The sequence below is a fragment of the Allobosea sp. WAO genome, assembly GCF_001509835.1.
In the GTDB taxonomy this organism is placed as follows: Bacteria; Pseudomonadota; Alphaproteobacteria; order Rhizobiales; family Beijerinckiaceae; genus Allobosea.
Window position 1 is genome coordinate 108,060 of the sequence record NZ_JXTJ01000005.1, and the last position, 56,152, is coordinate 164,211.

General features: G+C 67.2%; 57 protein-coding genes (2 of these 57 only partly in view). 13 read left to right on the top strand and 44 right to left on the bottom strand.

Features of this window, described 5'->3' with window-relative positions:
• On the top strand, positions 1-1,373 hold the 3' portion of the coding sequence (locus DK26_RS08565) for an arylsulfatase (protein ID WP_066470587.1). 271 nt of this gene lie to the left of the window's left edge; 1,373 of the gene's 1,644 nt are visible here — the last part of the coding sequence; its start codon lies beyond the left edge, outside the window; the stop codon is at positions 1,371-1,373.
• A gap of 84 nt (positions 1,374-1,457) precedes the next feature.
• Here DK26_RS08565 and DK26_RS08570 read toward each other — a convergent pair whose 3' ends face one another.
• From DK26_RS08570 to DK26_RS08615, 10 genes are all read right to left on the bottom strand, one after another.
• A complete protein-coding gene (locus DK26_RS08570; protein WP_066470813.1) occupies positions 1,458-1,916 on the bottom strand; it encodes a PaaI family thioesterase in 459 nt (152 codons plus the stop codon).
• Between the two features lie 14 nt (positions 1,917-1,930).
• Complete coding sequence (gene dusA, locus DK26_RS08575; protein WP_083533079.1) at positions 1,931-2,932, bottom strand: tRNA dihydrouridine(20/20a) synthase DusA; 1,002 nt, start codon at positions 2,930-2,932, stop codon at positions 1,931-1,933.
• 197 nt (positions 2,933-3,129) lie between these two features.
• Complete coding sequence (locus DK26_RS08580) at positions 3,130-3,435, bottom strand: hypothetical protein (protein ID WP_066470593.1); 306 nt, start codon at positions 3,433-3,435, stop codon at positions 3,130-3,132.
• Between the two features lie 48 nt (positions 3,436-3,483).
• Entirely contained in the window at positions 3,484-5,001 is a 1,518-nt protein-coding gene (locus DK26_RS08585; RefSeq protein ID WP_083533080.1) for an aspartate ammonia-lyase, read from the bottom strand.
• 47 nt (positions 5,002-5,048) lie between these two features.
• Positions 5,049-5,729, bottom strand: coding sequence for an orotate phosphoribosyltransferase (locus DK26_RS08590; RefSeq protein ID WP_066470596.1), 681 nt, complete (start codon positions 5,727-5,729; stop codon positions 5,049-5,051).
• Entirely contained in the window at positions 5,726-6,820 is a 1,095-nt protein-coding gene (gene pyrC / locus DK26_RS08595) for a dihydroorotase (protein ID WP_066470602.1), read from the bottom strand. Before pyrC ends, DK26_RS08590 begins: the two co-directional genes overlap by 4 nt.
• Entirely contained in the window at positions 6,817-8,112 is a 1,296-nt protein-coding gene (locus DK26_RS08600; protein ID WP_248309904.1) for a Zn-dependent hydrolase, read from the bottom strand. The genes pyrC and DK26_RS08600 overlap by 4 nt, the downstream gene beginning before the upstream one ends.
• Complete coding sequence (locus DK26_RS08605; RefSeq protein ID WP_248309905.1) at positions 8,109-9,095, bottom strand: dihydroorotate dehydrogenase; 987 nt, start codon at positions 9,093-9,095, stop codon at positions 8,109-8,111. The genes DK26_RS08600 and DK26_RS08605 overlap by 4 nt, the downstream gene beginning before the upstream one ends.
• The gene (locus tag DK26_RS08610) at positions 9,092-9,970 is read right to left on the bottom strand and encodes a dihydroorotate dehydrogenase electron transfer subunit (protein WP_248309906.1); all 879 of its coding nucleotides are present in this window, start codon (positions 9,968-9,970) and stop codon (positions 9,092-9,094) included. Before DK26_RS08610 ends, DK26_RS08605 begins: the two co-directional genes overlap by 4 nt.
• Positions 9,971-9,990: 20 nt before the next feature.
• Complete coding sequence (locus DK26_RS08615; RefSeq protein WP_083533081.1) at positions 9,991-11,238, bottom strand: MFS transporter; 1,248 nt, start codon at positions 11,236-11,238, stop codon at positions 9,991-9,993.
• Between the two features lie 436 nt (positions 11,239-11,674).
• On the opposite strand from DK26_RS08615, the gene DK26_RS08620 reads away from it, so the two are divergent.
• Entirely contained in the window at positions 11,675-12,385 is a 711-nt protein-coding gene (locus tag DK26_RS08620) for an orotate phosphoribosyltransferase (protein ID WP_066470605.1), read from the top strand.
• Positions 12,386-12,396: 11 nt separating this feature from the next.
• Positions 12,397-13,038, top strand: a complete 642-nt coding sequence (locus tag DK26_RS08625) for a TIGR00725 family protein (protein ID WP_066470608.1) — start codon at positions 12,397-12,399, stop codon at positions 13,036-13,038.
• Here DK26_RS08625 and DK26_RS08630 read toward each other — a convergent pair.
• From DK26_RS08630 to DK26_RS08665, 8 genes are all read right to left on the bottom strand, one after another.
• Complete coding sequence (locus DK26_RS08630; RefSeq protein WP_066470610.1) at positions 13,024-13,950, bottom strand: helix-turn-helix transcriptional regulator; 927 nt, start codon at positions 13,948-13,950, stop codon at positions 13,024-13,026. The genes DK26_RS08625 and DK26_RS08630 overlap by 15 nt on opposite strands.
• Positions 13,951-14,068: 118 nt before the next feature.
• A complete protein-coding gene (cobF, locus tag DK26_RS08635) occupies positions 14,069-14,827 on the bottom strand; it encodes a precorrin-6A synthase (deacetylating) (RefSeq protein WP_066470612.1) in 759 nt (252 codons plus the stop codon).
• 141 nt (positions 14,828-14,968) lie between these two features.
• The gene (locus DK26_RS08640) at positions 14,969-16,114 is read right to left on the bottom strand and encodes an amidohydrolase (protein ID WP_066470617.1); all 1,146 of its coding nucleotides are present in this window, start codon (positions 16,112-16,114) and stop codon (positions 14,969-14,971) included.
• Between the two features lie 105 nt (positions 16,115-16,219).
• Complete coding sequence (locus DK26_RS08645; RefSeq protein WP_066470619.1) at positions 16,220-17,242, bottom strand: DNA topoisomerase IB; 1,023 nt, start codon at positions 17,240-17,242, stop codon at positions 16,220-16,222.
• 57 nt (positions 17,243-17,299) lie between these two features.
• Positions 17,300-18,130 carry an ABC transporter permease subunit gene (locus DK26_RS08650; protein ID WP_066470621.1) on the bottom strand — a complete coding sequence of 277 codons (831 nt, stop codon included), beginning with the start codon at positions 18,128-18,130 and terminating at the stop codon, positions 17,300-17,302.
• A gap of 4 nt (positions 18,131-18,134) precedes the next feature.
• A complete protein-coding gene (locus DK26_RS08655; RefSeq protein WP_066470625.1) occupies positions 18,135-19,025 on the bottom strand; it encodes a sugar ABC transporter permease in 891 nt (296 codons plus the stop codon).
• On the bottom strand, positions 19,022-20,095 hold the full coding sequence (locus tag DK26_RS08660) for an ABC transporter ATP-binding protein (RefSeq protein WP_066470827.1): 1,074 nt from the start codon (positions 20,093-20,095) through the stop codon (positions 19,022-19,024). The genes DK26_RS08655 and DK26_RS08660 overlap by 4 nt, the downstream gene beginning before the upstream one ends.
• Before the next feature lie 103 nt (positions 20,096-20,198).
• On the bottom strand, positions 20,199-21,374 hold the full coding sequence (locus tag DK26_RS08665) for an extracellular solute-binding protein (RefSeq protein ID WP_248309907.1): 1,176 nt from the start codon (positions 21,372-21,374) through the stop codon (positions 20,199-20,201).
• Positions 21,375-21,554: 180 nt separating this feature from the next.
• Between DK26_RS08665 and DK26_RS08670 the strand changes: the two genes are divergently transcribed.
• On the top strand, positions 21,555-22,250 hold the full coding sequence (locus DK26_RS08670; RefSeq protein WP_066470633.1) for a GntR family transcriptional regulator: 696 nt from the start codon (positions 21,555-21,557) through the stop codon (positions 22,248-22,250).
• Between the two features lie 55 nt (positions 22,251-22,305).
• Positions 22,306-23,502 (top strand): mannonate dehydratase, encoded by a 1,197-nt coding sequence (gene uxuA / locus DK26_RS08675; protein ID WP_066470640.1) that lies wholly within the window; start codon positions 22,306-22,308, stop codon positions 23,500-23,502.
• 64 nt (positions 23,503-23,566) lie between these two features.
• On the opposite strand, the gene DK26_RS08680 is transcribed toward uxuA, so the two are convergent.
• The 6 genes from DK26_RS08680 to DK26_RS08705 all read right to left on the bottom strand — a co-directional run bounded on the left by DK26_RS08680 (position 23,567) and on the right by DK26_RS08705 (position 28,061).
• Positions 23,567-23,842 carry a hypothetical protein gene (locus tag DK26_RS08680; protein WP_066470642.1) on the bottom strand — a complete coding sequence of 92 codons (276 nt, stop codon included), beginning with the start codon at positions 23,840-23,842 and terminating at the stop codon, positions 23,567-23,569.
• Positions 23,843-23,890: 48 nt separating this feature from the next.
• Positions 23,891-24,091, bottom strand: a complete 201-nt coding sequence (locus DK26_RS08685; RefSeq protein WP_066470644.1) for a hypothetical protein — start codon at positions 24,089-24,091, stop codon at positions 23,891-23,893.
• A 9-nt stretch (positions 24,092-24,100) separates the two neighbouring features.
• On the bottom strand, positions 24,101-24,313 hold the full coding sequence (locus DK26_RS08690) for a hypothetical protein (protein ID WP_066470646.1): 213 nt from the start codon (positions 24,311-24,313) through the stop codon (positions 24,101-24,103).
• A gap of 30 nt (positions 24,314-24,343) precedes the next feature.
• Positions 24,344-24,607, bottom strand: a complete 264-nt coding sequence (locus DK26_RS08695) for a DUF1488 domain-containing protein (protein ID WP_083533082.1) — start codon at positions 24,605-24,607, stop codon at positions 24,344-24,346.
• Positions 24,608-25,252: 645 nt separating this feature from the next.
• Positions 25,253-26,689, bottom strand: a complete 1,437-nt coding sequence (locus DK26_RS08700; protein WP_066470649.1) for a DUF1254 domain-containing protein — start codon at positions 26,687-26,689, stop codon at positions 25,253-25,255.
• Positions 26,690-26,918: 229 nt separating this feature from the next.
• Positions 26,919-28,061 carry an alpha-D-ribose 1-methylphosphonate 5-triphosphate diphosphatase gene (locus tag DK26_RS08705; RefSeq protein ID WP_066470828.1) on the bottom strand — a complete coding sequence of 381 codons (1,143 nt, stop codon included), beginning with the start codon at positions 28,059-28,061 and terminating at the stop codon, positions 26,919-26,921.
• Positions 28,062-28,240: 179 nt separating this feature from the next.
• On the opposite strand from DK26_RS08705, the gene DK26_RS08710 reads away from it, so the two are divergent.
• Genes DK26_RS08710 through phnE form a run of 3 tightly spaced genes read left to right on the top strand, consistent with a single transcriptional unit; the run spans position 28,241 to position 30,740 of the window.
• Entirely contained in the window at positions 28,241-29,110 is an 870-nt protein-coding gene (locus DK26_RS08710; protein ID WP_066470651.1) for a PhnD/SsuA/transferrin family substrate-binding protein, read from the top strand.
• Positions 29,110-29,937: an ATP-binding cassette domain-containing protein gene (locus tag DK26_RS08715; RefSeq protein WP_083533083.1), complete on the top strand. Its 828-nt coding sequence runs from the start codon at positions 29,110-29,112 to the stop codon at positions 29,935-29,937. Before DK26_RS08710 ends, DK26_RS08715 begins: the two co-directional genes overlap by 1 nt.
• The gene (gene phnE / locus DK26_RS08720) at positions 29,934-30,740 is read left to right on the top strand and encodes a phosphonate ABC transporter, permease protein PhnE (RefSeq protein WP_066470653.1); all 807 of its coding nucleotides are present in this window, start codon (positions 29,934-29,936) and stop codon (positions 30,738-30,740) included. Before DK26_RS08715 ends, phnE begins: the two co-directional genes overlap by 4 nt.
• A 41-nt stretch (positions 30,741-30,781) precedes the next feature.
• Here the strand turns inward: phnE and DK26_RS08725 are convergent, their stop codons facing one another.
• The 5 genes from DK26_RS08725 to DK26_RS08745 are packed head-to-tail and all read right to left on the bottom strand — an operon-like array spanning position 30,782 to position 33,799.
• Positions 30,782-31,348 carry a HupE/UreJ family protein gene (locus tag DK26_RS08725; RefSeq protein WP_066470655.1) on the bottom strand — a complete coding sequence of 189 codons (567 nt, stop codon included), beginning with the start codon at positions 31,346-31,348 and terminating at the stop codon, positions 30,782-30,784.
• A 40-nt stretch (positions 31,349-31,388) separates the two neighbouring features.
• Positions 31,389-32,021 (bottom strand): urease accessory protein UreG, encoded by a 633-nt coding sequence (ureG, locus tag DK26_RS08730; RefSeq protein WP_066470658.1) that lies wholly within the window; start codon positions 32,019-32,021, stop codon positions 31,389-31,391.
• Positions 32,018-32,695 (bottom strand): urease accessory UreF family protein, encoded by a 678-nt coding sequence (locus tag DK26_RS08735; protein ID WP_066470660.1) that lies wholly within the window; start codon positions 32,693-32,695, stop codon positions 32,018-32,020. Before DK26_RS08735 ends, ureG begins: the two co-directional genes overlap by 4 nt.
• Positions 32,696-32,698: 3 nt before the next feature.
• Positions 32,699-33,469, bottom strand: a complete 771-nt coding sequence (locus DK26_RS08740) for an urease accessory protein UreE (protein WP_066470662.1) — start codon at positions 33,467-33,469, stop codon at positions 32,699-32,701.
• Positions 33,470-33,490: 21 nt separating this feature from the next.
• The gene (locus DK26_RS08745) at positions 33,491-33,799 is read right to left on the bottom strand and encodes a putative quinol monooxygenase (protein ID WP_066470667.1); all 309 of its coding nucleotides are present in this window, start codon (positions 33,797-33,799) and stop codon (positions 33,491-33,493) included.
• A gap of 296 nt (positions 33,800-34,095) precedes the next feature.
• Here DK26_RS08745 and DK26_RS08750 point away from each other — a divergent pair, with 296 nt between their 5' ends.
• Positions 34,096-35,067, top strand: a complete 972-nt coding sequence (locus tag DK26_RS08750) for an amino acid ABC transporter substrate-binding protein (protein WP_184231743.1) — start codon at positions 34,096-34,098, stop codon at positions 35,065-35,067.
• Positions 35,068-35,219: 152 nt separating this feature from the next.
• Here the strand turns inward: DK26_RS08750 and DK26_RS08755 are convergent, their stop codons facing one another.
• From DK26_RS08755 to DK26_RS08810, 12 genes are all read right to left on the bottom strand, one after another.
• Complete coding sequence (locus DK26_RS08755; protein ID WP_066470668.1) at positions 35,220-36,248, bottom strand: ABC transporter substrate-binding protein; 1,029 nt, start codon at positions 36,246-36,248, stop codon at positions 35,220-35,222.
• An 84-nt stretch (positions 36,249-36,332) separates the two neighbouring features.
• Entirely contained in the window at positions 36,333-36,590 is a 258-nt protein-coding gene (locus DK26_RS08760; protein WP_066470669.1) for a hypothetical protein, read from the bottom strand.
• Positions 36,591-36,662: 72 nt separating this feature from the next.
• Positions 36,663-38,399 (bottom strand): urease subunit alpha, encoded by a 1,737-nt coding sequence (ureC, locus tag DK26_RS08765; RefSeq protein WP_066470671.1) that lies wholly within the window; start codon positions 38,397-38,399, stop codon positions 36,663-36,665.
• A 41-nt stretch (positions 38,400-38,440) separates the two neighbouring features.
• Positions 38,441-39,271 (bottom strand): DUF1003 domain-containing protein, encoded by an 831-nt coding sequence (locus DK26_RS08770; protein WP_083533085.1) that lies wholly within the window; start codon positions 39,269-39,271, stop codon positions 38,441-38,443.
• 29 nt (positions 39,272-39,300) lie between these two features.
• Positions 39,301-39,921 carry an urease subunit gamma gene (locus DK26_RS08775; RefSeq protein WP_066470674.1) on the bottom strand — a complete coding sequence of 207 codons (621 nt, stop codon included), beginning with the start codon at positions 39,919-39,921 and terminating at the stop codon, positions 39,301-39,303.
• Positions 39,918-40,244, bottom strand: coding sequence for a hypothetical protein (locus DK26_RS08780; protein ID WP_066470676.1), 327 nt, complete (start codon positions 40,242-40,244; stop codon positions 39,918-39,920). Before DK26_RS08780 ends, DK26_RS08775 begins: the two co-directional genes overlap by 4 nt.
• An 11-nt stretch (positions 40,245-40,255) precedes the next feature.
• A complete protein-coding gene (locus DK26_RS08785; protein ID WP_066470679.1) occupies positions 40,256-41,104 on the bottom strand; it encodes an urease accessory protein UreD in 849 nt (282 codons plus the stop codon).
• A gap of 114 nt (positions 41,105-41,218) precedes the next feature.
• Positions 41,219-42,112 (bottom strand): sugar kinase, encoded by an 894-nt coding sequence (locus DK26_RS08790; RefSeq protein WP_066470681.1) that lies wholly within the window; start codon positions 42,110-42,112, stop codon positions 41,219-41,221.
• Positions 42,113-42,117: 5 nt separating this feature from the next.
• Positions 42,118-43,161, bottom strand: coding sequence for an aldose epimerase family protein (locus DK26_RS08795; protein ID WP_066470683.1), 1,044 nt, complete (start codon positions 43,159-43,161; stop codon positions 42,118-42,120).
• Positions 43,162-43,185: 24 nt separating this feature from the next.
• Positions 43,186-43,596 (bottom strand): type II toxin-antitoxin system VapC family toxin, encoded by a 411-nt coding sequence (locus DK26_RS08800; protein ID WP_066470685.1) that lies wholly within the window; start codon positions 43,594-43,596, stop codon positions 43,186-43,188.
• Positions 43,596-43,841 carry a type II toxin-antitoxin system VapB family antitoxin gene (locus tag DK26_RS08805; protein ID WP_066470687.1) on the bottom strand — a complete coding sequence of 82 codons (246 nt, stop codon included), beginning with the start codon at positions 43,839-43,841 and terminating at the stop codon, positions 43,596-43,598. Before DK26_RS08805 ends, DK26_RS08800 begins: the two co-directional genes overlap by 1 nt.
• A gap of 67 nt (positions 43,842-43,908) precedes the next feature.
• The gene (locus DK26_RS08810; protein ID WP_066470690.1) at positions 43,909-44,358 is read right to left on the bottom strand and encodes a VOC family protein; all 450 of its coding nucleotides are present in this window, start codon (positions 44,356-44,358) and stop codon (positions 43,909-43,911) included.
• A gap of 79 nt (positions 44,359-44,437) precedes the next feature.
• On the opposite strand from DK26_RS08810, the gene DK26_RS08815 reads away from it, so the two are divergent.
• Positions 44,438-45,889, top strand: a complete 1,452-nt coding sequence (locus DK26_RS08815; protein WP_248309908.1) for a cation diffusion facilitator family transporter — start codon at positions 44,438-44,440, stop codon at positions 45,887-45,889.
• On the opposite strand, the gene DK26_RS08820 is transcribed toward DK26_RS08815, so the two are convergent.
• A complete protein-coding gene (locus DK26_RS08820) occupies positions 45,880-46,842 on the bottom strand; it encodes a sodium-dependent bicarbonate transport family permease (RefSeq protein WP_066470693.1) in 963 nt (320 codons plus the stop codon). The genes DK26_RS08815 and DK26_RS08820 overlap by 10 nt on opposite strands.
• 98 nt (positions 46,843-46,940) lie before the next feature.
• On the opposite strand from DK26_RS08820, the gene DK26_RS08825 reads away from it, so the two are divergent.
• From DK26_RS08825 to DK26_RS08835, 3 genes are all read left to right on the top strand, one after another.
• Entirely contained in the window at positions 46,941-47,840 is a 900-nt protein-coding gene (locus tag DK26_RS08825; RefSeq protein ID WP_066470697.1) for a LysR substrate-binding domain-containing protein, read from the top strand.
• A gap of 71 nt (positions 47,841-47,911) precedes the next feature.
• Complete coding sequence (gene pepN, locus DK26_RS08830) at positions 47,912-50,554, top strand: aminopeptidase N (RefSeq protein ID WP_066470699.1); 2,643 nt, start codon at positions 47,912-47,914, stop codon at positions 50,552-50,554.
• Positions 50,555-50,812: 258 nt separating this feature from the next.
• Positions 50,813-53,086, top strand: a complete 2,274-nt coding sequence (locus tag DK26_RS08835) for an ATP-binding protein (protein ID WP_248309909.1) — start codon at positions 50,813-50,815, stop codon at positions 53,084-53,086.
• Positions 53,087-53,123: 37 nt separating this feature from the next.
• On the opposite strand, the gene DK26_RS08840 is transcribed toward DK26_RS08835, so the two are convergent.
• Together DK26_RS08840 and DK26_RS08845 are read right to left on the bottom strand one after the other, a co-directional pair.
• Positions 53,124-56,072, bottom strand: a complete 2,949-nt coding sequence (locus DK26_RS08840) for a bifunctional [glutamine synthetase] adenylyltransferase/[glutamine synthetase]-adenylyl-L-tyrosine phosphorylase (protein WP_066470703.1) — start codon at positions 56,070-56,072, stop codon at positions 53,124-53,126.
• Between the two features lie 30 nt (positions 56,073-56,102).
• Positions 56,103-56,152: the final stretch of an ATP-binding protein gene (locus DK26_RS08845; protein WP_083533086.1), read on the bottom strand. Its footprint extends 1,450 nt past the window's final position; the window shows 50 of its 1,500 coding nt (coding positions 1,451-1,500); the start codon falls outside the window, past its right edge; it ends in the stop codon at positions 56,103-56,105.

Sequence of the window (56,152 nt, forward strand, 5' to 3'; positions counted from 1 at the left end):
GCGCCATCTTCACCGATGCCTATGGCCAGCAGAGCTGCACGGCCGGCCGCGCATCCTTCATTCTTGGGCAAGAGCCATTCCGCACCGGGCTGCTCACCATCGGCATGCCGGGCGACCCGCACGGCATCCAGGACTGGATGCCGACGATCGCCGACGCCCTGAAGACGCAGGGCTATGCGACCGGGCAGTTCGGCAAGAACCATCTCGGCGACCGCGACGAGCATTTGCCGACGCGGCACGGCTTCGACGAGTTCTTCGGCAATCTCTACCACCTCAATGCCGAGGAGGAGCCCGAGGGTTATTTCTACCCGAAGGACGCGAACTTCCGCAGGCAGTTCGGCCCGCGCGGCGTGCTCAAGACCTCGGCTGACGGCAAGATCGAGGATACCGGGCCGCTCAATACCAAGCGCATGCCGACGATCGACGAAGAATTCCTGGCCGGCGCCAAGGATTTCATCGACCGGCAGAGCAAGGCGAACAAACCCTTCTTCTGCTGGTTCAACTCCACCCGCATGCACGTCTTCACCCATCTGAAGGCGGAATCGCTGGGCAAGACCGGCAAGGGCATCCATGCCGACGGCATGGTCGAGCATGATGGGCATGTCGGCCAGTTGCTCAAGCAGCTCGACGATCTCGGCATCGCCGACAACACCATCGTCCTCTACACGACCGATAACGGCGCCGAGATCGCGCTCTGGCCGGATGGTGCGATGACGCCGTTCCGCGGCGAAAAGGGCACGACCTGGGAAGGCGGCTTCCGGATTCCGATGATGGTGCGCTGGCCGGGCGTGGTGAAGCCGGGCACGCAGGTCAACGAGCCGATCGCGCTGATGGACTGGTTCCCGACCTTCTGCGCGGCGGCCGGCGAGCCCAACATCAAGGAGAAGATGAAGACGGGCTTCCAGTCGGGCAGCAAGACCTTCAAGGTCCATCTCGACGGCTACAATTTCCTGCCCTTCTTGAAAGGCGAGTCGACCCAGCCGCCACGCGACGCGATGTACTTCTTCGACCAGGGCGGCAATCTCAACGCCGTGCGCTGGAACGACTGGAAGGTCAGCTTCGCGGTCAACAGCGAAGGCAACATCGCCACCGCCACCCGCGAAGTGCCGGCCTGGGCCAATATCACCAATCTCCGAATGGATCCGTATGAACGCGGTTCCAAGGAGGGAGGTGAAGCCATGAAGTTCATTGCCCAGCAGATGTGGCTGCTCGTGCCGATCCAGGCCAAGGTGAAGGAGTTCTTCTCCGATTTCGCCGAGTTCCCCTATCAGGCCGGAAACTCGCTGAACGCAGCCGGGATCAATTACGGACTGCTGCAGCAACAGGCAGCGCTGAAGCGGCTCGGTGAACTGGAACGGCTGAACCCACGCTAGCGCAGGTTCCGATCGGCTTGCACGTCATTCCGGCACCCGCTTTGCGGCTTGTCCGGAATGACGGTCTGCTCGGATCGGAACGCGCTAGTCGCTCACCCCCTCGCGTCCGGCGATCGCCATGCAGGTCGCGGTCATCATGGCGCAGAGCTTGCGCGCCCCGCCGGAGACCGCGAAGACCTCGGCGGTGGCGAGCGTCAGGGTGCGGCCGGCCTTCACCACCTTGCCGAGCGCCCGCAATTCCTCGCCCGTCGCTGGTGCGAGGAGATTGATCTTGAACTCGGCGGTGAGGATGCCGGCGCCGGCCGGCATCGCGGTGAGCGCAGCATAGCCGGCGGCGCTGTCGGCGATGGTCGAGACGGCGCCGGCATGGACGAAGCCGTGCTGCTGGCACAGATGCGGCGAAACCGGCAAGGCGATCTCGACCTCGCCGGGCGCAACGCGGACAAGCCGGGCACCGAGCGTCGTCATGAAAGCCTGCTTGGCGAAGCTCGTCTCGATCCTCGCGACCAACGCGGGATCGACAGCGGCAGCCTCCTGACTCATCGGCTCAGCCTCGTTCATTCGGCGGCAATCGCGGAAGGCGCCTCGCGCTCGACATGGGCGATGGCGGCGCGCAAATCAGCGAGGCCGGCACCGGCGGCGACGCAATGCTCGGCGAGATGGCGGCGGAACAGGCGCGAGCCGCGCCGGCCGGGAAAGAGCCCGACGAGATGGCGGGTGAAGGCGTGCAGGCGCCCGCCCCGCTCGAGATGCGCGGCGATGAAGGGTTCCAGCGCCTCCAGTATCTCGAAGGCGTCGGCGACAGGCGCCGTCTCGCCGAACAGCAGCGGATCGACCTGCAGCAGCACTTCCGGGTTCTGATAGGCCTCACGACCGAGCATGACGCCGTCGAGATGGGCCAGATGCGGCAGCCATTCGGAGGGGGCGCGGATGCCGCCATTCAGCGAGACCGGCAGGTCGGGATTGGCGCTTTTCAGACGATAGGCCCGCTCATAGTCGAGCGGCGGGATCTCGCGGTTCTCCTTGGGCGAGAGCCCCTGCAGCCAGGCCTTGCGGGCGTGCACGATCAGCGCATCGACGCCCGCAGCGCGGACGGTCGCGGTCAGGGCATCAAGCGCGGCTTCCGGATCCTGATCGTCGACGCCGATCCGGCATTTGACGGTGACGGGGATCGAGACGGCAGCCTTCATCGCCGCGACGCAGGCCCCGACCAATTCGGGTTCGCGCATCAGGCAGGCGCCGAAGGCGCCGCCCTGGACGCGATCGGAGGGGCAGCCGCAATTCAGATTGATCTCGTCATAGCCGAAATCGGCGCCGATCTTCGCCGCTTCCCCCAGGAGGGCCGGATCATTGCCGCCAAGTTGCAGCGCGACCGGATGCTCGACCGCGTCGAAGCCGATCAGTCGCTGCCGGTCGCCGCGGATCACGGCCTGCGCCGTCACCATCTCCGTGTACAAAAGGGCGCGACGCGACATCAGGCGATGGACCACCCGGCAATACCGGTCAGTCCAATCCATCATCGGCGCTACGGAAAACCTAATGTACTGATATTGCGTCATCTTTTACCTTGAAACCGGCCAACACGCCGGGTGTGCGCATGGTTCCCTGCCTGCCACCTCTATATTGGCTTCCCACGCTTCAGCGGCTCTACTAACCCAAAATCCGGCTTTTGATGAGCCCGGACAGCAAACAACCCGGCCAAGGCCGGGTTGCAAGGTCGGCATCGCTGCCGAACGGAACGCCGAAAGCCGCAGCCTCAGGCGAGTTCGGCCGCGCCGATCCGGTTGAGCAGCGCAAGCCGGCCTGCCGGATCGGCAGCACCCGGAGCGAGCGCCTGCTCGATCAGCCCGGTGAGCTGCTGCAACGCCCCCTCTGCGACGTCGAGCGGCAGCGGGCGGCGGTCATAGGCTTCGGCGAAGCGGCCGGCGAGATCGGCGAGCAGGCGCAGCAACGCGGCATGCTCGGGCTCGGCGGCGCGCAGTTCAAGCGCGCGCCCCTGGAATTCGAGATAGGTGTTCATGCTGCCCTTCTGCTGCAGCAGCCAGTTCAACAGCTCGTTCATTGTCCTCTCCGGGTAGGCGGCCGTCCGTCTCGTGCGGCGGCCGATCGTTCAGGCCCGCGCCTTTCCGGCGGGCTTCGGGCGCGACGGGGCCGTCATCGCCTCGATCTTCAGGAGCTCTTCGAGCTCGGCACGACTGAGCAGGCCTTCCTCGAGCACGATCTCGGCGACCTTGCGCTTCTCGGCCAGCGCACGCCGCGCCACCCGCGAGGAGGCTTCGTAGCCGAGCCGAGGGCCCAGCGCCGTGACGAGGCCGATCGAGTCCTCGACCAGCGCCATGCAGCGCTCGCGGTCGGCCTCGATGCCGGTGACGCAGCGCGTCGTCAGCGTCGTCACGGCGGCGGTGAGATGGCGAAGCGAGGAGAGCAGGCAATAGCCGATGGTCGGCTCGAAGGCGTTGAGCTGGAGCTGGCCGCCTTCGGCGCAGAGCGTCACGGTGAGGTCGTGGCCGATGACGAGATAGGCAACCTGGTTGACCACTTCCGGGATCACCGGGTTGACCTTGCCCGGCATGATCGAGGAGCCGGCCTGCACCGCCGGCAGGCGGATCTCGCTGAAGCCGGCGCGCGGGCCGCTGGAGAGCAGGCGCAGATCGTTGCAGATCTTCGAGAGCTTGACGGCGACGCGCTTCAGCACGCCGGAGAACAGCACGAAGGCGCCCATGTCGGAGGTCGCCTCGATCAGGTTCGTCGCCGGCACCATGGGCTGGCGGGCGGAGCGGGCCAGCTCCTCTATGGCGAGCGAGGCATAGCGCGCATCGGCGGTGATGCCGGTGCCGATCGCGGTCGCGCCGAGATTGACCTCGCGGAACAGCGCCGCCGCCTCGCGCAGCCGCGAGACGTCCTCCTTGATGGTGGCAAAGAAGGCGTCGAACTCCTGGCCGAGCGTCATCGGCACGGCATCCTGGAGCTGGGTCCGGCCGATCTTCAGCACATCTGCAAACTCGACCGCCTTGGCCTTGAAGGCGAAGGCGAGCTCGTCCAGCGCCGCGATCATCGGCTCGGTCGCGAAGATCACGGCGAGGCGCAGCGCCGTCGGATAGGCGTCATTGGTCGACTGCGCCATGTTGACGTCGTCATTGGGATGGAGCGCAGCGTAGTCACCCTTGCGCTTGCCCATCAGCTCGAGCGCGACGTTGGCGATGACCTCGTTGGCGTTCATGTTGGTCGAGGTGCCGGCCCCGCCCTGGACGGCGTCGACGACGAACTGGTCGTGGAAGCGGCCATCGACCGCGATCAGGTCGCAGGCGCGCTCGATCGCGTCGGCCTTGACGGTGGGAAGATTGCCGAGCCGGCGATTGGCGCGCGCAGCCGCCTGCTTGACCAGGGCCAGCGCCCGCACGAATTCGGGGAAATGGCCGACCGGCACGCCGGTGATCGGGAAATTGCCGACGGCGCGCAGGGTGTGAACGCCCCAATAGGCGTCGGCCGGCACGTCGGCATCGCCGAGCAGGTCGTGCTCGCGGCGCGTCCTGATTTCGGCCAGCGCGATGGTCTGCGTCGTCGCGAGCTGCACGCTGTCGGCCTTTGGCGGCGCGGCGATGGGCGCAGCGGCGGCACTGTCAGCCATAGCGGAATCCTCGCGGGACTTGGACTTCACGGCAGGCTCCTTCCGGATCAGACGCGCGGCGACAGGCTGACCCGGCCGCCATGGCGGGTCGACCAGGCAACGGGATCGGCAAGGAAGCGCTCGATCTCGGCGCGATCCTCGGCCGCAAGCTCCTGGCCGGCATCGGCGCGCAGCACATCGGCCCAGGTGGCGAGCGGGTGCAGGGAGAGCCCGGCCTCCTGCAGGCGCTCGCCGGCGCCCGGAAAGACGTCGTGATAGAAGATCGTCAGGATGTGCTCGACGCTGGCGCCGGCGGAGCGCAGGCCGCGGGCAAAGCCGAGCTTGCTGCCGCCGTCGGTGGTCAGGTCGTCGACCAGGAGCACGCGCAGGCCGTCGACCGGCCCGCCCTCGACCTGGGCATTGCGGCCGACACCGAGCGGGCGCTTGCGGACATAGCGCAGCTTGAGCCCGGTACGGTCGGCGAACCAGGCCGCGAAGGGGATGCCGGCGGTCTCGGCGCCGGCGACGGCATCGAAGCTGCCGGCGGGAAAGGCCGCCTCGGCATAGCGGACGGCGAGATCGGTGACGGCGCGGCGCAATTGCGGATCGCCCAGCAACAGGCGGACGTCGACATAGACCGGGCTCGCCCAGCCGGCCGCGAGCACATAGGGCTGCTGGCGGCTGACATGGATCGCTCCGGCCCGGAACAGCAGCCGGGCGACAGCCTCGCCGATCTCGCCGGCGCTCACGGGCGAACCTCGCCGATCGACCAGGGCAGGTTCTCGGCGCCGCGGAAGATCACGACCTCGCTGTCCTCGACCTCGACCGCAGCGAGCGCCCGGCTCGGCTTGCGTTCCAGGGTGATCGTGCCCTCGTTCAGCGGCAGCCCGTAGAAGCGCGCGCCATTTTCCGAAGCGAAGGCCTCGAAACGGTCGAGCGCGCCTGCCTCGTCGAAGACCTGGACATAGGTCTGCAGCGCGGTGGCGCCGCCGAAGACGCCGGCCGAGCAGCATTCGGCCTGCTTGGCGCCGCGCAGATGCGGCGCCGTGTCGGTGCCGATGAAGAAGCAGGCATCGCCGGAGGTGACGGCCTCGCAGAGGGCGAGCCTGTGGCTCTCGCGCTTGGCGACCGGCAGGCAGTAGAGATGCGGGCGCAGGCCGCCCTGGAAGAGCGAGGTGCGGTTGATGATCAGATGATGCGGCGTGATCGTGCCGGCGGCGCGCCCGGCATGGGCGCGGACGATTGCGACCGTCTCGGCGGTGGTGACATGCTCGATCACGACCTTGAGCCCCGGATGGCGCTTCAGCAGGGGCAGCATCTCCTGCTCCATGAAGACGGCCTCGCGATCGAAGATGTCGACGGCCGGGTCGGTCGCCTCGCCATGGACGAGGACCGGCATGCCGATCTTCTCCATGCGCTCCAGCACGGGAGCGAGCTTCGGGATGTTGGTGACGCCGTGATGGGCATTGGTGGTCGCGCCGGCCGGATAGAGCTTGGCGGCAGCCCAGACGCCCTCGCGATAACCGCGTTCGATCTCGTCCGGCACGGTGGTGTCGGTGAGGTAGCAGGTCATCAGCGGGGTGAAATCGCAGCCTTCCGGACGGGCGGCGAGGATGCGCTCGCGATAGGAGGCCGCCGCGGCGATGGTCGTCACCGGCGGCACGAGGTTCGGCATGATGATGCCGCGGGCGAACTGGGCGGCGGTGAAGGGCAGCACCGCCTTCAGCATGGCGCCGTCGCGCAGATGGACGTGCCAGTCATCGGGCCGGCGGATGGTGAGCGAGAGCGGCGCCTCGGCTTCCGCAGCCGGCGCATCATCGAAGAGTTGCGAAACGCTCATTGTACCGCCTCCCGGATGGCCGCCCGCATCACCGCGATACCGGCTAGGAAATCATCGATCGCCATCGCTTCCCTGGGATTATGCGATCCGTGTTCGTTACGCACGAAGATCATGGCGCTCGGTATGCCGGCATTGGCGAAGACCGCCGCATCATGGCCGGCGCCGCTTGGAATCTCCTCGTCGGGCAGGCCGAGCCCGCGCGCCGCTGCCTTCAGCCGCGCGATCCAGCCAGCATCCATCACCGCCGGGGCCGATTCGAGGCGGCGGTCGAAGCTGAATTCGACCCCCCTCTCCTCGCCGACCAGCCCACATTCCGAGAGGAAGAGGTCGTAGAAGGCCTCCAGCGTCTCGCGATTCTGGCTACGCACCTCGAAGGAGAAGCTGACCTTGCCGGGGATGCGGGCGATGGCGTGCTCCTGCGGGTCGGTGCCGAGCACGCCGGCTGTCACCACCACGTCGCGGCCGCGCTCCAGCAAGGTGCGCCAGTGCCGGTCGAGATGGGTGATCAGCTCGGCCGTGGCGAAGACCGCATCACGCCGCAGCCAGCGCGGCACCGCGCCGGAATGGCCGGCCTCGCCGATGCATTCGACATTGCGATGGCGGACATTGCCGCGAATGCCGGTGACGATGCCGACCGGCAGATCGCGCGCGACCAGCACCGGCCCCTGCTCGATATGCAGCTCGATCCAGGCCGCGACGGTCGCGGGGTCAAGCAGGGGCTCGCCCTTCTCGACGCGGGCCATGTCGACGCCGATATCGGCCATGCACTGCGCCAGGGTTTGGCCGGTGGCATGGTCGCGCACCGAAAGATCGGCGGCGGTGAGCTTCCCGAACAGCGCGCTCGAGCCCATATAGGCCTTGCCGAAGCGGGCGCTCTCCTCGCCGCGCAGCGCATAGACCTTGATGGTCCGGCGCGGCACGAAACCCTCCTCCTTGAAGCGGGCGATGATGGCGAGACCGGCGATGACACCGGCGGCGCCATCGAAATTGCCGCCCTGCGGCACCGAATCGAGATGCGAGCCGCAGGCCAGGAAGGGCAGCTCCGGCTCGGCGCCTTCCAGCGTCATCACCAGGTTCGCGCCGGCATCGCGCTCGGTCGAAAGGCCGAGTTCGCGCGCCTTCGCCTCGACGAGCTCGAGCGCCAGGGATTCGCGGTCGCTATAGGCTTCGCGGGTGATGCCGACGCCGTCGCCCGTCGCCTCACGTAGCGCTTCGAACAGCGCTTCGGACAGGACGCGGTCGCCGTCGTCGCCCATGAAGACGTTGCGCAGATTGGCGGGATGCGCGGTCACGATACGGGATCCAGCCAGGCGAGATCGGGCTCGTCGGCTTCCTCGATGACGACGCCGCGGATCAGATCGGTGATGCGCGGAATCTCGCGGTGCAGGCAGAAGCTCCTGAGCCCGTCGATGATCGTCGTCATCGCCGCCGGCTGCAGGAAGGTCGCGGTGCCGACCTGCACGGCACTGGCGCCGGCGAGCATGTATTCGACCGCGTCCTCGGCGGTGGAGATGCCGCCGCAGCCGATCACCGGGATCTTCACCGCCTTGGCGCATTGGAAGACCTGGCGCAGCACGATCGGCTTGATCGCCGGGCCGGAGAGCCCGCCCATGATGTTGCCGAGGCAGGGCTTGAAGGTCTTGAGGTCGATCGCCATCGACAGAATCGTGTTGGCGACCACCACCGCATCGGCGCCGGCGGCCTCGGCAGCACGCGCCACCTCCGGCACATCGCCGGTATTGGGCGTCAGCTTGACCCAGAGCGGCAGCTTCGTCGCCTCGCGCAATTGCCGCGTCACCTTCTCGGTGGATTCGGCGCGCATCGCGAAGGCCTTGCCGTCCTCCTCGATGTTCGGACAGGAGATATTGGCCTCGATCGCGGCGATGCCGGGGATCGAGAGCTCGGCGGCGAGGCTGGCGAAGCCCTCGGCGGTCGGCGCCGAAATGCTCACCACCAGTGGCGTGTCATAGGCCGCATAATGCGGCATCGTCTGCTCGACGAAATAGCGCACGCCCTTGGAGGGGATGCCGATCGCATTGATCAGGCTGCCCGGCCGTTCGACGACGCGCGGCAACGGGTTTCCGGCACGCAATTCGCGGGTGATCGTCTTGGTGACGAAGGCGCCGAGCCGGTTGAAATCCATCACCTTCTCGAGCCCCTCGGCGAAGGTGCCGGAGGCCGGCATGACCGGATTGCGCAGCTTCAGCCCGCCAATGCTGACGGAGAGATCGACATCCGGCGCCGCATGGGCGACCGCGTTCATCACAGGGTTCATGGCAGCGCTTCCATCAGGTCGAAGACCGGACCGTCCCAGCAGACGCGCCGGTGGACGATCTCGCCATTGACGTTGAAGTCGCGCACGCAGCAGTAGCAGAGGCCGATTCCGCAGGCCATCTGCTGCTCCATCGCGACCTGGCCGGGCAGGCCGAACTCCTGCGCCAGCCGTTGCTGGACGCGCATCAGCCGGCTGGAGCCGCAGGTGAAAAAGGCATCGCAGGCCCCGTCGGCGATCAGCCGGCGCAGGATGCGCTCGACATTGGCCGGGCCGCTGGTCGACTCGGAATCGGTGACGGCGATGACGTCGGCGCCATGGCTGTGGAAGAGGTCGACCGAGACCAGCAGATCCGGCCGGCGGGCGCTGAAGACCGCGGTGACGCGGGTGCCGTTCGCCTTGGCCGTCTTCGCCAGGGGAGCAAGCGTCGCCAGCCCGGCGCCGCGGCCGACCGCGACGATGCTGCGCCAGGAGGGATCGAGGACAAAGCCGGTGCCGAGCGGCCCCATGATGTCGAGCCGGTCGCCGACCCGCAGCGTGTCGAGGCCGCGGGTACCGGCGCCCGTCACCTTGTAGAGAAACTCGACCTGGTGCTTGTCCGGATCAGCCCCGTAGAGGCTCATCGGCCGGCGCAGGAAGGGCTGCTCGCCGACCGGTTGGGGGCAGAGCAACTGGAAGAATTGGCCGGGCTCGGCCGCCGCAGCTTCGGCGCTGCAGCGGACGACGAGGTGCCGGTACTCGCCGTTGACCGCCTCATGCGAGACGACCTCGGCGAGTTCGGCGACCACGCTGGCCTTCCAGGAGGCGCAGGAACCCGCGGCTCCCGCGCCGCCTGTCGTGGCGGCGAGCGAGCCTTGATGAAGCGGTTGCATCGACATGGCTCGCTCCTTTCAGCGGCTCAGGACAGCTCGGCGCCGCGGCGCTCGGGGATCAGCAACCACATGGCGATGATGTCGAGCACGTAGAGCGTCGCCAGCAGGCCGATCGCGACCTCGAAGCTGTAGGCCGCGGCGATCGCGCCCACCACGACCGGGCCGAAGCCACCGACGCCGCGACCGATGTTGAACAGCACGTTCTGGGCAGTAGCGCGGGCCGTGGTCGGGAACAGCTCGCTGATCAGCGCGCCATAGCCGCCGAGCATGCCGTTGACGAAGAAGCCCATCACCGCGCCGCCGATCAGGAGGTGAATCGGGTCGGTCAGCCGCGAATAGACCACGACCATCACGGCTGCGCCGAGCATGTAGCCGAAGAAGGCGGGGCGCCTGCCGATCCGGTCGGCGATATGGCCGAAGGCGAAGATGCCGAGCGCCATGCCGGCAATGGTGACCGAGGTCCAGACGGCCGACTGGGTCAGGGCGAAGCCGAAGCGGGTCGCCAGATAGTTCGGCAACCAGATCATCACGCCGTAATAGCCGAAGTTCTGGACCGAGCAGAGGATGACCATGCCGAGGCTGAGCTTGGTGGTCTCCCAGTCCTTGACGAGGGCGCGCAGCGCCGACTCCTTCGGCTTGTCCTTGGTGCGGGCGACGAAGACGTCCGGCTCATGCAGCGAATGGCGGATGAAATAGGCGGCGATCGCGGGCAGCACACCGATGGCGAACATGCCGCGCCAGCCGATCGTCGGCAGCAGCAGCGGCGTTGCGATCGCGGCAGCGAGCACGCCGACCTGCCAGCCGAGGCCGACATAGGAGGAGGCGCGGGCGCGCTTCGAGGCCGGCCAGGCTTCGGCGACGAGCGCCATGCCGATGCCGAACTCGCCGCCCAGGCCGAGGCCGGCGATGGTGCGGTAGATCAGGAGGTCCCAATAGCCCTGCGCGAAGGCGCACATGCCGGTGAAGACGGCGAAGAGCACGATGGTCCAGGTCAGCACCCGCACGCGGCCGAGCCGGTCCGAGAGCATGCCGAAGCCGATGCCGCCGATCACGGCGCCGACCAGCGTCGCGGTGACCAGCGAGGCGCCCTGCGCCGCGGTGAGGTTGAGATCGGCAGAGATCGCCCGCAGCATGAAGCCGAGGATCAAGAGGTCGAAGCCGTCCATGGCATAGCCAATGGCCGAGCCCCAGAGAGCCTTCCTGGCCTTGCTGTCGACCTCTGTCGGTGCGGAATGGGCGATTGAGCCGGCGGTTGCGGCCTGGTTGTCACTCACGGCGGAGTCCCCTGTCTGGCTTTCGATGACGTGCACAGGAACGCAAATGCATCAGGGCACGCCCCGAGCGTGCCGCTGCCTGCCGTCCCCTGGAGTTTGGGCGTGCACCCACCTTCTCCGGACGCTTCTGCGTCACTTGACGGCCGGCCGCTAGGGCCCGCCGCGAGAAGCTCACCGCTGCGCGAGACATAGCCCCTCCGCGCCGCACGGCGGCATGATTGTCACGGCACTATCTCATTTGCAATCCCAAATCTCAATTTTGCGACACTTTTGGAAAGCGGCAGGGTTTCCACAAGCATCGGCGTATCGGCGCGCGATTCAGGGATTGACCTCGATCGTCATCGCGCTGAGAAGGGGCCGTTTGCGAACCCGACATTGCCCCGCCCGAACGCCGCAGCCGGCGAACGATGGCGCTCAGCCCCTGGAGAAGAAGACCATGCCCAATCTCTACATGCCGGTCGACAGGGAAACGATCGCCCTCGAGGCGGCCAAGATGCTGCTCGAAATCAAGGCCGTCCACTTCTACAAGGACAAGCCCTTCATCTTCACCTCCGGCTGGGCGAGCCCGGTCTATATCGACTGCCGCAAGATCATCTCCTTCCCGCGGCTGCGTTCCTCTCTGATCGACTTCGCGGCGACGACGATAGTGCGCGACATCGGCTATGAATCGATCGACATCGTCGCCGGCGGCGAGACGGCCGGCATCCCCTTCGCCGCCTGGATATCCGACCGGCTGGCACTGCCGATGCAATACGTGCGCAAGAAGCCGAAGGGCTTCGGCCGCAATGCGCAGATCGAAGGCGAAGTGGTCGAGGGCGCGCGTACGCTGCTGGTAGAGGACCTCGCCACCGATGGTGGCAGCAAGGTGAACTTCTGCAAGGCGCTGCGCGACGCCGGCGCCAAGGTCGATCACTGCTTCGTGCTGTTCTACTACGACATCTTCCCGCAGGGCCGCGAGATGATGAAGGAGATCGGCGTCGGCCTGCATTATCTCACCACCTGGTGGGACGTGCTCAAGGTCGCCAAGGCGAGCGGCCATTTCGAGCCGAAGGTGCTGGACGAGGTCGAGAGCTTCCTCAACGAGCCAGCCAAATGGTCGGCAGCGCATGGCGGCATCTCGGACTTCAACCAGGCAAAGCAAGGCTGAGCCACCACGCCATGCGCCTCATCCTCGATCGGGCGCATGGCCGCCTCAGCGACGACCGCGGTGGCGGCTTCGATGCCGCGACGCTGCAATGGCAGCCGGACACGGCGTCCGCAGAGGGCGAGCCCGTCACGCCGATCGAGGCGCTGCACTGGCTCCAGCATGCCAGCGGCCGGCCCTTGCGCACGCCGGTCGCGGTGATCGGCACGCGGACACCCACGCCGGCACAGGAGCAGGCGGCCGAACAGACCGGCCTCCTGCTCGCCCGGCACGGTTTGACGGTGCTGTGCGGCGGGCGCGCCGGCGTGATGGAGGCTGTCTGCCGCGGCGTCGCCCACGGCGGCGGCCTCTCGATCGGCCTCCTGCCCGACACCGAGCCGGAAGCCGCCAATCCTTACGTCACAGTACCGCTCGCGACCGGAATCGGCGTGGCGCGCAACGCCCTGATCGCGCGCGCCGCGCACAGCCTGATCGCGATCGGCGGCGGCTATGGCACGCTGTCGGAGATCGCCTTCGCGCTGCAGTTCGGGCGCCCGGTCTTCCTGCTGGAGGGCGCCCCGGCGGTGGACGGTGCGACACGCTGCGCAAACCCTGACGAAGCCCTCGAACAGGTCGCCCACACCGTCCTGCGCCTGCCGGTCTCAGCCGCGACCTGAGGCCGATTTCGGCGTGCGCTCGACTGTCGCGCCGGAGCGTGCCAGTGCCGCACGCAACAGTGCCCCGGCATCGCTGCCCTTGCGCGCCCGGCGCCAGAGATCCTCGGCCAGCGCCTCATAGAGCCTGACCGGCTGCTCGTCCGCCGTGAGCATGGCGATGCCGGAGCGGAGGTTCGGCAACTCGCCGCCAAGCCGGAACGGGCTCAGGCCCAGCAGGGTCTTCTCCGCGGTCCGGAACAGCTGGAAGGTCATGTTCGGCAGGGTTTCCTCGATCAATCCGATCTGGATGCCCATCGGCTCGCTCTCGATCAGCGCCAGCAGATGCTCGACCTCGGCCCGCGCAGCGAGGCGCCGCCGGACCAACTCGTCTTCGGGAAGGTTGAAGCGACCGACGATGCCGAGCTTCAGCCAGCGCTCGATCTCCAGCACATTGACGAAATTGACGACGCTGAGCCGACGGCGCTCGCGGGCCTTGCGGCGCTCGTCGAGGATGGCGATGACCGCGTCGATCTCGCCCTCGGCCTTGTCGCGGTCCTCGACATGGGGCGGCAGAGCCTCGACCAGCGTGCGCCGGAGATAGGAGGCGTAGTCGCCGGAGGTCAGCAGATAGGAGAGCGGCGGGAAATGGGCGACGACCTGGTCCGCCTCTTCCTCGATCTGCCGCATGCGCTCGAAATAGGCGACCGGGCTCGCATAGTATTCGACCCCCGCGCCGAGCAGCGAGGCGACCGTGGTCTCGAGCACACCTGCCAGCCGCTCGAGCGTCTCGATCTTGACGACGCCGCCGAGCTCGATGCGGTAGACCGCGGCGCGCGAAATGCCGAGCCGCTCGGCAACCTCCTCGGCCATCAGGCCGCGCCCGAGCCGGTAGGCCTTCAGCCGGTGGCCGATCTCGTCGAAGCGGATAGCCATCGGGTCGGCCCTGTCGTCACCTAGAATCTCAGATTTTAGACAAGCTAGCCCAGTTCGCAGCGGTTGCGAAGCCGCGCGACTGACGCAGCAGGCCGCTTCCAACCCGGTCGTCTTTGGCTCAGCTCTTCCGGCGCAGGAGATAGGTGTCCATGATCCAGCCATGGGCGGCGCGGGCCTCAGTCCGGCGCTCGACGATCTCCCCGGCAACCTCCGAAAGCGGGCCGGAAGCGAGGATCTCCTCCTGCGCGCCGAGATAGGCACCCCAGTAGATATCGAGCTCCTCCGGCGGGATCTTCGCAAAGGCCTGCTCGCCATCGAGCATGACGACGACGCTGCCCTGATCGTCCGGCATGCCGCTCTCCGCCAGTTTGCGGCCGGTGGTGATCAGTACCGGCTCGCCGATGCGGTTCAGCACCAGCCGGTGCGCCGCTGCCAGCGCCTGGACGCTGCTGATGCCGGGGATGACGTCGTAGTCGAGCGCGAAGCCGCGGGCGCGGACCGCCTCGATGATCCGCAGGGTGCTGTCATAGAGTGCCGGATCGCCCCAGACGAGCAGGCCGCCGACCTCGCCCTCGCCAAGTTCCTCGGCGAAGAGGCGCTCATAGGATTCGGCCAGCGCCGCATGCCAGTCATCGACGCTGCCGCGATAGTCGGAGCCGGCGGGAGCACGCTGCGGCACGCGCAGCGGCACCATGCGATAGGCAGGCTTCTCGATATAGCGCCGGCAGATCTCCTCGCGCAGCTCGCGCAAGGCTGCCTTCTCCTCCCCCTTGTCGGGCACGAAGAAGACATCGACCTCGTTCAGCGCCCTGACGGCCTGGAGCGTCAGATGCTCCGGGTTGCCGGCGCCGATGCCGATGATCCTGATCCTGCGCATGGGGTCCCTCGTGACGGCGGTACCGGTGCGCATACACGATCCAGCCTGGGCGCGTCATGCTCGGGCAAAGACCCGAGCATCTCTTGCACGAGATTCTCGGTTCTGCGCTTCGCTTCGCCCGAGCACGACGGCCGACCGTCTCTACCCCAGCAGATTGCGGATCGTGCGCATGAAGACGCGGGCGCCGGGAGCGATCAGCGCATCGGGGAAATCGTAGTCGGGATTGTGCAAGGGCGGCGTCGCCTCGCCGGAGCCGAGCAGGAACATCGCCGATTTCGAGGAGCGGCCGAACAGGCCGAAATCCTCCGAGCCACGCTGCGGCGGCGTCTCGCCATGGGCGATGCCCTCATCGTCGAGCGCCAGGCGCAGATGTGCCACCGCCTCGGGATGGTTCTCGCAGTGATGGAAGACGTCGAAGTAGTCCATGGCGACCGAGAGCCCACCGGCCTCGGCTGCCTCGCGTGCCAGCGCCTCCGCGTCCCTGCAGAGCGCGCCCATCAGCGAATCGTTCAGGGTCCGTAGCGTCGCCCAGATCTCGGCCCGGCCGGGCGTGATGCCGAAGGCCTGCTCGCCCATGCTTGCATGGGTGACCGTGACGAGGCGGTAATTCGCATCGAGCGCCCCGCCCGGACCGAGCGCCGTCAACTCCGGCAGCAGACGGGCGAGCGCCTTCATCGGCGAGATCGCGTGTTCCGGCGTTGCGGCATGCGAGGTGCGGCCGCTCAGCACGATCTTGAGGCCGCGCGAGGCGCAGTTCGCCGCGCCCTCGGACAGGCGGATGGCGCCGAGCGGCATGCCCGGCTTGTTGTGCAGCGAGAAAGAGAAGTCCGGCGCGATCTCCTTGAACTTCGGATCGGCGATGACCGCCGCGGCGCCCGCGCCGGTTTCCTCGGCCGGCTGGAACATCAGGATCGCCCTGCCCCGCTGCGGTCTCTGGCGTCCCAGACCGCGAGAGAGCGCGGCAAGGATGGTCATGTGGCCGTCATGGCCGCAGAGATGGCCCTTGCCCGGCACCTGCGATGCGTGCGTGACGCCGGACAAATCCTCAATCGGGAGCGCGTCGAGCTCGGCCCGGACCAGCACGGTCGGACCCGGCTCGCTGCCCTCATAGATCGCGGCGACGCCATGGCCGCCAATCCCGGTGACGACCCGGTCGGGCGCGCTGGGCGAAAGGAAGCCGACGATGGCCTGCGCCGTCTCGCGCTCCTCGCCGGAGAGCTCGGGCGCGCGGTGCAGCGCATGCCTGAGCTCGATCAGCTCGACCATGTCGGAATTGGTGAGAAACATGCTGGCGCTTCCTCGGATGGTTTTGTCCGAGCTTCACCACTGCGCGCCGCATCGCAAGCCCCGGCAGCCGGATTTGTCGGGCGGCGGCCATGCGCTGTGATCAAGTCATGCCGCCAGCAATCCCAGCGCCCGTTCGATGCGCGAGCAGCCGCCGCGCGCCCTCGCCCGGCGGTAGACCCGCTGCAGCTTGCCGCTGGCATAGGAACTGACCACGATGGCGTGGACATAGCTTTTGCGAACCACCGCCGGTGTGTTGACCAGCCGCTCCGAGATGGCGCGCATGATGTCGGCGAGCTGGCGCTTGCGGCCGCGCTCGCTGGTGGCGATCTCGGTCGCGAGCAGGAGTTCGGCCGCGGCCGCATTGGCGGCGAGCATGCGCAGATCCTTGCTCGACACCGGCAGGCCGGCGGCCTCGCGCAGATAAGCGTTGATCTCGGCGGCGTTGATCAATGCGACCGCGCCGTCCTCGTCGCGATACTGGAAGAGCCGCCGACCCGGCAGCGTCGCAAGGCGCGTCAGGGCGCGGGCGAGCGGCGCGTCGTCGCGGCCGCAGGCGATGTCCTTGCCGCCCTTGCCGCGGAAGGACAGCGCAACATGCCTGCCGGTGACGGCGATATGGCGCTTGAGCAGGGTCGAGGCGCCATGGCTGCCATTGCTGCGGGCATAGACCTCGTTGCCGACGCGGATATGGCAGCGATCGATGATCGCGGCGGCGCAGGCCAGCGCTTTGGCACGCGAAAGGTCCCTTCCCTTCAGATCAGCGGCGATCCGCTCTCGCAGCCGGGGCAAGGCCTCGACCAGCTGCGCCAACCGCTTCAGCTTGCGGCGCTCACGCACCTTTTCCCAATCGGGATGATAGCGATGCTGGATGCGTCCGGCCTCGTCACGCCCGACAGCCTGAAGATGGCCGCGCGGATCGCTGGCGATCTGGACGTCGCGATAGGCCGGCGGGATCGCCAGTGCGCGAATGCGGGCGAGAGTCGCCTCGTCGTTGACCTTGCCGCCTTCGGCATCGCGATAGCCGAAGTTGCGGCCGACGCGGATGCGGCTGATCGAGAGATCCTCGGGAGTGGTCCGGCGAAGCCGGCCCGAAGCGTTGGCCTCGCCTGTCTTGCGCCTTGCGACCATGGCACCCTCCGCAGCTCGAACGGCTGCGGAGGAATGCGGCAGGCGGCGCTAAGTTCCCTAGCGCTTCGCCCGCGCGACGATCTGCGTCGGATTGACGAAGCGCAGCGCGATGACGAGCCAGATCAGCGTCGTCGCCATGTAGATCACCGCCATGGCGTCGATCGACTGCACGGCGCGCACGCCGGCGGCGAACACCGCATAGTAGAGCGCCACCACGAGCGTCTGACTGGTCGGCCCCGCCGTGAGGAAGGTCAGCTCGAACATGGCGATGGTCCTGACCAGCACGAGCAGGAGCGCGGCGAGGATGCCGGGCATCAGGAGCGGCAGCAGAACGTGGATGAAGAGCTTGAAGGTGTTGGCGCCGAAGACGCGCGCTGCCGCCTCGATCTTGGTGTCGATCTGCTCGATGAACGGGATCATCACCAGGATGACGAAGGGCACCGTCGGCACGAGATTGGCGAGCACGACGCCCGACATCGAGCCGGCGAGCCCGGTGCGGTAGAGCACGGTCGCCAACGGGATGCCGAAGGTGATCGGCGGTACCAGGAGCGGCAGCAGGAAGAGCAGCATGACCAGCTTCTTGCCGGGGAAATCGCGCCGCGCCAGCGCATAGGCGGCCGGTACGCCGATCAGCCCCGACAGGAAGACGACGAGGAAGACGATCTGGAAGGTGACCGTCAGCACGTCGCCGAGCTGGAACTCGGCCCAGGCGGCGCCGTACCAGCGCGTCGTCCAGCCATCGGGCAACCAGGAGCGCAGCCAGCGCGTCGAGAACGAGCTGGTCAGCACCGTCGCGATCATCGCGAACAGGTTGACGATAAAGAAGCCGATCAGCGTCCAGTTGGCCGCGGCCCAGAGTTTGGTGGTGAGGCGGGTGTCCTTGACCATCGGATCAGCCCTTCCCGCCGCCGGCCGGGCCGCGATAGAGCATCCCGCGCAGGCCCAGAACCGCGACGACGATGGCGAGCTGAACCATGCCCATGATCATCGCGACGGCCGAGGCCATCGAGTAGTCGTATTCCTCGAAGGCCGCCTGATAGGCCGCGATCGAGATCACGCGTGTCGGCCCCGCCGGCGCCCCCAGCAAGACCGCCGAGGGAAAGACCGAGAAGGCCTGAACGAAGCTCAGGCAGAAGGTGATGGCGAGCCCGGGCAGCAGCAGCGGGAAGAGGATGTGCTTGAAGCGATCCCAGGGCCCGGCGCCGAGCGTGGCGCCGGCCTGCTCCAGCGCCGGGTCGACGCCGGTGAGATAGGAGAGCGTCAACAGGAAGGTGAAGGGGAAGCCGGTGATCACCAGCGAGAGCATCACGCCCCAGTAATTGTGCAGCAGCTTCACCGGCGAGGAGATCAGGCCGATCGTCATCAGCGTGCGGTTGAACCAGCCCTGCGGGCCGAGATAGTTCAAGAGCCCCTGGGCGACCAGCACGGTGCCGAGCGTGATCGGGATCACCAGGATGGTGGTGAGCAGGCGCTGGTTCTTCATCAGCCGGACGCGGAAAGCGATCGGGATCGCCAGCAGCAGCGTCACGATCGTCACCGGCAGAGCGAGCCAGAGCGTGGTCGCGATCGTCCCGTAGAGGAAGGAATCGGAGAAGAAGCGCTGATAATTCGCCAACGCCCCGCCAGCCTTGGGCGTGAAGGAAAGGAAGAGCCCGTAGAAGAACGGGTAGACGAACAGCGCCAGCAGGAAGATGACAGCCGGCAGGACGAGCAGGGTCAGGCCGTCGAGGCCGCGCGCGGCGAGGCGCTGCGAAAGTGGGATGTCGGTGGATGCCGGGCTCATGCGGCGCCTCCGAAGACCAGAACCCGCTCCTTGTCGGCGGCGAGACGGATGTCGGTGCCCGGCGCGATCCGGCGATCGGCCAGGAAGGTCAGCGGCGTGTCGTCGGCCATGCGGGCAAAGCCGACGAATTCGCGGCCATGGAACTCGGTCGAGACGACCTTCGCCTCGAGGCCCGGCCCGCCGTCGGGCACCGGATGCAGGTCCTCCGGGCGGATCGAGATATGGGCGACCTCGCCGGCGGCTGCCGCGGTGCGGATGCGCCCGGCGACGCCGACGGAGCCGACCGTCACGGTCGCATGGTCGCCGGCAACGCTCGCGACCTTGCCGGAGACCTTGTTGCGGAAGCCCATGAACTCGGCGACATCGAGATGGTCGGGCCGCGAGAACAGGTCCTCGGGGCCACCGACCTGACGGATCTCGCCATCGCGCATCACGACGATGCGGTCGGCGAGCGAGAGCGCCTCCTCCTGATCGTGCGTGACATAGATCGTGGTGGCGCCGAGAGCGTTATGGATGCGCCGGATCTCGGCCCGCATCTCGAGACGCAATTTGGCGTCGAGGTTGGACAACGGCTCGTCCATCAGCACGAGCGGCGGCTGCACCGCGATGGCGCGGGCGATTGCGACGCGCTGCTGCTGGCCGCCGGAGAGCTGGCCGGGAAGCTTGTCCTCCTGGCCCTGGAGCCGGACCAGCGCCACAGCCTCGGCGACGCGGCTTTCGCTCTCGGCCTTAGGCATGCCGCGCATCTTCAGGCCGAAGCCAATGTTCTTGCGCACGCTCATATGCGGGAAGAGCGCGTAGCTCTGGAAGACCATGCCGAAGCCGCGCTCTTCAGGACGCAGCGGGTCGATGCGCTTCTCGTCGAGCCAGATTCCGCCGCCGGTCGCCGGCAGGAGGCCCGCGATCAGGTTCAGCGTCGTCGACTTGCCGCAGCCCGAAGGGCCGAGCAGCGCGATGAACTCACCCTGCCGGATGGTCAGCGAGACGTCCTTGACGGCGTTGTGGGTGCCGAAATCGCGGCAGAGCCGGTCGAGCCTGAGTTCGCGGAAGTTCGCAGCATGTATCGTCATGAGGACCATCTGGTTCGGACGGACGGCTAAAGTCCGGAGACAGGCGACAGCAAGGCGACAGGCCGGTCAAGGACCGGCCTGTCGGATAGCGGAGGATGCAGGCTTACTTGCGCTTGGCGCCGCCGACCTGCTCGTCCCACATGCGGAAGGCGACGACCATCTTGTCGGGGTCGAGCGGGGTCTCCATCGGGTTCTCGGCGATCAGCTTGTCGTATTCCGGCCGGCCATATTCGCGGATCGCCTTCTGGCTCGATTCCGGCGCCATCGAGAGCGGCACGTCCTTCACCGCCGGGCCCGGATAGAAATAGCCTTCGTCATAGGTGTAGGCCTGCTGCTGCGGCGTCAGCATGTGGCGGATCAGGTCGAGCAGCACGGCGAGCTTCTCGTCGGAGACGCCCTTGGGGATCATCATGTACTGGGCATCGGTGACCCAGTGGAAACCCTTCAGCGTCTGGATCTTGGCTTCCTTCGGCACGACGCCGAGGACGCGCGGATTGATGTCCCAGCCGGTGGTCGAGACGATGATGTCGCGCGTGCCGTCGCCGAGCTCCTTCATCGTCGCGCCGGTGCCGCCCGGGTAGTACTCGATGTTCTCGCCCAGCGCCTTGAGATAGGCCCAGGTCTTGTCCCAGCCCTTGGCCGGATCCTTGGGATCGCTGTCGCCGAGGATGTAGGGCAGCCCCATGATGAAGGTGCGGCCCGGGCCGGAATTGGCCGGGCGGGCATAGAGGAAGCGGTTCTTGTTCTGCTTCGTCCAGTCGAGCAGCTCCTGTGCCGTGGTCGGCGGAGTCTTGACCTTGTCGGGCATGTATTCGAGCAGCGGGCCGGACGGGTAATAGACCATCGCCATGCCCTGCCCGGAGCCGAGATTGTGCATGGCGAGAGCGGGCTTGAGGTAGATATCGTCGGGCTTCGGCAGCTCGCCCGCGAAGCGCGGCAGCAATTCGACCCAGAGCTTCTGGTCGATACCGGCCGAGAGCACGTCCAGACCGCCGATGACGAAATCGATGTCGACGCGGCCGGCCGCCTGCTGGGCCTTCAGCTTGGCCGGCAGTTCGGGCGCCGGCGCCTTTGTGAAGGTCATACGCGAGACGAGCTTGGGGTTCGCCTTGGAGTAGTTCTCCAGCGGCTGCTGCACCAAAGCGAGCGCACCGCCGACATCGATGATGCTGATCCCGAGCGGCGACGACGGCATCTTGAGCTGCTGGGCGAAGACGCCCGGCGCCTGCGTCAGCCCGGCCACGCCGGCGACGCCACCAAGGAACGTACGCCGATTCATGCTGTCCTGGACCATTTTCCCTCCTCGCGGCGGCTTTGCCGCTTCTTTGCTTGCACCGAAACCGGCGCCGACCATCTTGTGCCGGCCCCTGCCCGACCATTATCGCACGCAAGGCATTCGGAGTTGACGCCTCCCTGCCTCGACCGGTATCCTAGTATACTAGTGAACAAGAGCTTGGCAATGGGCATCGCAGCGGCACGACAGACCACGGACCAGATCTATCGCGCCTTGCGGAGCGACATCCTGAACGCGGCACTGCGCCCGGGGGAAGCGATTTCCGAGGCCCGCATGGCGCTGCAGTTCGGCGTCAGCCGCACGCCGGTGCGCGAATCCTTCAAGCGACTGGTCGAGGAAGGCTTTCTGCAAGTCGTGCCGCAGGTCGGCACCTTCGTCGCGCCGATCGATCTCGCCGCCGTCTATGACAGCCAGTTCGTGCGCGAGACGCTGGAATGCCGCACGGTTGCCCTCGCTGCGCAACGCATCGACACGGAAGGCAAGGCCAGGCTTGCGCAACTGATCCGCCAGCAGGAACAGGCACTCGCAGCCGGCGACCGCGCCGGCTTCTTCCGCAGCGACGAGGCTTTTCATGCCGAGCTGTCGCGGCTTTCGGGCCATCCTTCGGTCTGGGGGCTGATCGAGGGCGTCAAGGCCCAGCTCGACCGGGTGCGCTGCCTGTCTCTTGAGACCGGCGGCTGGTCCGACATGATCCTCTCCGAGCATCGCGAGATCGCGGCGGCGGTCAGCGCCGGCGACGAGGCGGCCGCCGAAAAGACGATGCGAGCGCATCTGCGCACCGTGTTCGACGCGATCGAGACCATCGCCCGCAACCAGGTCGATGCCTTCGCCGCCACCGGCGGCCTGAACAAGCCCGACTGAGCGTCGGCGAAGCCAAGTCTGCAACAAGACGAAGCCTGCAAGAGGACACCCGACAATGGAACAGACCTGGCGCTGGTTCGGCCCGGACGATGTGGTGACGCTGACCCAGGCGCGGCAGGCGGGCGCGCGCGGCATCGTCAACGCCCTGCACCAGATCCCCTATGGCGTGGTCTGGAGCGTCGAGGAGATCGAGAAGCGCAAGGCGATCATCGAGGCCGACAAGAGCCTCGACCTGCGCTGGTCGGTCGTCGAGAGCCTGCCGATCCATGAAAGCGTCAAGATCGGCGAAGGCGATCTCGAGCCGGTCTTCGTCAACTACCGCCAGTCGATGCGCAACCTCGCCGCCTGCGGCATCGAAGTGATCTGCTACAATTTCATGCCGGTGCTGGACTGGACCCGCACCGAGCTGGCCGAGCCCCTGCCCGGCGGCGGCACGGCGCTGCGCTTCAACCTGCACGAATATGTCGTCGTCGACCATTTCATGCTGCAGCGCCCGGGAGCCGACCAGGGCCATCCGGCCGAGGTAATGGACAAGGCCAAGGCCTGGTTCGAGCGCTCATCGGACGCCGATCGTGCCCGCCTGCTCGCCAACATCATGGCCGGGCTGCCCGGCGCCTATGATCGCTATGACGTGCCGGGACTGAAGCGCATGCTGGAGCGCTATCGCGGCATGAGCCATGAGCGCCTGCGCGCCAATCTCAAGCGCTTCCTCGAGGCGGTGATCCCGACGGCGGAGGAAGTCGGCATCCGCATGTGCATCCATCCCGATGACCCGCCGCGCCCGCTCTTCGGCCTGCCGCGGATCTGCTCGGACGAAGAGGACATCGCCTTCATCCTCGGCGCGGTCGACTCGCCATCGAACGGCCTCACCCTCTGCTCGGGCTCGCTCGGCGCCAATCCGAAGAACGACGTGCCGGGGATCGCGCGGCGCTTCGCCGACCGGATCTGGTTCGCGCATCTGCGCAATGTCGCCAAGGATGCCGACGGCTCCTTCATGGAGGCCGAGCATCTCGGCGGCGATACCGACATGGTGGCGCTGGTCGACGCGCTGATGAGCGAGCAGACCCGGCGCAAGGCCGCCGGCTGGCAGCACTGGCGCATCCCGATGCGACCCGACCATGGCCACGAGCTGCTCGACGACGCCGGCAAGGGCTCGTTCCCGGGCTACCCCGCCGTCGGCCGGCTGCGCGGTCTTGCGGAATTGCGCGGGGTGATGACGGCGCTGGCGAGCGTCAAGGGCTACGCCGCCTGAGGCACAGCCGCGGGCTGCGCATGCTAACGCACAGGGGACATGAGAGCGGTCGCCGGCCGAGCTCTCAAGATTCGTCTTTTGCGGTTGGTCGGCCAGTCCCGCGCTTCTGGGGAACCCGTCGACAGCGGCTTCTTGTAAAGCGCTCGATCTCGGCCAGGGCCGCATCGAGGCTGTGGAACGGGCCGAGTTTCATGGTCTTCAGGGTCTCTCTCGCCAGGCCGGCGGCGACGACCCGAAACGAGCCCTCCGGCTCCTCTCTCACCCGCCCCATCGGGCGGCCTAGCAGGTCGGTCAGAATCCACGCAGCTTCTTCGGGAGCCGGTGCGACGGAAACATCCATGAAAGCTCCTCCGTATTCAGTTGTTTGAGGAAGGGGGAAAACCTGGACCTATCTGCCTTGAGGCGTGGCGGCCTCCCGATCGGCGGCTTCCTTCGCCAGACGCTGTTCCTTCAGCCGCGCTGTCTTTGCGTCGCGCTCCAGAACAAGCCTCTCAGCCTCGGAAGCCATCCGGTCACGAATCGAAGATCGGGTCTTCACCTTCAGGAAGGCATTGTCCGCATCCTTGCGTTGCTTCGAAATCCCATTCACTGCGTCCTCCTAGAGGTTCGGGTTGATTTGGCGGCCGGTGACGATCTCGTCATCGCCGATCACCCTCTCACGGCCATCCGAGCCGCGGACGCGATACTGCCGCTGCGAGTTGTCGGCATGCGGCATGACACGCAGGATTTCGAACGGCCCGAGCCTGGGCTGGTTGGCGAAATCGCGCGTGAGGTGGACGAGATCGCCCGGTTTGTATGAGATGGCGTTCACTGGGGTCTTTCGGTTGATAGCGGGTTGGCGTCAGAAACTGGCCGTCGTCAGCCGATGATAGCTGGCCCGACCTCGGGAGTACGCGGCTGCCGCGGCCTTCAGGATCGTCTCGCGGTTCTCGTCGAAGACGGAAAGCACCGCAGCTTCACCGTCCCCCGTCGCCGGGCCGAGCTTGCGCAATGCGTCGAAGTCGATCTGGAAGGTGATCTCCAGCGCCGCGTCAGAGCCCCAGAAGCAAACGCAGGAGCGCCCCGGATCGAACCGGCGGACGGGATTGGGAAAATTAAGTCCCATCACTCTCCTCCTTCGTGTTTCGCTGGCCCCGACGGATCTGCGACACAAACACGATCGTGCCTTGGGTCACCGGTGCCGGAGCCGCAGGCGATACAGCGTGAATGGCCCGGCCCGGGGTAATGATCGGCCCTATGCCCAGCCGCATGCGATCAAGTCGAGGACGCCCGCATCGACGATGGTATCGACTTTCCGGAAAGACCGACCGCGACCAGCCATCAGCTCATTGCCGTCTTCGGTCGTGACTTGCGGGGCTTCAGCTTGATGTCATTATTGAGCACTCAGTCGATCATCCCAGGCAAATTCCAGATATCTCAAACAAATTGTCAGTTTTCTCGGATGCGATCGTGCCGGGAAACATCAACCGCAAGGCGGCTCATTCTCGAAAACCATCTATTGGACATGGGGAATGGCACGGCCCTTTGTAAGGCTGCTGCGATAATAAAGCCGATGTCGTGGTCGTGCCCGCGGCGAACGCTGCGTCACCTGTCCGGCGCATGAAAGGGTCAGGACGCCTGATGGGGCGGATGCAGTCCGGTGCTCGGGCCAAGCCGGGCCGCTCGACTTCGAGAGCTGTCATCGCGGCGCTCACGAGGAGAATCAGCGAATGCGCCGACGCGATGCCGCGCCGGCGCCGTTCCCGGGCGACTACTGTCCGACGACCTGCGGCAGCGTCTGTACGCGCGTGACCGGCGGCGGATTCCATTTGCCGGTGAGCGCTTCCGACTTCGGTCCGTAAAGGCGCATCGTCAGGTTGAAGCCGTCCTTCGGCGCCGGAAGCCAGTTGGCTTCCTTGTCCTTGCCGGGGCTCTCGTTCTGGAAATAGAGGTCGAGCGATCCGTCGGCATTGTACTTGAACGGCATCCAGCTGCTGACCGCGAAGCGATTGAGGACATTGCCGACCTGGAAGCCCTGCGGGTCGTAAAGTGTGATCGACCAGAAGGCGTTGACCGGCGGGGCAGCCCCCTTCTCGAAATGCAGCATGTATTTGTTGGCGCCGTCTAGCGGCCGGCCGACCTCGTCGGCGAGGTTGAGCGGGTAGATCGCATCCTCCGGCAGATTGGCGCCGAGGCCCTGCTGCGCGACGATGGCGCGCTTGAGATAGAAATTGCCATAGACACCCATCGTGTCGGTGTTCATCGACCAGTTGTTCGTGACGCGGGCGAGCGTCGGCAGCTTCCACAGCATCAGCCTCTGCCCGGCCTCGGGCGCGCCCTCGAGTCCTTTCTTCACGGCGGCCGGCAACGCCGCGAAATCGAAGCTCTGGCCCGGCACGATGCCGATGCGCTTCATCTGCGCGACGATCGGCTGGTCGGTGAGATGCGGCGGATGGAGCTTCAGCAGCTCGGCGGCATAGGCGAAGTACTTGTCCGCCGGCATGCTGTCGGCCTGGGTCTTGGGCGGCGTCTTCATGTCGATGCTGGGATCGATCTTCACCTCGACCGGCTTCGGCGTCTTGCCCCAATCCGACAGCGCCGTGACCTTGTAGCCGGCCTGGATCTTGTGGACCGCTTCATAGTCCGAGGGGCCGTCGGTCTTCGTCCGCCCGATCACCCAAGTATACGGCGTCGGCGCGCTGATGCGGGCCATATCGGCCGGCACCGTGCCGGTCCAGCCGGGCGGCGTAACCAGAAAATTGCCGGCCTGCGTGCCGGTGGTCCGCCATCCCGGCGATGCGAAGACGTCGGTCCACATGTCCAGCATCGGCAGGAGATAGAAGCGCCCGCTGGTGTCGGGCGCAGAGACGATCTGCGGCTCCTTGGTGAGATCGAGCCAGGCGATTGAGTAGAGCGTGTCGAAATTGACCCGGACCACCAGCTTCATGTCGGCAGAGGGGAACGACGGCACGTTGACGAACGTGTTCATCGGGCCTTTGCCGAATTCCCTGCCGGCCTCGATATTGGTCGATTGCTTGCGGGTGATGTCCATCGAGACAAGAGGGTAGAAGTAGACATAGGCATCGACGCCGATGGCGTGGGCCTCGGCCTCGGTCAGTGCAGGCTGCGCGCTCTGGGCGGGCACCTCCTGAACCAGTGCGGGCGCGAGGAAAAGGCCTAGAAAAACTGCAACGACGCTCCTGCTCATGTCGCAACTCCCCAATTGCCGGATCGAAACTCCATATAACTGGCGCAAGACAGCGATAAATTCGGTTGTTACTGAAATCCCCGCGCCGAAAGGAAACATTAACATGGCACGACGTTGCGACAACTAGGACCGACAAGCCAAAAACGAGCGACGTCTCGGTGATGAGCGCACGAATTCGTTACTGCTCAGCCGAACGACGCAGGCAAAAGCCCGCCCTATCGACCCGCGCTCAGGCGATGAGGTCCTGCCCAGCCAGATGCACAAGGCGGCCGCCTGCGATGGTCGCGACGACACGCGGCTGCGGCTCCGGCGCGATCAACACGAGATCGGCCCGCTTGCCGGGCGCGATGACGCCGCGGTCGGCGAGGCCGAGCGCCTCGGCCGGTCCCTGCGAGACCAACTTCCAGGCCGCCTCGAAGCTCGCCGCCCCGCGCTCGGCGAGGATGAAGGGCGCGAGCGGCAGCGCCGGATAGTAATAGTCGGAGGCGAGGATGGTGCAGAGCCTCTGGCGCACCATCTCCTCGGCTCCCGGGCAGCCGGTATGCGAGCCGCCGCGCACGACATTGGGCGCGCCGAAGACGATCGGCTCGCCATGGGCGGCGGCCTCGCGCGTCGTCTCCTCGTCGATCGGGAATTCGGCCACGGCGACGCCTAGCCCGCGGTACCAGCGCCGCATCTGCGGGGTCATGTCGTCGTGTGAGAAGGCCGGCACGCCCGCCGCCCGCGCCGCGGCGGCGAGCCGCTCGATCGATGCCGGCACCTCGTCGCGGCGGCTGTGGACGTTCTCGACCAGCAGCATGAAGTCCTCATGCGACAGGCCGGTGCGCTCGACCATCTTGCCGACCTTCTCGGGACGGCTGCGCGATTTCAGCGTGCCTTCCATATGGTCGTTGAAGGCAAGCAGGCCGACCCGGCCTTCAGCCAGCCAGGCGAGGATCTCGGCCTCGGCGTCGAGATTGTAGGTCTCGTGGCGCAGGTGGAAACGCGTATCCGCGCCGAGCTCCGGTCCCAGGCGCTCGATCGCCTCGATCAGGAGGCGGGCATTGCCGGCGCCGCGCAGGCCTGGCTCCCAGGACCAGGTGACGCCATGAAAGGCGGTGGTGATGCCGCTGGCGAGCAGGGCCCGGTCGGCATCGCGCAAGGCGAGATCGATGTCGAAAGCGACGCCGGGGCGCGGCATGATGTGCCGCTCGAAGGCATCGCCATGACAGTCGACGAGGCCGGGCAGGACGAGCAGGCCGGTCGCGTCGAGTTGCAGGGCGTTGCCCGGCAGCGGCGCATCGGCGGGGGCGATCACGCCGTCGCGCACCCGCACATCGGCGATTTCGAGGCCGCCGGCGAGCACCCGGCCACCAGAGATCAACAGCGCCACCGCATCCACTCCTTGTCGCCGGCGCCCGGATCATTCGCGCCGCTTCGGGCGAAGGCGCATGCGACCGGCAGATGACAGCGGCATGACGGGGCGGGCGTCATCCAGCCGTCGCGCCACCGTCACCCCAGCGTCGCACGGGCTGTTTAGCGCCGCCTTCCGAACCCCGAGGGAGGACGCCCATGCTGAAGAAGCTGGCCTATGCATTCATCGCGGCTGCGGCCGCCTTCGTGTCTCCGGCCGCGCAGGCGCAAGAGACGATCCGTTTCGCCGTGACCGATGTCGACGGGTTGGAATCGCTGCAGCGCGAATTCGGACCGTTCAAGGCCGCCTTCGAGAAGCTCTCCGGGCTTAAGATGCAGTTCTTCGCGGTCTCCGGCCGCACCGCGGCGGTCGAGGCCATGGCGGCCGACCAGATCGATTTCGTCCTGACCGGCCCGGCCGAATACGTGGTCTTCAAGGCGCGCACCGGCGCGGTGCCCGTCGTCGGCTGGCAGCGTCCCGACTATTTCTCGCAGGTCGCCGTGCTCGCGAACGGCCCGATCAAGACGGTCGCCGATCTCAAGGGCAAGACCATCTCCTTCGGCGAGATCGGCTCGACCTCGCAGCATCTCGGCCCGGCCCAGGCGCTCGCCGATTTCGGGCTGAAGTACAATGTCGACTACAAGCCGATTTTCGTGAAGCGCAATGTCGCCGCCGAGGCGATGAAGCGCGGTGACATCGCCGCCATCGGCCTGAATCTCGGCCACCTCAACAGCATCCGCAAATCCGACCCGAAGGCCGGCTTCGCGGTCGTCGCCCGCGGCCGCGACCTGCCGAACGACGTGATGATCGCCAGCCCGAAGGTGAAGCCGGAGGTGCTCGCCAAGGTTCGCAAGACCTTCCTCGACAATGGCCAGGAGCTGATGAAGGCCGTCGTCTCCGAGACCGACGACAACAAGAAGTTCGCCGGCGGCGTCTTCCTCCCGGAGATCAAGGACAGCGACTACGACTATGTCCGCTCGATCTACCAGACTATCGGCATCACCGAGTTCAACAAGTTCATCGAGTGATGCCGCAGAGCGCGCAGACCTTGCCGACGGCGGACGCAGCCGCGCCCGTCGTCGCCATCTCCGGCCTCGCCAAGAGTTTTGGCACGCGCCGGATCATCGAGCGGCTCGACCTCGCGATCCCACCGGGCGAGGCCCTGGCGCTGATCGGCGCCAACGGCACCGGCAAGTCAACCCTGCTGCGCATGATCGTGCGCCTCGCCGAGGCGGATGCCGGCACGATCTCGGTGCTGGGCGAGACCGTCGGCGACCTGCGCGGCGCGGCGCTGAAGCGCTTCCGGGCGCGGGTCGGCGTCGTCTTCCAGAAGCACAACCTGGTTTCGCGGCTGAGCGCGCTGAGCAATGTCGTGCATGGCGTGCAGTCGCGCCGCTCCGGCCCGCGAACCTGGACGCAGGCTCTGGCCCCGGCCGAGATCCGCGACGAGGCGATGGCATGCCTTGCCGCCGTAGGCCTCGCCGACAAGGCGATGCAGCGCGCGGATTCGCTCTCGGGCGGGCAGTCGCAGCGCGTCGCGATCGCCCGCATGCTAATGCAGCGGCCGCAGATCGTGCTCGCCGACGAGCCCGATGCCAGCCTTGATCCGCGCGCCGGCCGCGAGGTGATGGAACTGCTCTTCCGGCTGACGCGCGACAAGGGGCTCACCCTAGTCTTCGTCTCGCACCACATGGCGCATGCGCTGCGCTTCGCCGACCGCATCGTCGGGCTAGGCAATGGCGGGATCGCGCTCGACCGGCGCGCCCTGCACTGCAACGAGGCGGAGCTCGCCGCCTTCTTCGAGGAGCCGGCCGAGGACGTTCCCGCCGCGCAGCCGGCACTGGTGTTCGCATGAGCCTGCAATCCACCCCGCGCGGCCTCCATGCTGGGGACCGTTTCGCCCGGCCGAGCGCCGCCGCCTTCATGGGCGGGTTCCTGGCGCTGGCGCTGCTGGTCTGGTCGTTCAGCGGCTCCGAGCTCTCGGCCGAGAAGCTCGTGCGCGGCCTGCCCTATATGGGAAACATCCTGTCGCGGATGTTCCCGCCCGACCTCGCGAGGCTCGACAGCATCCTCGCCTCGCTCGCGACGACCTTCCAGATGGCGGTCTCGGGCTGCGTGCTCGGATTGATCCTGAGCTTTCCGCTGGCCGTGCTCGCGGCGGAAGGCCTGTCGCCGCACCCCATCACCCGCGTGCTGACGCGCGGGCTGATCGCGCTGTTCCGCACCGTGCCGGACCTGATCTGGGCGCTGTTCTTCGTGATCGCCGTGGGCTTAGGCCCCGCAGCCGGCGTGCTGGCGCTGATGGTCGACACGATCGGCTATGCCGGGCGCTTCTTCGCCGAGGCGATGGAGGAGACCGACAAGGGTCCGCGCGAGGCGCTCTCGACCATCGGCGCGAGCCGGACCGGGCTGATCTTCTCGGCGGTGGTGCCGAACGCGATGCCATCCTTCATCGCGACCTCGCTGTTCTGCGTCGAGAAGGCGACCCGCGCCTCGGTCGTGCTCGGGCTGGTCGGCGCCGGCGGCATCGGCGTCGAGCTCAAGGTCGCCTTCGACCTGTTCGACTACGATACCGCGCTGACGATCATCCTCGCGATCTTCGCGCTGGTCGTCGCCGTCGAGCAGATCGGCGGCTATCTCCGGCGCCGGATCATCTGAGGACGGGCTGCCGGCCGGGATCAACCGGCCGGCGCAGGCCTTCAGCCGGCCAGAATGGCAACGCCGGCGATGGCGAGCCCGCCGCCCGCGACGCGCGCGAGAACAGGGGCATGCTGCGCGAGCCGGGCCGCGAGGAAGAGGCCGGCGCCGTGCAGGACGGCCGTGGCGATGATGAAGCCGACGGCATAGGCGAAGCCGCTGGCGTTCTCAGGCAGCTCCGCCCCATGCGCGAAGCCGTGGAAGATCGCGAAGATGCCGCAGGCGAGCGCGCCCGCCGCCAGCGGCGGCGAGGCCTTGAGCGCGATGGCGAGCCCGAGGATGACGATCGAGACAGCGATGCCGATTTCGGCGCCCGGCAATTGCCCGCCGGCCATGGCCCAGGCGCCGGCCAGCGCCATCGTCGACACGAAGGCGACGGGATAGATGATGCGCGCCTTGCCGCCGACGAGCCCGGCCCAGAGACCGACCGCGACCATGGCCAGGACGTGATCGAGCCCGGTCAGCGGGTGCAGCAGCCCATGCGCCAGCCCCTCGACGGAGCCGACGCCGGTATGGGCCAGCGCCGGGGCCGCAGCCCCCGTCAGCAGGAGCGTCAATGCCGCGGTCATCTGTCTTGCCATCGTCCTGCGTGCCATCGTCTCAAATCCCTCAGCCTCGCGCCGTGGCCTTGAGCCCTCCGGCAGTCTCGATGAAATCGACGACCTGATCGACACCCTCCCCCGCCCGCGTATTGGTGAAGGCGAAAGGCCGCTTGCCGCGCATGGTCTTCGAATCCCGGTCCATCACTGCAAGATCCGCGCCGACATGCGGGGCCAGGTCAGTCTTGTTGATGACGAGGAGGTCGGAGCGGGTGATGCCCGGCCCGCCCTTGCGCGGGATCTTCTCGCCGGCGGCGACGTCGATCACATAGATCGTCAGATCGGCGAGCTCAGGCGAGAAGGTGGCGGCGAGATTGTCGCCGCCGGATTCGATCAGAATGAGGTCGAGCGCCGGGAACCTGCCGCGCATCTCGGCGACCGCGGCGAGGTTGATCGAGCAGTCCTCGCGGATCGCCGTATGCGGGCAACCGCCGGTCTCGACGCCCATGATCCGCTCCTCGGGCAGTGCGCCGGAGACGGTGAGGATGCGCGCATCCTCCTTGGTGTAGATGTCGTTGGTGATGGCCGCGATGTCGTAGCGGTCGCGCATGCGCTTGCACAGCGCCTCCATCAGCGCGGTCTTGCCGGAGCCGACCGGGCCGCCGATGCCGACGCGCAAAGGGCCATGGGGGGAAGCGCTCATGAGCGGAACAGCCTCGAATACTGGGTTTCGTGACGCAGGGAAGCAAGGTCCGAGCGGAAGGCGCAGCTGCCGAGCGCGTCCAGCGCGGCGGCCTCCGCCCTCGCCGCGGCGCTACGCAAGAGCGGGGCCAGAGCGGCCGTGACGCGCTGCCCGTCGGTCTGGCCGACAATGCCGAGCCGGACCGCGGCCGAGACCAGATTGGCGACGAAGGCAAGCGAGAAGGCCTCGAGCGAAGCCAGCAGCGGCAGGCCATGGCCGCTGGCCGCAACGGCGACGGCGACGGGATAGGCGACATCGCCCGGCCAGGCTGCCTTCAGCGCATCGACCGAGGCACAGGGCCAGGAGGCCGCAATGGCGGCGATGAAGGCATTGCCCTGGGTCACCGTCTCCAGCCGCCGCTCGGTCGAATTGGCGAGCGCGAGCGCGAGCTCAGCCACGTCGCGCAGTTCCTTCGCATCGCCATCGCCGCTGGCGCGCCAGGCAGCGGCGAAGAGGACGAGGTCATTGCGCAGCGAGCCATGCTCGACCAGCGCGCCGAGCCAGTCCTCAAGCCCCTGCGCGTCCGTGAGATCGCCAACCTCGAACGCCCATTCCAAGCCATGCGAGTAGGCGAAGCCGCCGACCGGGAAGGACGGCGACAGCCAGATCATCAGGGGCAGCTGAACCCCGGTCATGGCTCAATGGTCGTGCTTGTGGCCCTTATGGCCGTGCTCGGCGCCATGGTGATGGCCATGGTCATGCTTGTGGCCGTGGTCGTCATGATGGTGGTCATGGCCGCAACCGCAGGAGGCGCCGTGGGCGTGCTCATGCTTGTGCTCGCCATGGCTGTGGTCGTGGGCATGCGCCTCGCCATGGCCGGCATGGGAATGGCCATGATCATGATCGTGATGGTCGTGATGATGGTCGTGACCGCAACCGCAGTCGGAGCCATGGGCATGCTCATGGCCGTGGTGCTCGTGAGCGTGATCATGGCCGTGATGGTGGTGGCCATGGTCATGGCCGCAATTGGCGTGATCATGGTCGTAGGCGCCGCGCTCGGGCTGGAACGGCCGCTCGACATCGCTCATCGCGCAGCCCTGGCCGCGGACCATCTCGGCCAGCACATGGTCGTGCTCGATATAGATTGCGTCGGCGGTGATCTCCGCCGGGGTGTGGCGGTTGCCGATATGCCAGGCGACGCGCATCAGGCGCAGAGGGTTCTCGGCCTTGATCTCGATCAGCTTCTGCGCGGCAGCCCTAATCAGGACGAGCGAGCCGTCCTCCAGCCTGACCGCGTCGCCATCGTTCAGGGCCGTCGGCTTGTCGAGGTCGAGCAGGATGTCGCTTCCGCCATCGCCCTTCAGCGCGACGCGACGACGGTTGCGGTCCTCATGGTCAAGGGTCAGGGTCTCGACGACCCGGTCCTGCTTGACCGCGGCCTTGCGGACGACGGAAGTGGCGCGCTGCATGTGACTAACCCGTGGCGTGTTTCAGAGGCGATCGACCGATCGCGGTTCCACCACTTCGATCACCGGAGCGACGCTGACGCAAGCCCCGGCCACGGCGAGAAACGCCTTGAGATGCGGCCGGGCCATGTGGCGCTCGACATCCGCACGGGTTTCCCAGCTTTCGAGGCAGATGAAATGGCCGGGCGCGGTCAGGCTCTCATGCATGTCGAAGCCGAGACAGCCCTGCTCCTGCCGGGTCGCCGCGATGCAAGCATGGGCTGCGGCGACAAAGCGCGCCCGGTCGGCGGGTCGGACACGGGCGCGGGCGATGACGAGGACGGGATCGGACATGCGGAAGCTGTCTCCATCTGCTGTTGGCGGGTCCGCCGGTTACGCGGCGACCTCCCGGCCAGATGCGGCAGGCGGAAAGCTATGGTTAACAACCGCTTAAGCTCGAAAATCCGTTAGCCGCATAAATGACCGTGGCGCCCGTCGATATGATCCTGTTAGATCGCCGGGCCTACTGCCTGGTCTTTCGGATCGGCAAGGACAAGAACCTGAAGGGGAAAGCCGACATGACCGGGATTTCATCATCAACCGTCCGCAGGCTGGCGGGCGTGCTCGCCGGCATCGGGCTGAGCGCCGCCATGACGGGCGCGGCCTTCGCCCAGACGACGCTGGAACGGATCAAGCAGCGCGGCCAGCTGATCTGCGGCGCGAGCCACGGCGTTGCCGGCTTCTCGCTGCCGGATGCGCAGGGGCAATGGCGCGGCTTCGACGTCGATATCTGCCGGGCGCTGGCGGCTGCGATCTTCAACGACCAGGAGAAGGCGAAATACATATCGCTGGCCTCGAAGGACCGGCTGACGGCGCTGCAGAGCGGCGAGATCGACGTGCTCTCGCGGACCACGACCTGGACGCTCGGCCGCGATGCCGGCTTCGGCCTCAACTTCACCGCGATCAATTACTTCGACGGCCAGGGCTTCCTGGTGCGCAAGAGCAGCGGCGTCAAGGAGGTGAAGGCGCTCGACGGCGCTTCGGTCTGCGTCGCCCAGGGCACCACGACCGAGCTCAACCTCGCCGACTATTTCCGCACCCACAACATGAAGTACGAGGTCATCGCCTTCGCGGGGCTGGACGAGACGATCCAGGCCTATGAGGCCGGACGCTGCGACGCCTACACTACCGATCTCTCGCAGCTCGCCGCCAACCGGATGAAGCTCAAGGTCCCGGCCGACCACGATCTCCTGCCCGAGATGATCTCGAAGGAGCCGCTCGGCCCCTGGGTCCGCCAGGGGGACGACGCCTGGTTCGATATCGTGCGCTGGACGGTCTATGCACTGATGAACGCCGAGGAGTACGGGATCACGCAGGCCAATGTCGACGAGATGGTGAAGTCGACCAATCCCGAGATCCGCCGCCTGCTCGGCGCCGAGGGCAAGTTCGGCGAGAGCCTCGGGCTGACCAATGACTGGGTGGTCCGCATCGTCAAGGCGGTCGGCAATTACGGCGAGAGCTTCGACCGGCATCTCGGCGCCAAGTCGCCGCTCAACCTGCCCCGCGGCATGAACAAGCTCTGGACGCAAGGCGGCCTGCAATACGCTCCGCCGGTGCGCTGAGCGTTCTCACGCGCAATTCAGGAAGTGCCGTCATCCCGGACGGAGCGAAGCGCAGATCTGGGATCCATGCCGGAACGGTTCAGGCATGGATCCCAGGTCGCCCTGCGGTCGCCCGGGATGACATTCGCCGAGCGACCGGCAATAGCGAATGATCAGCGCGGCAGCGCCTTCACCTCGTCGTCGAACTTCTTGAGCAGGCGCGAGCGCTCGGCCGGGCTGCCCCAGCGCGGGGTGTCGTAGTCGATCAGCTTGATCTCCTCGAACTTCGGCGCATCCGGCGAGAGCTTGGCGTTCTTGTTGGAGGGGATCGAGTTGATCTTGAGCTTGGCGTTGATGTCCTGCGCCTCGGGCGAGAGCGTGAAGTCGACGAATTTGCGCGCCGCCTCCGGGTTCTTGCCGCCCTTGATCACCGAGACCGAGCCGGTCTCGTAGCCGGTGCCCTCGCACGGGGCGACGATGCCGATCGGCGCGCCCTGCAGCTTCTGCGTCAGCATGTCGTGCATGAAGGCGATGCCGACCGCGGTCTCGCCGAGCGCCGTCGCCTTGACCGGTGCGATGCCCGACTTGGTGTACTGGCTGATGTTCTTGTGCAGGGTCTTCAGGAACTCGAAGCCCTTCTCCTCGCCGAGCCGCTGGACGGTCGTCGCGAGGAAGACATAGGCCGTGCCCGAGGAGCTGGGGTCTGCGACCTGGACCTCGTCCTTGAACTTGGGATCAAGCAGGTCGGCCCAGCATTTCGGCTCGGGCAGCTTCTTGCTCTTCAGCGTCTCGAGATTGTAGCCGATGCCGAGCGCACCGAGGTAAATGCCGGACGTGCGGAACTTCGACTGCTCGGCATGGCGCTTCGCCCAGTCATGCAGCTCGGCGAGCTTCGGCGACTTGTACTCGTCGAGCAGCCCTTCCTCGGCCGCCTGCAGATGCGGCTCGCCCGGCCCGCCCCACCAGACGTCGCCACGCGGGTTGGAGGCTTCGGCCTTGACCTGAGCATAGACCTCACCGGTCGACTTGCGGACCATCTGGACCTTGATGCCGGTCGCCTTCTCGAAGATCGCAGCGCCCTCGCGGCATTGCTCCTCGAGGATCGAGCAATAGACGGTGACCTGACCCTGCGCGGCCACGGGGCCGGCATAGGCGGCGACGGCCAGCGTGGCCGTGGCCAGGGCATGACGAAGACTTGGCAAGGTTTCCTCCAGGGGCACTTTTCTTAGCCGGCGAGATGAAGGCCAAGAGCCCAGCCCTGTCAACCGTGCCGGCTCGCCGCCCGGTCAGCGCCGCCGCGTGCGATCCGGAAGCTTGTCGATCGCCTCCTCGGCACCCTGATTCCTGCCGAGGACGCCCTCGCGCAGAACCTTGGTTGCAGCATCCTGCTTCAGCGCCGGCGAGGTCTTCAGCGGCGCCGTCGCCTTCGTCGCCTCCAGGCCGATTTCCTTGGGCTTGCGACCGTCATTGCGGGCACTGGCGGCGAAGGTGGCGAGCGCCTCGGGCTGCCTTCCCTTCGGATCGGCGGCTTTGGACTTGGCCATGGCGACCTCCCATTGTTGCGACGGGAGGCAAACGTGCGGGCCGGCGATGAGGTTCCGCGCGGAGGCGCAGGTTCAGAACAGGAAGTACCGCTGGGCCAGCGGCAGTTCCTTCGCGGGTTCGCAGACCAGTAATTCGCCATCCGCGATCACCGCATAGGTCTCGGGGTCGATACGGATATCGGGCGTGGCGTCGTTGTGGATCATGCTCTTCTTGGAGATGCCGCCGCGGGTGTTTTCGACGGCGACCATCTCCTTGTCCGTGCCGAGCCGGCCCTTGAGCCCGTTCGCCATCGCCGCCTGCGAGACGAAGACCAGCGAGGTCGTGCTGACGGCCTTGCCGAAGGCGCCGAACATCGGCCGGTAATGCACCGGCTGCGGCGTCGGGATCGAGGCGTTGGGGTCGCCCATCGGCGCGGCCGCGATCATGCCGCCCTTCAGCACGAGATCGGGCTTGGCGCCGAAGAAGGCGGGCGACCAGATCACGAGGTCCGCGAGCTTGCCAATCTCGACCGAGCCGATATGGCGCGAGATGCCGTGCGAGATCGCCGGGTTGATCGTGTATTTCGCAACATAGCGCTTGGCGCGGAAATTGTCGGCGCCGGTGCCGGCATCCTGCGGCAGCGGCCCGCGCTGGACCTTCATCTTGTGGGCGGTCTGCCAGGTGCGGGTCACGACCTCGCCGATCCGGCCCATGGCCTGCGAGTCCGAGGACATCATCGAGAGCGCGCCAAGATCGTGCAGGATGTCCTCCGCGGCGATCGTCTCCTTGCGGATGCGGCTCTCGGCGAAGGCGAGGTCCTCGGGGATCGAGGGCGACAGGTGATGGCAGACCATCAGCATGTCCAGGTGCTCATCGAGCGTGTTGACGGTGAAAGGCCGGGTCGGATTGGTCGACGAGGGCAGGACATTGGGCAGGCCCGCCACCTTCATGATGTCGGGCGCATGGCCACCGCCGGCGCCCTCCGTGTGGAAGGCGTGGATAGTGCGGCCCTTGAAGGCCTTGACCGTGTCCTCGACGAACCCTGACTCGTTCAGCGTGTCCGAATGTATCATCACCTGGACGTCGTATTCGTCGGCCACCGAAAGGCAGTTGTCGATCGCGCCCGGGGTCGTGCCCCAGTCCTCGTGGAGCTTGAGGGCGCAGGCGCCGGCCTCGACCATCTCGATCAGGGAGCCCGGCACGGCGGCATTGCCCTTGCCGGCGAAGGCGAGGTTCATCGCGAAGGCGTCGGCGGCGCGGATCATCTGGCCGATATGCCAGGGGCCGGGCGTGCAGGTCGTCGCCAGCGTGCCATGGGCCGGGCCGGTGCCGCCCCCCAGCATGGTGGTCAGCCCGCTCATCAGCGCATCCTCGATCTGCTGCGGGCAGATATAGTGGATATGGCTGTCGAAGCCGCCGGCGGTGACGATCTTGCCCTCGCCGGCGATGACCTCGGTGCCGGGCCCGACGATGATCGTCTCCTCCGGGGCGAAATTGCCGAAGCCGTCCTGGATGTCGGGATTGCCGGCCTTGCCGATGGCGCAGATGCGGCCGGCCCTGATGCCGATATCGGCCTTCACGATGCCCCAATGGTCGAGGATCAGCGCATTGGTGATGACGGTGTCGACCGCCCCGTCTGCATTGCGGACCTGCGACTGCCCCATGCCGTCGCGAATGACCTTGCCGCCGCCGAACTTCACCTCCTCGCCATAGGTGGTGAAATCCTTCTCGACCCTGATGACGAGCTCGGTATCGCCGAGACGCACCGTGTCGCCGGTGGTCGGGCCGAACATGGCGGCATAGGCATTGCGCGGAAAGGCGAAGGGCATGGTCGGTTCCCGATCTGGTCCTGCGATGTCTCTGGCAATTCTCAGGCCGAAGCCGTGCCCGGTTCGGGCGGCTCGGAGCCTTTCGGCTTGCGTGGCCCCTTGCGCTTGCCGGCCGCGGCCTTGGCGAGCTTTCGCGCCTGGTCGCGCTGCGTCTCCTGCATCATCTCGAGCTGGACCTGCTGGATTTCGGCGAGGCGCTGCCACTGCTTGGTGATGAGATGGTCGATCTTCTCGTGCAGATGCCGGATTTCAAGCTCGGCCTTGAGATTGACCTGGTAATCGTTGGATGAGCGGGCGCGGTCCTTCTGCTCCTGGCGCTTCTGGCTCATCATGATGATCGGGGCCTGGATCGCGGCGATACAGGACAGCACGAGATTGAGCAGGATGAAGGGATAGGCGTCGAAGGCTCCCGGTCCCTCTGCGATATTGACGAGCATCCAGACCACCAGCACGCAGCCGAAGCTGATCAGGAAGGCCCAGGAGCCGCCAAAGCTGGCGAGCCCGTCCGAGACGCGCTCGCCGAAGCTGCGCTTCTCGTCGAACTCGTCGTCGGTGTCGCTCGCGATCGTATCCTGCCGCGCGATGCTCTCGACGACTTCGCGGTCGAGATCGGAGTATTCGCCGTGCTCCTCGCGCAGGATCTCCTCGACATAGCGCGTGCGATAGCGCGCCAGCTCGGTGCGCGAGATCAGGCTGTGCTCGGTCAGTTGCGGAAAGTCGGCGAGGATACGCTCGGTCAGCGAAGGGCGCAGCGTCTCCAGCGAGACCAGGTTCTTGCGCGGTGTCTCGGCGCCGGAGATCGCGCAAATGCCGTATTTCTTTTTGCCGTTCGCTGGAAGATGGGAGGGCTGCACGTCTGCTGCTTCGGTCATCGGCTGGCTCCGCCATTCGTTTTCCGCAGCTACAGCTTACCCATCACCTCCTGGCGGAAGCCATAGACCTCGCGCTTGCCGGCGAGCGCGACCAGCCTGACCTCGCGCGTCTGGCCGGGCTCGAAGCGCACCGCCGTACCGGCGGGAATGTCGAGCCGGAAGCCTCTCGCCTTGTCGCGCTCGAAGGCGAGCGCCGGATTGGCCTCGAAGAAATGATAATGCGAACCGACCTGGATCGGCCGGTCGCCGGTATTGGCGACGGTCAGCGTCAGGCTTTCGCGGCCCTCGTTGAGGATGAGGTCGCCCGGTAGCGTCGTGACCTCCCCCGGCTTCAGGCGGCCGGCGGAACCGCGGATCGGCTCGTGCACGGTGACGAGCTTTGTGCCGTCCGGGAAGGTCGCCTCGACCTGCACGTCGTGCAGCATCTCGGCGATGCCGTCCATGACCTGATCGGCGGTGAGGACATGCGCGCCGGCCTCCATCAGCTCGGCGACAGATCTGCCGTCGCGCGCGCCCTCGACGACGAAGTCGGTGATCAGCGCGACGGCCTCGGGATGGTTGAGCTTGACGCCGCGCTCGAGCCTGCGCCTTGCCACGATGGCGGCCATGGCGATGAGCAGCTTATCCTTCTCGCGCGGCGTCAGGTTCATGCGTTGGCCTTCTCTGCCTGTTCCTCGTCTTCGTCATCCTCGGCCTCGTCGTCCTCGGACTCCTCGGCGTCGTCTTCCAACTCATCCTCATCCACCTCGTCGAGCGAGGCATATTCATAGGCGAAGACGATCTCGCCACTCTCCGGATCGAAGCTGCTGGCAGTCGATTCCTCAAAAGCCTCGATCAGCATCTCGGCATCTTCGGGACCATCGACATCGAAGCGGCGGGAAAGGACCTCGTCTTCCGCCTTCAGCGCGAGTTCGATCGCCCAGCCGCGGGAGCCGGTATCATAGACGCATTTCAGACCCTGGATCGGCAGCATGCTGCAACTCCTCAGATTGACCAGGTGCGCGGCAGCGCACGCTGGGTCAGATGCCCGAGCAGCATGACGAGGGCGCGACGCAAGGCCTGCGCATCGCCGCCGAGGAGGCGGACCAGGAGGAAGCCTTCATGCGCGCCGGCGGCCGCCTCGACGTCGACAAAGGCAGTTTCCTCCGCCAGGATCGCCCTGATCTCGTCGAGCCGCCCGGGAGACGTGGCGAGCACGGTCGAGACAGCGCGCGCGCCCTGCCCCACCGCCTTGCGGCGCAAGGTCTCCTCGATCGCGCCTTCGAGACGCAAATCCTCGGCGAAGACCAGCCGGCCCTCCCGCCTGATACGCCAGCGATCGCGCAACGAGCCATGCAGCAGGGTCTCGCCCATGGCGGCGCGGCCGAAATAGAGCGTCTCGCAGGCGATGAAGCGCGAATCCGCGGCGAGATCGACGCTCAGGCTGCGCGCCAGCCGCGCGCCCGAGAACAGGATCGTCTCCTGCGGCAGCCAGGCGAGGTCCGCCCCCGAAGCGACGGCGATCTCCGTATCGACATGGGTATCGGAGCCCTGGCTGCGATAGATCTTCTCGGCCGCCTGGGTGGTGACGACGGCGTGCGCCCCGGGGTCGAGCGCGATCTGCGTCCGGGCACGGTCGCCGCCGGCCATGCCGCCGGCGGTGTTGATCAGCACCGCCTCGCAACGCCCGTCATGGCTTGTCGGGAAACGGGCGCGATAGCCGCCGCTCTCGGCGACTTCCAGGCGCATGGTGCGTGCCCCCACTGCGCCGAAGCGCAGCCGGACGCCGCCGCTGGCGCGGACATAGTCCGGCAGCAGCGGATCGACGGGCAAGGGCAGCGCGGGAGCATACATGGCAGGCCGGCTCTGGCAGAGGGCCGCAGTGTTTCTCGCAACGATTTTGCCGGCAAGAGGAGGCCGGCCGAGCGCTGCCTAAATAAAAAGCAGAACCGCCCAGCGCGCAGGCAATCAGGGATGGGCCGCCAGGAAGCGTTCGACCTCGTCGCGCTTCGGCGTGCCGGCCCGACCACCGAAGCGGGCGCACTTGATCGCCGCAACCGCCGAGGCGAAGCGCACCGCCGCCCGCTCGCTCTGCCCTTCGGCGAGCGCGAGCGCGAAGGCGCCATGCCAGACATCGCCCGCGCCGAGCGTATCCACCGCCGCGATCGGGAAGGCCGGCAGATGGGCAATGCCGCCATTCTCCATGAAAAGCACGCCGCGATGGCCGAGCGTGACGGCGAGCCAGTTCTTAGCCTCGTGCGCCAGTCCGGCCAGGGCTTCGCGCGGATCGCCCGCGCCGCAGATCTCGGTGAGCGCCTTCTCGCTATAGGCGACATGGCTCGCAGTCGTGACCATTTCGGGATGGGTCGGCTGGCGGTCGCCGTCGATCACGCCGGGCACGCCCGCCGCCCGCGCCATCTTCAACGCCGCGAGCGAGCCCTCGCCCCAGCGCGTATCGACCAGCACTGCATCCGCGCCGGCCGGCAGCGCCGCCGGCAGCCAGTCCGGCTCCAGCGGGGTCCGGGGGTCGGTGTAGGACACCACCATGCGCTCGCCCTGCGCATCGATCAGGATCGAGGAAACCGGCGAGCGCAACCCGGCAAAGCGATGCGAATAGGAGGTATCGACGCCCTCGGCGTGCAGATCCGCCAGGATCGCGTCGCCGGTCAGGTCGTCGCCCAGCCGGGTCGCGAGCCAGGCCTTGCCGCCCGAACGCGAAATCGCGACCGAGCCGCTGCCGGCGCAGCCGCCGCCGGTGACGACGAGGTCGCGCGCCCGATCTTTCTCGCCGGGGCTAGGGACATGCGAGACGCTGTAGACATAGTCCAGGGTCGCGATACCAAGACAGAAGACGCCGGCCATGAAGCTCAGACTCCGAACCTGAATTCACTGAGCTGGCGATAGACCTCGCCCGGCCGCAGCACCGTTGAGGGAAAATGCGGCAGGTTCGGCGAATCCGGCACATGCTGCGGTTCCAGCGCTATCCCGGCATTGGGGCCATAGGCAACACCGTCCAGCCCCGGCACCGGGGTGGCGAGCTTGGCGCCGTCATAGACCTGCAGCGCCGGCTCGCTTGTCCAGACCTCCATGGAAAGCCCCGAACGCCGGGAGCGCAGCGTCGCGGCATGGGCGAGTTCGAGCCCGCCAGCGGCCGGCTCACGCCGGTCGCGGCGCAGGATGAAGTTGTGGTCGTACCAGAAGCGGCTGCCATCCGGGTTGGCGAATCGGACCGGCCGGGTCTTCCGGAAATCGAAGGGCGTGGCGGCGACATCGGCGAGCGAGCCATCGGGGATCAGGTCGGCATCGACCGGCGTCGTCAGGTTGGCACGGACTTCGAGCTCATGGTCGAGGATATCGGGCCCGTCATCGAGCCGGAAATAGGAGTGATGGGCGAGATTGACGATGGTCGGCGCATCGGTGGTGGCCGAGAGCTCGAGGCGCAGGGTCGCGCCGTCGACCAGAGCGTAGCGGCACCAGACCCGCAGTGTGCCGGGATAGCCGGCATCGCCATCGGCCGAGACCAGCGCCAGCGTCACGCTGGCCTCGTCGTGCTGGATCATGGTCCAGGGCCGCTTGCCGAAACCCTGGCCGCCACCATGCAGCGAGTGCTTGCCGCCCTGGTTCAGCGGCGTGCGATGGGACACCCCGTCGAGCATGAAGCGGCCATGGCCGATGCGGTTGGCGAAGCGCCCGGCGATCGCCCCCATATGCGGCGAATGCGCGGGGTAGTCCGCGAAATCCGGGAAGCCGAGCACGACGCGCTGGCGGCGGCCGTCGGGCAGCGGCACGACAAGGTCGCGCAGCACCGCGCCCCATTCCATCACCCTGGCCTCGGCGCCGCCGGGCGAATGCAGAACCGCCTCATGGATCGGCGTGCCGTCGTCGAGATGGCCGAAGAGAGCTTTGTTCAAGGTCGGATAGCTCCGCTGGGACTGTCAGGCTCCGAAGCGGATGCCGTCGATATCCGTGTGGACGAAATCATTGCCCTTGTAGGCGAGCTTGAGGCCCGACGTCAGCGCCGCCGCATAGGCGAAACAATCGCCCATGTTGAGACGGGCCGGATGGCCCGAGACGTGATGATAGCGGGCAGCGCAAGCATGTGCTGCGCCCCCCACCTCCGGGCCGATCGGCATAACCGTCACCCCGGCACCATCGATGAAGGCACAGACGACCTCATAAGCTCGGTCGATGGTCAAACGCTTGACCACAGCAAGCCGAGTCGACGCCTCGAACATGGCGATAGCGGAGGTTGCATGCCCGCCTTCTTCCGCCAGCGACGCTCTGAACGCGACCGCTTCAGGCTCTTCCAGCAGATTGGCGAGTATCACGGACGCATCGAGGAACATCACGCGTCACCGTATTCGCGATCGAAGAATTCCTTATGCGTCATGCCGTCGTCGACGATGGGATGCCCGGCCAACATCTCCTGGGCCTTGCGCGTCGCTTCCTCGACCCGCACGCGACGTTCTTCACGCCGTCTGAGCTCATTTTCGACGGCAAGCCCGATAGCCCCTTGCAAGCTCGTGCCGGACAGCCTCGCGAGCTCCCGCACCTGCCTGTCGATCTTCTCGTCGCGCACCAGAATGCCCATGCGAGCCCCCCTGATATCATCAGATGATATCAGGGAGCATATCAGCCCACAATCAGGCGCCCCCCGCTCACCAGACGCCGGTGTTGGGCATGCTCAGCCACGGCTCGGCCGGCGGCTTGGGCTCGCCCTTCTGGAGCAGTTCGATCGAGATGTTGTCGGGCGAGCGGATGAAGGCCATGTTACCGTCGCGCGGCGGCCGGTTGATGGTGATGCCGGCCTTCATCAGCTTGTCGCAGGTCGCATAGATGTCGTCGACCTCGTAGGCGAGGTGACCGAAATTGCGCCCGCCGGTGTAGACCTCCGGATCCCAGTTATGGGTCAGCTCCAGGGTCGGCCGGCCACGACTACCCTGCTCCTTCACGTTGGGCGCATCGTCCGGCGCGGCGAGAAAGACGAGCGTGAACCGCCCCTTCTCGTTCTCCATGCGGCGGGTTTCGACGAGACCGAACTTGGTCACGTAGAAATCGAGTGCGGCATCGAGGTCGGTGACGCGCACCATGGTGTGGAGATATCTCACGGCTCTTCTCCCAGGGTTGATCTGGCCGATAGATCGGGCCAAACCCGCCATTCGCCAAGAGGGCTCACGCGGACTTACCATGACCGACACGCAGGATCGCATGCCGACAGCGGCCGCTTCGGCCGAGGTGTCGCGGATCAAGCAGCGGGCAGCGGCGCTCTCGGTCGCCGCCAGCGTGCTGCTGACGCTGGCGAAATTCGCGGCGGCGCTGGTTTCGGGCTCGCTGGCGCTGTTGACTGACGCGCTGCAGGGTCTGATCGACATTGGCTCGACCCTGTTCACCTGGTTCGCGGTGCGCGCCGCCGACAAGCCGGCCGATGACGAGCATCATTACGGTCATGGCAAGGTCGAGGCGCTGGCAGCGCTGCTCGAGACCGCGATCCTGTTCGGGCTCTCGGGCGCGATTCTCTGGGAAGCGATCAACCGCCTGCGCGCCGGAACGGAGCCCCCGGTCGAGGTGACCGCACTGGTCGTCGGCGTGCTCCTGTTCTCGCTGATGGTCGACGCGACGCGCTGGCGGGCCCTGACCACGGTCGCGCGCGACACCCGCAGCGAGGCGCTCGCCGCCGAGGCGACGCATTTCGCCACAGATTTCGTCGGCACGGCGCTGGTGCTCGCCGGCCTCGTGCTGTCGCGGATGGGCGTACCGATGGCCGACAGCGCGACGGCGCTCGGCCTCGCGCTCTACATGATCCTCACCGCCTTCCGGCTCGGCCGGCGGACCATCGACACGCTGATCGATGCAGCGCCCAAGGGGCTCTCGGAGCGCCTGCGCCAGGCCGCCAGCGAAGTGCCGGGCGTGGTCGGGGTCGAATGGCTGAAGCTGCGCCCGGCCGGCGGGCAGGTCCAGGGCGAGATCGGCATCCTGGTCTCGCGCACCTTGCCGCTCGACCGCGTCACCGCAATCAAGTCCGAACTGCTGGCGGCGCTGGCAGTCGCCGAGCCCAATGCCGAAATCACAGTCACGGCCAATCCGGTACAGGTCGACGACGAGACGGTGCTGGAGCGCGTCCTGCTGATCGCGCTCAAGATGAAGGTGCCGGTGCACCATGTCAGCGTCCACTCGATCGGCGAGCGCCTCTCAGTCTCGCTCGACATGGAGGTCGATGCCGGCCTGCCGCTGTCCGAGGCGCACGAGATCGCGACGCGGCTGGAACGGGCGATCCGCGACGAATTCGGGCGCGAGACCGAGGTCGAGACCCATATCGAGCCGATGGAGACCAGCCAGCCGAGCGGCCACAACGCCGCCTGGGAAACCGTCGAGGCGATCGGCAAGGCGATCGCGCAGGAGGCGGCGCGCGCTGCCGAGTCCGGCGGACCGATCCGCGACATCCACAGCGTGCGCGTGCGCGAGACCCGCAACGGCCTCGTCGTCAACTATCACTGCCGAGCCGAGGGCGGACTCGACGTCGCCGCCGTGCACCACGCCGTCGACGCGATCGAGCGGGCGGTCAGGCAGGCACGCCCGGATGTCTGCCGGCTGGTCAGCCATGCTGAGCCCCTGCCCATGGCCTCGCCGGCTCAGGCCTGAAGGAGACGGGCCAGGGCAGTGTAGAGCGGCAGGCCGACGATCAGGTTGAAGGGAAACGTCACCGCGAGGGCGGCCGCGAGCGCCGGCGTGCCGTCGGCCTCCGGCAGGGCCGACCGTATGGCCGCCGGAGCGACGATGTAGGAGGCGCTCGCCGCCAGCGTCGCCAGAACGACGGAGCCGCCCACCGACAGCCCGAGCAACTTGGCCACGACGAGGCCGAGCCCGGCATTGGCCAGCGGAGCGACGAGGCCGAAGCCGACGAGCGCCAGCGCGGCGCTCCGGATCGCGCTCGTACTGCGGGCAACCTGAATGCCGAGATCGAGCAGGAAGAGGCACAGCAACCCACGGAACAGGTCGTCGAAGAGCGGCCTGACCGGCGCGATGCCGGCAGGACCGACGATGGCGCCGATCGCGAGGCCTCCAATCAGCAGAACGATGCTCTTGCGCGAGAGTATCGTCGTCAGCACGGGCCAGAGCGAACCGGCCGAGCCGCCGGCCAAACGTGCCAGCGCGATCGCGACGAGGATCGCCGGCACCTCCATCACCGCGAGCAGCGCAGTCGCTCCCGGTTCGGGGGCGATTCCGACGAGATTGAGATAGGCCAAGGCCGCGATGAAGGTGACAGCCGAGACCGAGCCGTAATGGGCAGCCAGCGATGCGGCATCCGGCACAGAGAAGCCGGCAAGCCGCCGCGCCGCGGCGAAAATCCAGAGCGGAACGACCAGCGCGATCCCCGTACCCGCCAGGAGCAAGGGGATGGAGACAGGGCTGCCGGAATTCAACTCGGCACCGCCCTTCAGGCCGATCGCGAGCATCAGATAGATAGCGAGGAAGCGTGAAAGGGGCTCGGGAACGGCCAGGTCGCTGCGCAAGGCGACCGAGAGAACCCCGAGCAGGAAGCACAGGGTCATGGGAGAGAGCAGGCTGCTGGTCGCGATGTCGAGGCTGGGCATGTCGATTTCCAGTGAGGCGCCCCCGCCATAGAGCCGGCACCTCATCGACAAAAGGCAATGATCGACATATTGATCATTGCGATCTGAAATGATTTTCGATGCCGCAATCGCCACCTCCCTTCGAGCTCGACCTGTTGCGGAGCTTCGTCGCCGTGCTCGACTTGGGCTCGTTCACCCGCGCGGCCGAGCGGCTCGATCTCAGCCAGGCGACCGTCAGCCTGCAGATGCAGCGCCTCGAGGAACGCACCGGCCGGCGCCTGCTACAGCGGCGTAGCGGCGCCGGCGGTTACGTCCTGGCAACCCCGGAGGGCGAGATCCTGGCGCTGACGGCCCGCCGCATGCTGGCCCTGGCGGAAGAGGCGCGGATCGCGCTCGCCGGGCCGGGTCTCGGCGGGCGGCTGCGGCTCGGCACGCCGGAAGACTTCGCGACCTGGCATCTGCCGGACATTCTCGGCCAGTTCACCCGAGCTCATCCCGGAGTAATGCTCGAGGTCGCCTGCGACTTCTCGGCGAACCTGCTCGATGGCTTCGCCAAGGGGCTTTACGATCTCATTCTGTTCAAGCGCGATCCGCAGCGGCAGTTGCCCACGGGCAGCGGCTTCGGCGTCTGGCGCGAGCCGCTGGTCTGGGTGACCTCGCCCCGCCTCGCCGCGCTTCCGGCACCGGAGACCCTGCCGCTGATTCTCGCCCCCGCGCCGGACGTCTACCGCCGGCGCGCGCTCGAGGCGCTCGAGGCGGCGGGGCGCAGCTGGCGCATCGTCTTCGCCAGCCCGAGCCTGGCCGGGCTCCATGCAGCCGCACGCGCCGGTCTCGGCTGGACGGTACTCCCGGCAGGCATGGTGCCGCCGGGGCTGGTGACGCTCGAGGCCGCCTCGGAGGGCCTTCCCTTGCTGGCCGAGGCAGAGCTGGTGCTCTATGCCGCCGCCGGCCCCCGCTCCCCGGCACTCGACCGGCTTCACCGCCATATCGTCCAATCCCTCGAAGCCCGGCGCCGCTGACCCGGCGGCGTTTGCCGACCGGGCGCACCCGCGATAGACCGCTTGCAGACGATCCCAGCCAGCGAGTGCCCATGCGCGCCGAAGACGCCCCGATGATCCGCCTCGAGGACTACCGCCCGTCCGACTGGCTGATCGACACCGTCGACCTCGACATCGTGCTCGACGCGAACCGCACGCGGGTGCGTGCCCTGCTGCAGCTCAGGCCGAACCCGCAGGGCCGCGCCGGCGCACCGCTGGTGCTCGACGGCGACGAGCTCACGCTCGGCTCGATCGCGCTCGACGATGTGCCGCTCGACGCCGCCCTCTACAGCGCGACGCCGCAGTCGCTGACGCTGCCCTCCCCGCCGGAGCGGGCCTTCTCGCTGCGGATCGAGACCGAGCTGAACCCAGCCGCCAACACCAAGCTGATGGGGCTCTATCGTTCCAGCGGCGTCTACTGCACGCAGTGCGAGGCCGACGGCTTCCGCCGCATCACCTATTTCCTCGACCGGCCGGACGTGATGAGCGTCTACACGGTCAGGCTCGAGGCGCAGAAGGCCGAGGCGCCGGTACTGCTGGCGAACGGTAACCTCGTCGCCGCGGCAGAACTTCCCGGCGGCGAGCGCCATTTCGCCGTCTGGCATGACCCGCATCCCAAGCCCGCCTATCTCTTCGCCATCGTCGGCGGCAGGCTCGACCATGTCCGCCAGCCCTACGTCACCGCCGATGGCCGCAAGGTCGAGCTCGCGGTCTATGTCGAGCCGGGCAAGGCCGGGCGCGCCGGCTGGGCGCTCGACTCGCTGGTGCGCTGCATGCGCTGGGACGAGCGCGTCTTCGGCCGGAACTACGATCTTGACGTGTTCAACGTCGTCGCCGTGTCGGATTTCAACATGGGCGCGATGGAGAACAAGGGCCTCAACATCTTCAACGACAAATACGTGCTGGCCGATCCGCCGACGGCGAGCGACGGTGACTACATCTCGATCGAGGCGATCATCGCCCACGAGTATTTCCACAACTGGACCGGCAACCGCATCACCTGCCGCGACTGGTTTCAGCTCTGCCTGAAGGAGGGCCTCACGGTCTTCCGTGACCAGGAGTTCTCCTCCGACGAGCGCTCGCGCCCGGTGAAGCGCATCGCCGATGTCCGCACGCTGCGCTCGACCCAGTTCTCCGAGGATGCCGGCCCCCTCGCCCACCCGGTCCGGCCGCGCGCCTACAAGGAGATCAACAACTTCTACACGCCGACGGTCTACGAGAAGGGCGCGGAAGTGATCCGCATGCTCAAGGTGCTGATCGGCGACGACGCCTTCGCGCGCGGCATGGACCTCTATTTCGAGCGCTGCGACGGCACGGCGGCGACGATCGAGGAGTTCCTCGATTGCTTCATCGAAACTTCGGGCCAGGACCTCGGCCATTTCGCCAGATGGTATGAGCAGGCGGGCACACCGACCGTGGTGGCGAGCGGCCGCTACGACGCCGCCACGCAGAGCTTCACGCTCGACCTCGCCCAGTCGACGCCGCCGACCCCCGGCCAGTCCGAGAAGGCGCCGGTCGTCATCCCCGTTGCCCTCGGCCTCGTCGGCAAGGCCGGCGACCTGCCGCTCGACAGCCTCTCGCCGGCACTGAAGGCCGGCGGAGTGGTCGTGCTCGACGAGCCCTCGCTGAGCGTGACCTTCACCGGGCTCACCGAAGCGCCGGCCCCCTCGCTGCTGCGCGGCTTCTCCGCGCCGGTGCGGCTCGAGCTCGACCTCGGCGATGCCGAGCTGCTGCGCCTGTTCAGCGCCGACAGCGATTCCTTCAATCGCTGGCAGGCCTTCCAGACGGTCGCGACGCGGGCGTTGGTGCGCGCCGGCGCGGGCAGCGACCTCTCGCAGCTCGACGATAAGGCGAGCGAGTTGGCGCAGGCCCTGAAGGGCTTCCTCGCCGGCCCCGCCACCGCCGATCCGGCTTTCGCCGCACAGGTGCTGCGCCTGCCGGGACCGGCCGACATCGCCCGCGAGATCGGCCGCAACGTCGATCCCGACGCCGTCTTCGCTGCGCATCGCAAGCTCTCGCGTGGGATCGGTATCGCGCTCAGTCGGCCGCTCGCGGAGCTGCATTCCAGCTTGCGCGAGGCCGGCCCCTATTCGCCGGCCGCCGGGCCGGCCGGCCGGCGGGCACTGCGCAACGAAGCGCTCGGCCTGCTCGCCCTCGCCACGCCGGAGGAGGCCAGCAAGTTGGCACAGGCGCAGTTCGCCGAAGCGGACAACCTGACCGACAGGCTGGCGGCGCTCGCCGCCATGACGCTGATCCCGGGCGAGGCGCGCGAGGCGCTGATCGCGCGCTTCTCTGAACTCTATGCCGGCGAGCCGCTTGTCCTAGACAAATGGCTGATGGCGCAGGCGCTGATCCCGGAGGCCGGCACGCTCGACCGGGTCAAGGCGCTGATGGCGAGCCCGACATTCTCGCTCGGCAATCCCAACCGCGTGCGCGCGCTGATCGGCGGCCTTGCGGCCAATCTGACCCAGTTCAATCGCGCCGACGGCGCCGGCTACGGCTTCATTGCCGGAATCGTGATCGAGCTCGACCGGTCCAACCCGCAGGTCGCCTCGCGGCTGCTGAGCTCGTTCAAGACCTGGCGCATGCTCGAAGATGGCCGCCGCGAGAAGGCCCGCAGCGCGCTCGCCATGGTCGCGGCGACGCCGGGATTGTCGCGCGATGTCGCCGATATCGCGGCTCGCTCGCTAGCCTGATGCGACCGTCGGCAGGCGGCTGCGAGGCCGCTTGCCACAAAGGTTAACGGATCATTACGCGCACAGGATTCATCGACAATTTTAAGCAACCATAGCGCGTAAAGTGAGTGTACTACTCAACTCAAAGCTAGACAAAAAGCCGCCCGCGGATTCAACTGAAACTGATTCGGGGATGCGGCACGTCTCCCGATCTTACTGACGGTACATCGCTTCCGAAGGGGGACGGGCATGACGCGTGCAAACGCGGCTTGCGCACACGTGCGCGCGGGCTCAATTCTTGGCGTCGCAAGATCGCTGACGCACCCGCTCTACCAGCGCTTCGAAAAGCTGGAACCTGCCTTCCGCAAGGTCATTCCAGCCCTCGTTGCCTGCTTCGTCGTGATCATGGCGCTTGGCGCCTACGTCCAGACCAGTGCCCTGCGCGACGATACCCTCGCCGACACAGCAAACGACCTCGATATTCTTGCAACCTTGCTGGCACGCGAGCTCGATCTTGCCTCCCGCGACGACAAGGATCTGCGCGCCGTCCTGGCTGCGCTGAGCACCAAGCACATCGCCGGCCGCGGCCGCATCGTCCATGTAAGCGACGCCTCGGGCATGCTGGTCGCCAGCGAACCGACGCTCGGCGGCGGCAGCCGCAGCCTGATCGAACTGCTCGGCCCGGCCCAGGCACTGACCGTATTCGCAGAACGGGCCGGCGTGATGAAGATCATGCTCCCCGGCGGCCTGGAAGCCTTCGCGACCGTGCGCAACCTCGCCGCGCCCTTTGGCCAGATCGCTGTCCTCCAGCCGGTGAAGCGCGCCCTGTCGCTCTGGGACGAGCGGAGCCGCTCGATCCTGGTGCTGTTCGCCTCGGCGGGAATCGTCCTTGCCGGCATCACCCTCGCCTTCATCCTGCAGTCGAAGCGCGCCCGCGCCGCCGACGACGATTGCGACTGCGTGCGCGAGCGCATCGACACAGCGCTCAGCCGCGGCCATTGCGGCCTCTGGGACTGGGACCTGGCGAAGGGCCGCATCTACTGGTCGGACTCGATGTACGCCATGCTCGGCTACAACCGTAAAGGCGAGTTCATGTCCTTCGGCGAGGTCAACGCCTTCATCCATCCCGATGATGCCGATCTCTATGCCCTGGCCGACGCGATCAGCCGCGACGAAGCCACCCATCTCGACCAGGAATTCCGCGTCCGCGACGCCAGCGGCCAATGGATCTGGCTGAAGGCCCGCGCCGAGCTGGTGATCGACCGCCGCACCGGTGCCCGCCATCTCGTCGGCATCGTCGTCGACATCTCCGAGCAGCATCGCATGGCCGCCCGCACCGCGACCGCCGACGCCCGCCTGCGCGACGCCGTCGAGGCGATCTCGGAAGCCTTCGTGCTTTGGGACGCTGACCGCAAGCTCGTGCTCTGCAATGCCAAGTACCAGCAGCTCCACCAGCTCCCGCCGGAACTCGTGCGCACCGGCGCGAGCTATGAGGCGATCATGAACTGCAGCGCCCAGCCAAGCGTCGACCGCGAGCCGGTCCGCAGCTCCCGCGCCGAACCCGGCAGCCATTCCTACGAAGCCAAGCTCTCCGATGGCCGCTGGCTCCAGATCAACGGCCGTCGCACCAAGGATGGCGGCTCGGTCTCCGTCGGCACCGACATCACCACGCTGAAGCAGCAGGAGGAGCGCCTGACCCGTTCCGAGCACCAGCTGCTGACCTCGGTGACCGACCTCAAGGCCTCGCGCCAGAAGCTCGAAGCGCAGGCCCAGCAGCTCGCCGAGCTCGCCGAGCTCTATCTCGAGCAGAAGGCCTCGGCCGAAAGCGCCAACCGGGCCAAGTCGGAGTTCCTCGCCAATATGAGCCATGAGCTGCGCACGCCGCTCAACGCGATCATCGGCTTCTCCGAAATCATGGAAGCGCGGCTGTTCGGCGATCTCGGCTCCGAGCGCTATGACGAGTATGTCCGCGACATCCGCTCCAGCGGCGGCTACCTGCTCGCGGTGATCAACGACATCCTCAACATGGCCAAGATCGAGGCCGGCAAGGTCACGCTGGAAAAGGCCGAGGTGGCGCTCGATCCGGTCGTCGCCGAGGCGGCGCGGACCCATCAGGAAGCGATCGCCCGCAAGCAGCTCACGTTCTCCTGCGAGGTCGCCAGCAACCTGCGCCTCGAAGCCGACTCGCACGCCCTGTTCCAGATTCTCTCCAACCTGCTCGACAATGCCGTGAAGTTCACGCCGGAGGGCGGCAACATCGCGGTCCGCGTACGGCCGGCGCCGGGTGCGCTCAACATCTATGTCGAGGATTCCGGCATCGGCATCCCGCCGGAGAAGATCGGCCGGATCGGCCGCCCCTTCGAGCAGGTCGAGGGCGAGTTGGCGCGCAGCTACAAGGGCTCGGGCCTCGGCCTGGCCATCGCCCGCTCACTAGCCGAGCTGCATGGCGGCGGCCTGCGCATCCGCTCGGTTATGGGCTCCGGCACCATCGTGATGGTGCACCTGCCGCTGAAGCACGAAAGCCACCCCGAACTGGACCTCGTCGCGGCCTGAAATCGACAGGCCAACGGGCCCGCCGGCTCCAGCACCGCTAGCCCTTCGCCGCGCCCAGCACCTGGCGAAACAGCGTCCGCACCCGCCCGCGCGTCTCGTCGAGCTCCGCCTTCAGCACCTTGGCGTCCGGCAGGCCGACGGCCGTCGCGATACGGCGCAGCACCCGCTCCGGCACGGCCTTGGGGTCGAAGCGCTCCTCGACCGTAAAGCGCTGCCAGAGCTGGACATCGCCGAACAGCCGGGCCGCCCCGGCAAGCAGCAGCGCATCTTCCTCGGAAATCAGGCCGGTGCCCTTCGCCGCCTGAAACACCCCCGCCGTGGTCTGGGCCAACAGCCCCGGATGGTCATGCGCATGGGCAAGCACCAGGAACTGGGCGAGGAAGTCGAGATCGGTCAGGCCGCCGGCGGCGAGCTTGAGATCCCAGGGGTCGGACTCGCCCTTCTCCTTAGCGATCAAAGCGCGCATTTCGGCGACCGCCGCGGCGACCTTCGCCGGGTCGCGACGGCGCAGCAGGATGTCGCGGATCGCACTCTCGGCCCGCCGCGCCAGCGCAGGGTCGCCCGCTACGACGCGAGCACGGGTGAGCGCCATCTCCTCCCAGATCTCGGCCTCGCCCTGATGATAGGCGATGAAGCCCTCGAACTGCGTCGCAGCCGGGCTCTTGTTGCCGGATGGACGCAGGCGCAGGTCGACCTGGTAGAGCGTGCCCCGCCGGGTCGGCACCGTCAGGGCCGCGACCAGCCGCTGGCTGAAGCGGACATGCCAGGTGACGGGGTCGAGCGGACGGGCGCCATCGCTCGGCTCGGCATGCTCGGGCCGGTCATAGAACAGCATCAGGTCGAGGTCGGAGGACGGGGTCAGCTCCCCCGCCCCGAGCCGTCCCAGGCCGACGACGACCGCCTCGGCGCCGGCGATGACGCCGTGCTCGGCGACGAAAGCCGCCCTGGTGTCGTCGAAAGCGGTACGCAAGCAGGCCTCGGCGACCGCCGCATAGCCATGGGCGGCCTGCTCCGCGGTGATCACGCCGGAGAGCAGGCGTGCGCCGACCAGGAAATTCTCCTGCCGCGCCGCGTCGCGCATCCGGTCGAGTCCCTCCTCGACGCTTTCGGGGGTGCCGACCACCGCCCGGACGCGCCTTGCCACCGCCTCGCCGCCCTGGCCGGGCGTGCCGAATGCGGGGTCAATCACCGCGTCGAGCACATGGGGATAGAGTGCTGCCACCTTGGCGAGCCGCGGCGCGCTGCCGAGGATTTCGGCGAAGATGCCGAGCAGGGCCTCGCGCGAACGCAGCAGCGTCAGAAGCTCGACCGCCGCGGGCATGCGCACGAAGGCGTTGTCGAGATGGGCGAGCGCGCCATCGGGATCGGTGGTTCGGCCGAGCGCGACCAGCAGGGCCGGTGTCAGCTCGGTCAGGACCTCGCGCGCCCGCGCGCTGGTGACGGCGGGCCGGCGACCGAAATGCCAGCCACGGACGGTCTCGGCCACGACGGAGGGCTGGCGGAAGCCGAGCTTGCGCAGGGTCTCGAGCGTCTCGGGATCGTCCTCGGTGCCGGTGAAGGAGAGCGCTCCAGCCTCGCTGGCGAGGCTCGGCGCATCCTCGAACAAGAGCGCGTAATGGCTCTCGACGCGCCTGGCATGCGCGGTCAGCGCCTTGTCGAAGGCGGCGGTCGAAGGATAGCCGCAGAAGCGGGCAAAAGCTTCCAGGTCCTTGGCCTCGGCCGGCAGGGTCTGGGTCTGCTCGTCGTTGCGCATCTGCAGCCGGTGCTCGATGGTCCGCAGCCAGCAATAGGATTCCGTGAGCTCGTCGCGCGCCTGCGGACTGATCCAGTTCTCCTTGGTGAGCTCGCCCAGCATATCGAGCGTGCGCGGCCCGCGCAGCGCCGGCCTGCGGCCGCCGAAGACGAGCTGCTGCGTCTGCACGAAGAACTCGATCTCGCGGATGCCGCCGCGCCCGAGCTTGACGTTGTGGCCGGGCAGGCTGAGCGTCTCGAAGCCCTTCACCGACTGGATCTGCCGCTTCATCGCATGGATGTCGGCGATAGCGGCGAAGTCGAAATATTTGCGCCAGATGAACGGGGCGAGATCGGCGATGAAGCGGCGGCCGAGTTCGATGTCGCCGGCGACCGGGCGCGCCTTGATCATCGCGGCGCGTTCCCAGTTCTGGCCGACCGTCTCATAATAGAAATAGGCGGTCGGCAGGGCGACCGCGACATGGGTCGAGCCCGGATCAGGCCGCAAACGCAGATCGACCCGGAAGACATAGCCGTCCGGCGTGCGCTCCTGGATGATGCGGGCGATCTGCTGGGTGAGCTTGACGAAAAAGCTCGATGGCTCGGCGACGCCGGCCGCCTCGGCCATCTCCGGATCGAAGAAGACGACGATGTCGATATCGGAGGAGTAGTTCAGCTCACCCGCGCCATGCTTGCCGAGCGCGAGCACGACAAGGCCCGAACCGGCACCAAGGTCATTCGCGTCCGGCAGCGTGATCCGGCCGAGATCGGCCGCCTGGCGCAGCGCATGCTCGCTCGCGAGTCGCACAGCCATGTCGGCTGTCGCGCTCAAGGCCTGCGTGACCTCCTCGACCGTCCAGGCGCCGCCGATATCGGCGAGCGCGACGAGCAGCGCCATCGCCTGCCGGAAGCGGCGCAATTCACGCATCAGATCGGCGGTCGCGGTCTCCGGCCCGGAAGCTGCCGCGATCTCGCGCAGCAGCCCGTCGCGGCGCTCGGCGGGATCGCCGGTCAGCGATGCGAGCAGTCCGGCGGGGTCGCGCCGTATGATCTGGGTGAGGAAGGGCGAATGGGCAAGGATGCCGGCAACCAGATCCTGCGCGGCCGGATGTGCGGAAAAATGGGCGGCGAGCGCCGCGCCCGCCTCGGCGTCATAGAGCCGTTCAAGCAGCTCGCTCGCGACCAGCGCCTCGGCCCTCGCCCGCGCCGGCAGGACCGGCGCCGCCTTCAAGCGCTCGCATAGCGGCTCGCCCATAAGGCCCTCTCCCCGGCAACGGCCTCCGATTCAGGCCGATTGGAACCCTGCCGGGTTTGGCTGGGAAGTCGAGCCCGCAG

Coding starts and splice junctions, on each gene's coding strand:
- DK26_RS08790 (WP_066470681.1), bottom strand. CDS start 42,112: ATGGCCGGCGTCTTCTGTCTTGGTATCGCGACCCTGGACTATGTCTAC.
- DK26_RS08820 (WP_066470693.1), bottom strand. CDS start 46,842: ATGCCCAGCCTCGACATCGCGACCAGCAGCCTGCTCTCTCCCATGACC.
- DK26_RS08650 (WP_066470621.1), bottom strand. CDS start 18,130: ATGGTCAAGGACACCCGCCTCACCACCAAACTCTGGGCCGCGGCCAAC.
- DK26_RS08620 (WP_066470605.1), top strand. CDS start 11,675: ATGCCCAATCTCTACATGCCGGTCGACAGGGAAACGATCGCCCTCGAG.
- cobF (WP_066470612.1), bottom strand. CDS start 14,827: ATGCGCAGGATCAGGATCATCGGCATCGGCGCCGGCAACCCGGAGCAT.
- DK26_RS08605 (WP_248309905.1), bottom strand. CDS start 9,095: ATGAACCCTGTGATGAACGCGGTCGCCCATGCGGCGCCGGATGTCGAT.
- DK26_RS08840 (WP_066470703.1), bottom strand. CDS start 56,072: ATGGGCGAGCCGCTATGCGAGCGCTTGAAGGCGGCGCCGGTCCTGCCG.
- DK26_RS08585 (WP_083533080.1), bottom strand. CDS start 5,001: ATGGCTGACAGTGCCGCCGCTGCGCCCATCGCCGCGCCGCCAAAGGCC.
- DK26_RS08680 (WP_066470642.1), bottom strand. CDS start 23,842: ATGGATGTTTCCGTCGCACCGGCTCCCGAAGAAGCTGCGTGGATTCTG.
- DK26_RS08645 (WP_066470619.1), bottom strand. CDS start 17,242: ATGGTCGCAAGGCGCAAGACAGGCGAGGCCAACGCTTCGGGCCGGCTT.
- DK26_RS08665 (WP_248309907.1), bottom strand. CDS start 21,374: ATGAATCGGCGTACGTTCCTTGGTGGCGTCGCCGGCGTGGCCGGGCTG.
- DK26_RS08630 (WP_066470610.1), bottom strand. CDS start 13,950: ATGGCTATCCGCTTCGACGAGATCGGCCACCGGCTGAAGGCCTACCGG.
- ureC (WP_066470671.1), bottom strand. CDS start 38,399: ATGCCCTTCGCCTTTCCGCGCAATGCCTATGCCGCCATGTTCGGCCCG.
- DK26_RS08610 (WP_248309906.1), bottom strand. CDS start 9,970: ATGTCGATGCAACCGCTTCATCAAGGCTCGCTCGCCGCCACGACAGGC.
- DK26_RS08785 (WP_066470679.1), bottom strand. CDS start 41,104: ATGTATGCTCCCGCGCTGCCCTTGCCCGTCGATCCGCTGCTGCCGGAC.
- DK26_RS08805 (WP_066470687.1), bottom strand. CDS start 43,841: ATGGGCATTCTGGTGCGCGACGAGAAGATCGACAGGCAGGTGCGGGAG.
- DK26_RS08745 (WP_066470667.1), bottom strand. CDS start 33,799: ATGTCCGATCCCGTCCTCGTCATCGCCCGCGCCCGTGTCCGACCCGCC.
- uxuA (WP_066470640.1), top strand. CDS start 22,306: ATGGAACAGACCTGGCGCTGGTTCGGCCCGGACGATGTGGTGACGCTG.
- DK26_RS08640 (WP_066470617.1), bottom strand. CDS start 16,114: ATGTTTCTCACCAATTCCGACATGGTCGAGCTGATCGAGCTCAGGCAT.
- DK26_RS08815 (WP_248309908.1), top strand. CDS start 44,438: ATGACCGACACGCAGGATCGCATGCCGACAGCGGCCGCTTCGGCCGAG.
- ureG (WP_066470658.1), bottom strand. CDS start 32,021: ATGAGCGCTTCCCCCCATGGCCCTTTGCGCGTCGGCATCGGCGGCCCG.
- DK26_RS08670 (WP_066470633.1), top strand. CDS start 21,555: ATGGGCATCGCAGCGGCACGACAGACCACGGACCAGATCTATCGCGCC.
- DK26_RS08725 (WP_066470655.1), bottom strand. CDS start 31,348: ATGACCGCGGCATTGACGCTCCTGCTGACGGGGGCTGCGGCCCCGGCG.
- DK26_RS08800 (WP_066470685.1), bottom strand. CDS start 43,596: ATGTTCCTCGATGCGTCCGTGATACTCGCCAATCTGCTGGAAGAGCCT.
- phnE (WP_066470653.1), top strand. CDS start 29,934: ATGAGCCTGCAATCCACCCCGCGCGGCCTCCATGCTGGGGACCGTTTC.
- DK26_RS08750 (WP_184231743.1), top strand. CDS start 34,096: ATGACGGGCGCGGCCTTCGCCCAGACGACGCTGGAACGGATCAAGCAG.
- DK26_RS08780 (WP_066470676.1), bottom strand. CDS start 40,244: ATGCTGCCGATCCAGGGTCTGAAATGCGTCTATGATACCGGCTCCCGC.
- DK26_RS08740 (WP_066470662.1), bottom strand. CDS start 33,469: ATGCAGCGCGCCACTTCCGTCGTCCGCAAGGCCGCGGTCAAGCAGGAC.
- DK26_RS08660 (WP_066470827.1), bottom strand. CDS start 20,095: ATGACGATACATGCTGCGAACTTCCGCGAACTCAGGCTCGACCGGCTC.
- DK26_RS08735 (WP_066470660.1), bottom strand. CDS start 32,695: ATGACCGGGGTTCAGCTGCCCCTGATGATCTGGCTGTCGCCGTCCTTC.
- DK26_RS08570 (WP_066470813.1), bottom strand. CDS start 1,916: ATGAGTCAGGAGGCTGCCGCTGTCGATCCCGCGTTGGTCGCGAGGATC.
- DK26_RS08770 (WP_083533085.1), bottom strand. CDS start 39,271: ATGACCGAAGCAGCAGACGTGCAGCCCTCCCATCTTCCAGCGAACGGC.
- DK26_RS08825 (WP_066470697.1), top strand. CDS start 46,941: ATGCCGCAATCGCCACCTCCCTTCGAGCTCGACCTGTTGCGGAGCTTC.
- DK26_RS08715 (WP_083533083.1), top strand. CDS start 29,110: ATGCCGCAGAGCGCGCAGACCTTGCCGACGGCGGACGCAGCCGCGCCC.
- DK26_RS08580 (WP_066470593.1), bottom strand. CDS start 3,435: ATGAACGAGCTGTTGAACTGGCTGCTGCAGCAGAAGGGCAGCATGAAC.
- DK26_RS08710 (WP_066470651.1), top strand. CDS start 28,241: ATGCTGAAGAAGCTGGCCTATGCATTCATCGCGGCTGCGGCCGCCTTC.
- DK26_RS08625 (WP_066470608.1), top strand. CDS start 12,397: ATGCGCCTCATCCTCGATCGGGCGCATGGCCGCCTCAGCGACGACCGC.
- DK26_RS08655 (WP_066470625.1), bottom strand. CDS start 19,025: ATGAGCCCGGCATCCACCGACATCCCACTTTCGCAGCGCCTCGCCGCG.
- dusA (WP_083533079.1), bottom strand. CDS start 2,932: ATGACGCAATATCAGTACATTAGGTTTTCCGTAGCGCCGATGATGGAT.
- DK26_RS08775 (WP_066470674.1), bottom strand. CDS start 39,921: ATGAACCTGACGCCGCGCGAGAAGGATAAGCTGCTCATCGCCATGGCC.
- pyrC (WP_066470602.1), bottom strand. CDS start 6,820: ATGAGCGTTTCGCAACTCTTCGATGATGCGCCGGCTGCGGAAGCCGAG.
- DK26_RS08700 (WP_066470649.1), bottom strand. CDS start 26,689: ATGAGCAGGAGCGTCGTTGCAGTTTTTCTAGGCCTTTTCCTCGCGCCC.
- DK26_RS08760 (WP_066470669.1), bottom strand. CDS start 36,590: ATGGCCAAGTCCAAAGCCGCCGATCCGAAGGGAAGGCAGCCCGAGGCG.
- pepN (WP_066470699.1), top strand. CDS start 47,912: ATGCGCGCCGAAGACGCCCCGATGATCCGCCTCGAGGACTACCGCCCG.
- DK26_RS08695 (WP_083533082.1), bottom strand. CDS start 24,607: ATGGGACTTAATTTTCCCAATCCCGTCCGCCGGTTCGATCCGGGGCGC.